The sequence below is a fragment of the Bradyrhizobium sp. SRS-191 genome, assembly GCF_024586915.1.
In the GTDB taxonomy this organism is placed as follows: Bacteria; Pseudomonadota; Alphaproteobacteria; order Rhizobiales; family Xanthobacteraceae; genus Bradyrhizobium.
Map to the genome: position 1 here is coordinate 1 of NZ_JANBVS010000002.1, position 56,548 is coordinate 56,548.

The following is a 56,548-nucleotide window of genomic DNA, read 5'->3' on the forward strand; positions in this document are numbered from 1 at the left end:
GCGTGTCCGGCTGCACCTGTGGTACCTGCCGCCTGCATTCTTTTCGCAGGCGGGCCGCAGGCGTCAGTCGGCGCCTGGCCTTCCCTGCGCCCTCCTCACGAGAGGGTGAAATGATCAGCACAACTCGGACGCATCTGCGCCGCGAGGCAGCTTTCCTCTGTTCGTCTCGCAGGCGTTGATGTCGGAGATCCGCAACGAACAGGCTCAGCGCGTCGCAAGGCTCAGCGGCCAGTCAGATCCCAGCGCATCTATGGAACATGGTCGGCTGGAGCAGGTGCATACCCGCGCAGGTTGGCCTGGAACGCCGCGACATCGTCCCGGCGATTCATTACGGCAGGATGACGTCATGGTGCGGCGCCGAAGAAAATCACGCTTGCGCAAAATGAGCTGAATGCAAGCTGAACGGCTGTCGTTCAACTTTCAAATTTTTAAAGCAAGACAGAGGCGAGTTTGGCGATTTTTAGGTTGTTTAAAGCTCCAGTTCCGCACTATTAGCGCAACGATGAGCCCGCCAATGCCGGAATCGTCGACGGATCAAACGAGCCAGTCATAAACAGCCATGGCGCCTGATACGAACCCACTTCCGCGGATGATCAGCACCAAGCGGCTGGTCATGGGCTTGGCCGTGCTGGCAATCGCAGGCGCAGGCGCCTACGGCTACACCCAGCTGGGATCCTCGACGGCGTCCAAGGACAATATCGAGCTGTCCAGCCAGTCCAAGCGCAACGGCACGACCTTCACGCCCTCGGCCGCGGAATGGGCGACTCTGACGATCGAGCCGGTGTGTGAAAAGATATTCCGTGCCGAGCACATCACCGAGGGCAAGGTGGCCGTCGACGAGGATCGCTCGACACCGGTGTTCTCGCCCTATGCCGGCCGCGTGACCAAGCTGCTGGCGCGTCCGGGCGAGACCGTCCGCCAGGGGCAGCCGCTGTTCGTGATCGAGGCGGCCGACACCGTGCAGGCCCAGAACGATTTCATCGCCGCCATCACATCGATGAACAAGGCGAAGTCGGCGCTCGACCTTGCCGACATCCAGTACAAGCGCGCCAAGGACCTGTTCGAAGGCCGGGCGATCCCGCTGAAGGATTTCCAGCAGGCGGAGGCGACCTCCGTTCAGGCCCAGAACGACATGCGGTCGTCGCAGACCGCGCTGGAGGCCGCGCGCAACAAGCTGCGCATCCTCGGCTTTACCGATGCGGCCATCTCCGACTTCCAGAACAAGGGTGTGATCGACCGCGAGATCACGATCTATGCGCCGATCGGCGGCACCGTCGTGCAGCGCAAGGTCGGCCCCGGCCAGTACGTGAACTCCGGCGCGAGCGATCCCGTTTTCGTGATCGGCGATCTCTCCACCGTCTGGCTGACCGCCTTCGTGCGCGAGAGCGACGCGGCGCTGGTGAATATCGGCGAGGAGATCCTGGTCAACGTGCTCGCTCTGCCGGGCCGTCCGCTGAAGGCGAGCATCAACTACGTCGCGGCCTCGATCGACCCCGCGACGCGGCGGCTGCTGGTCCGCGCGACCATCGACAACAAGGACGGCCAGCTCAAGCCCGAGATGTTCGCAAACGTGACGATCTACTCGCCGGGCGAACAGCCCGCGGTGGCGGTGCCGCGGCAGGCCTTGATCTACGAAGGTAATCAGGTCCGTGTCTGGGTCGCCCGTCCCGACAAATCGATCGAGCTGCGCAAGATCAAGACCGGGTTGATCAACGGTGATCAGGTCGCGGTCGAAAGCAACCTGAACTCGGGCGAGCAGATCGTGACCAAGGGCAGCCTGTTCATCGATCGCGCTGCCTCCGGCAGCTGAATTGGTTCTCGTCCTGCCGTGCTGAAAGCTCCGATCTGAATGGACCGCCTCGTTTCCATCGCCGTCCAGCGGCGCTTCCTGATGGTTGGAATGTTCGTCGCCGTCCTGATCGGCGGCCTGATCGCCTTCCGCCAGCTCAACATCGAAGCCTATCCTGATCCGACCCCGCCGATGGTCGACATCGTGACCCAGAGCCCCGGGCTCTCGGCCGAGGAGATCGAGCGCTACATCACCATCCCGATCGAGACCCAGGTCGCCGGCATCAAGAACCTGCGCACCATCCGGACGATCTCGCTGTACGGCCTGTCCGACGTCAAGCTGCAGTTCTCGTTCGACTACACCTACGACGAAGCCTTGCAGCAGGTGCTGAACCGCCTGTCGCAATTGTCGCCGCTGCCCGGCAACGTGACGCCGCAGATCTCGCCTTTGAGCGCCGTCGGCGAAATCTATCGCTACCGGCTGCGCGGTCCGCCCGGTTACAGCGTGCTCGACCTCAAGACCCTGCAGGATTGGGTGCTGCAGCGGCGCTTCCGCGCCGTGCCCGGCGTCATCGACGTCACCGGCTGGGGCGGCAAGACCAAGACCTACGAGATCCAGGTCGATTTCAACAAGCTCGTCGCCAACGGCCTGACCCTGCCGCAGCTGCTGCAGGCGGTCGGAAACTCCAACATCAATGTCGGCGGCAACACGGTCGAGATCGGCACGCAGTCGGCCGTGGTGCGCGGCGTCGGCCTGATCCGCTCGATGGACGACCTCGCCAACACCATGGTGTCGCAGAGCGGCGGCAATCCGGTGCTGGTGAAGGACGTCGCCAACGTCACGGTGGCGGAGAAGCCGCGGCTCGGCATCGCCGGCCTCAACAACAATGACGACATCGTTCAGGGCATCGTGCTGATGCGGCGGGGTGAGCAGAGCTCGCCGACGATCGCGCGCGTCGAGCAACTGGTCGATCAGATCAACAGCTCCACGATCCTGCCGCCGGGCGTGCGCATCGAGCGGATCTACGACCGCAAGGACCTGATCGACACCACGACCCACACCGTGCTACACAACATGGTGGTGGGCATCGGCCTCATCGTGCTGCTGCAGTGGGTGTTCCTCGGCAATCTCAGGAGCGCGCTGATCGTCGGCGCCACGATTCCGTTCGCGCTGTTCTTTGCCGTCATCATCCTGGTGCTGCGCGGCGAGTCCGCCAACCTGCTGTCGGTCGGCGCGATCGATTTCGGCCTGATCGTCGACGCGACAGTGATCATGGTCGAGGCGATCTTCCGCCGCCTGACACAGACCACGCCGCTGTCCGAGGCGGAGGAGAGCCACATCTCGCCAGAGACGATGATGGGCATGAAGAGCCACGCGATCCTGTCGGCCGCAGCCGACGTGTCGCGCTCGATCTTCTTCGCCGCGGCCATCATCATTGCGGCCTTCCTGCCGCTGTTCACGCTCAGCGGCGTCGAGGGCAACATCTTCGGGCCGATGGCCCGCACCTATGCCTATGCGCTGGCCGGCGGCCTGCTCGCGACCTTCACGGTGACGCCGGCGCTGAGCGCCATCATCCTCCCGGCGCATGTCGAAGAGACCGAGACCCGGCTGATGCGGTTCTTGCACGCGATCTACGCGCCGGTGCTGCGCTGGGCGGTCGGCAACCGCAATCTGGTGATGGCGGGCGCGATCGGCCTCGTGCTTTTGACCGTGGTGGTCGGCCGGCTGCTCGGCCTCGAGTTCCTGCCGAAGCTGGAAGAGGGCAACCTCTGGATCCGCGCGACCTTGCCGCCGACGATCTCGCTGCAGGAAGGCAATTCCTACGTCAACGAGATGCGCAAGATGATCCGCGCCCGTCCTGAGGTCGAAGCCGTGGTCTCGCAGCATGGCCGTCCCGACGACGGCACCGACGCCGCCGGATTCTTCAACGCCGAGTTCTTCGCGCCGCTGAAGCCGGTCAAGGACTGGCCCGGCACCAAGGACAAGGATCAGCTCACGGCCGAGCTGTTGAAACAGCTCGACGACCGCTTCCCCGGCGTGGAGTTCAATTTCTCGCAATATCTGCAGGACAATGTCTCGGAAGCCGTGTCCGGCGTGAAGGGCGAGAACTCGATCAAGCTGTATGGCAACGATCTGCAGGCGCTGACCGACACGGCCAACAAGATCAAGCAGGTGCTCTCGACCGTGCAGGGCGTCACCGATCTTGCGGTGTTCACCTCGCTCGGCCAGCCGACGGTGCAGATCGACATCGACCGCGCCAAGGCCGCGCGCTATGGGCTGGCGCCCGGCGACATCAACGCCACCATCAAGGTCGCGATCGGCGGCGACACCGCGGGCGACCTTTATGAACCGGGCAGCGACCGGCATTTCCCGATCATCGTTCGCCTCGCGCCCGAATATCGCAAGAGCGCCGAGGCGATCGAGAATCTCCGGATCGGTGCGCAGGGGCCGAACGGCATCACGCAGATCCCGCTGAGCGAGGTCGCGACCATCAAGCTGGTGTCCGGCGCGGCCTATATCTATCGCGAGCAGCAGGAGCGTTATCTTCCGATCAAGTTCTCCGTGCGCGAGCGCGACCTCGGCAGCGCCATCCAGGAGGCGCAGCAGAAAGTGGCCGACCAGGTGCAACTGCCGGCCGGCTCGCGCGTGGAATGGGTCGGTGAATTCGGCAACCTGCAGGATGCGATCAAGCGGCTGTCGATCGTGGTGCCGATCAGCCTTGCTTTGATCGGCGTCCTGCTGTGGTTCAATTTCGGCTCGATGGCCGACACCTTGCTCGCCATGAGCGTGATCCCGATGGCGATCTTCGGCGGTGTCGTCGGTCTCGTGCTCACGGGCATTCCATTCAGCGTGTCGGCCGCGATCGGCTTCATCGCGCTGTTCGGCATTGCCGTGATGGACGGCATCATCATCCTGTCGCAGTTCAACCAGCTGATCGACGAGGGCGTCGATCGCATCGAAGCGGTCATCCGCACCGGCGAATTGCAGCTTCGCCCGGTGCTGATGACCTGCGTCGTTGCCGGCATCGGCCTGTTTCCCGCGGCACTGTCGACCGGCATCGGCTCGCAGGTGCAGAAGCCGCTCGCGATCGTCGTCGTGACCGGGATGATGCTGGCGCCTGTCGTCATCCTGATCACGCTCCCGGTCCTGATCTCGCTGTTCTCCCGCCGGAGGGTCCGCTAGATCCGCATGTGCTCGTCGATGCGCGCGGCTGCATCTGCATCGACCGCGGCGGCATCGACGATCTCACCGCGCTTGAACACGAGGTAACGGTCACTGATGGAGAGTGCGAACGGCAGATGCTGCTCCACCACGATCATCGAGGTGCCGATCTCGCGCCGGACGCGTACCAGCACCTCGGAGAGACGATCGACGACGGAGGGCTGAAGACCTTCGGTGACCTCGTCGAGCAGCAGCACGTCGGGCTTGGCCATCAGCGCGCGGGCCACGATCAGCATCTTCTGCTCGCCGCCGGACAACGTTCCCGCGCGCTGGCCGAGCCGCCTGGTCAGAACCGGAAACCAGCCGCCGACCTGCTCGAACAGCGCGTCGATGTCCTTGTCAGAGAGCAGGCCAAGCCGGAGATTGTCGCGCACCGACAGGTCCTGGAACAGCGCATGCTCCTGCGGCACATAGACCAGCCCCATCTTGCGCTTCAGGTGCGGCGCCACCCGCGTCACGTCCTTGCCCGCGAGCCTCACGCTGCCGCGCCAGGCCGGCAGGAAGCCGAGGATGGCCTTGAGCAGCGAGGTCTTGCCCATGCCGTTCTTGCCGACGATCGCCAGCGTTTCGGCCTTCGCCAGCGCGAACCCGACATTGCTGATCACCTCCGACGAGCCATAGCCGCTCGCGAGTTCTTTGACTTCCAGCGTCGTGCTCATGCCGGCACCTCCGCATGCGACACGTGCTGGCCCGTATAGATCTCGCGGACCAGCTCGCTGTTGACGACCTCGTCGACCGAGCCGTCGAGCGCGAGGCGGCCCTGATGCAGCACGATGATGCGCGAGGAGATCTCGCGGACGAAATCGAGATCGTGCTCGACCAGGAGAATGCAGAGCCGGTCACGGCGGGCGAGGGTGGTCAGGATGTCGGCAAAGCCCTGCCGCTCGGCGCGGGTGAGCCCGGCGGTCGGCTCGTCGAGCAACAGCACGTCGGGCTCGAGCGACAGCACCATGGCGAGTTCGAGCGCCTGCTTCAGGCCATGGCTGAGATTGCGCGCCTCCTCGTCGAGCCGCTCGCCGAGGCCGGAACGTTCGACGACGGACATGGCTGCGGGCGGCAGCGCCAGCGAGGCAGAGCGCGAGGTCAGCGCGGGCGGATCGGCATGCGTCCGCGCGACGCGCAGGCACTCGGCGACGGTCAGCGTTTCGAACACCGACGCCGTCTGGAACTTGCGTCCCAGGCCGAAGCGCACCACGCGATCCGGCGGCAGCCGCGCGATGTCGTGGCCGGCGATCGCGACCTCGCCGGTCGAGCGTTCGCGTCCATCGGACAGGCAACGGATCAACGTTGTCTTGCCGGCGCCGTTGGGACCGACCAGGCTCAGCAGCTCGCCGCGATAGGCCGTGAATTGCACGCCGTCCAGCACCGCGAGACTGCCGTAATGCTTGCCGAGTGCGCGCACTTCGATCGCGATGGCATCGGGATTGCTGACCGCAGCGACGGCCGCCGCCGGTTGCAGGATCGTCGCAGCCCCTGTCGCCGAACGTCCGCGTTTGAGGAGGCGCATCACCGCGCCGAGCAGGCCATCGGGGAACACCAGGATCACCACGATCAGCGCGAGGCCGACGATCAGCTCCCAAACGTAGGGCAGGCTGTTGGCGAGATAGGCGCTCGCGACCTCGATGCACAGCGCGCCGATCACAGGACCGATCACGGTGCCGCGGCCGCCGAGCGCGACCATGATCACGAGGTTGGTGCCGAAGGTGAAGCTGGCATTTTCCGGCGCCGCCACCGCTCCGAAGCCGGCATAGAAGAAGCCGGCCAAGGCGGAGACGATCGCCGACAGCACCAGCACGACGATGCGCAGGCGCGACGTGTCGATGCCGAGATAGGTGCAGCGCGCATCGTTGTCGCGCAGCGCCGACAGCAGCCGCCCGGTGTCGCTGCGCATCACGATCAGCGCGAGCACGGCCGTGGCGAGCAGTCCGAGGCCGGCGAGGCGCAGCCAGGTCTCGATCTCCAGATCAAAACTCTCGAAGCCGACGAGGCCGCTCGAGGAGCCGGTGAAGGTGCCGCCCGAATAAAGGATCTGCACCAGCACGATCGGCACCACCAGCGAGATCACGGAGGCGTAGAGCGGCGTGGAGCCGGGATAGAACGACAGCCAGCCGGTGAAGGCAGCAACGGCCGCAGCAACGGCGACCGCGGCGCCGATCGCTGCGCAAATCTGCCAAGGGCCGAAGCCATATTCGGTGAACATGATGGCGAGCGCATAGGCGCCGATGCCGAAGAAGGCGGACTGGCCGAAGGTCAGCGTGCCGCAATAACCCCACATGATGTCGACGGTGATCGCCGCGATCGCGACGAAGCAGGCGCGCACCAGGATGTTCACGAGGTAGGTGTCGAGCAGCAGCGGCGCGACGATGATCACGCCGGCGGCGAGCGCCACCAGCAACGCGGGGACGATCAGGCGCGGCATGGCTCGCTTCGTTGGCGACGTCGCGGGAGAGGCGAGGGGGCGCGCATCAGGCACGGGCAAACCCCTCCGGCCGGATCCGCAGCACGATGGCGGCGCAGATCGCGATGGTGAGACCGCCGAGGATCGGATTGACGAAGGTGGAGACGAGAACCTGCAAGGTGCCGAGCACGGCGCAGGAGCCGGCCAGCGCCAGCAGCGAGCCGCCGGACACCATGACCAGCATGAACGCGCCGATCAGCCAGGGCACGCCCATGTTGGGATCGACGCTCGACAGCGGCGTGATCAGCGCGCCCGACAGTGCGGCGAGTCCGCTGCCCAGCGCGAAGGTGATGAGCCTGACGCGCGAGGAGTCGACGCCGAGGCCCTGGGCCAGCATCTCGTTCATGATCACGGCCTTGGTCGACAGACCAAGCCGGGTGCCGTTGAGCAGGGCTGTGAAGAGCAAGCCTACAATGATCGCCGCGACGATCATCACCAGCCGATAGGCGGAATAGTCGGCGCCGAACAGATGCACGGTGCCCGAAATCGGCGCCTGCACGAACTGCACCTCGCGGCCGAACATCAGCGTGATGAGTTGTCCGAGCACGATGCCGAGGCCCCAGGTGGCGAGGATCGCATCGAGCGGGCGCTTGTAGAGACGGCGGACGATCACGATCTCGGTGACGGCGCCGCAGACCGCGCCGGCGACGAAGGCCAGCGGCAGGATCAGGAACCAAGGCAGACCCAGTTGCGCGCCGACCAGGGCGGCATAGGCGCCGACGGTCAGGAAGGCGGCGTGGGCGAAGTTGATGATCTTCATCACGCCGAACACGATCAGCAGACCGGCGGCGATGATGAAGAGCATGGCGGCCGTCGTGACGGCATCGAGGGCGACGGTCAGCATGGTCACTTCCACATGAGAGAAGCGGGGCGGGCTAAAGTCCGCCCCGCGGGATCATACGCGATCAGGTCCTCATCGGTCAGGATTTGCCCGGGCACTGCGCGCCGGGGTCGACGTTCGCAAAGCTTTGGATCACCTTCACGCTGCCGTCGGCCTGGACCTGGCCGAGATACATGGTCAGCGGCGCGTGACGCTGCTTGTCCATCTTGATCGTGCCGCGCGGGCCGTCGACCGAGACCTCGGCGAGCGCCTTCAGCACCTTGTCCTGGTCGGTGCCGCCGGCCTTCTCGACCGCGGCCTTGTAGGCGTAGACGGCTTCATACTGCGGGACCGAGAGGTCGTTCGGGGTCTTCAGCTCGGCGCCGAACTTCTTGGCCATCGATGCCAGGAAGGTCTTGTTGGCCGGCGTGTCGATGCCCGTGACGTAGGAGGCGGACAGATAGATGCCCGCGGCATCGGCGCCCATGCCCTTGGCAGTGCCTTCGTCGACGGCGAGGTTGCCGTAAGGAAGGTTCACGCCAGCCGCGCGCAACTGCTTGGTCAGGGTGACGTTCGGCGCGCCGCCCGCCGTCGAGGTGATCAGCGCATCGGCGCCGGAGGCCTTGAGCTTTGAGATGATCGAGGTCCAGTCGGAGCCGTCCATCGGCAGGTATTCCTCGCCGACGACCTTTCCGCCCGTCTTCTCGATGTACATTTTCGTGAAGGCCAGCATGCCGCGGCCGAAGGCGTAGTCGGAGCCGATCAGGAAGTAGCTCTTCGCCTTCTTCTCCTTGTTGAAGTAGTCGACGATCGGCGGCACCTGCTGGTCCGGCACCCAGGCGTTGACGTACAGATACGGGCTGCAGGACTTGCCCTCGTAGAACGAGGTGTAGATGTAGGGCGTCTTGCCGCGGGCAACGATGGGCAGGCCGGCGTTGCGGGCCGCGCTGGTCTCCATCGAGATCAGCACGTTGACCTTCTTCTGGAAGATCAGCGCGTCGAACGCCTTCTGCGCGCCGGCGGCGCCCGAGGCGTCATCGGCAACTTCCAGCTCCAGCTTGCGGCCGAGCACGCCGCCCTTGGCGTTGATTTCTTCGACCGCGAGCTCGGCGGATTGCACCACCGACGGCGCGACGACGGAGTTGGCGCCGGACAGGCCGACGGGGACGCCGATCTTGATCGGATCGGCGGCCAGGGCAGGCGAGAGTGCTGTTGCCGCCAGAGCGAGCGCCAGCGAGGTGGTCAGAAAACGCGATGTCATCGTTTGTCCTCCGTGAATGGTCGAATGAAAAGAGTGTCAGTACCAGCCGCGCTTGACGTCGCTGCCGAGCATCTCGTCGTAGACGTCGGAGCGGCGGTCGCGCAGGACCTGGTTGAAGGCGTTCCAGTTGCGGGCGCGGCGGGCCTCGCCGAGCGCCACATCGGCAATCACGATCTCCTCCTTGTCGCGGCTCGCGGGGCCGGCGACCGGCCAGCCGGTGTAGCTGACGATCAGGCTCTGGCCTTCGAACGGCTGGCCGCGCTCGACGCCGACGCGGTCGGCGCAGGCGATGAAGATCGAGTTGGAATGGGCGGCCGCCATCGCCAGGATGTTGGCCATCGCTTCACGGCCCTCGGCCTGGCCGGGGATCGGCACCCAGTTGGTCGGCACGCAGACGATGTCGGCACCCTGCAGCGCGTTGAGGCGGTAGCTCTCCGGGAACCAGCCGTCGTAGCAGATCGCCATGCCGATGCGGCCGATCTCGGTGTGGTAGACGGGGAAGCCGAGATTGCCGGGCTCGAAATAGAGGTTCTCCTCGTTCCACAGGTGCACCTTGCGGAACGTGCCGATGTAGCCCTTCGGCCCGATCAGCACGGCGCTGTTGTAGAGCTTCGTCCCCTCGCGCTCGCAAATGCCGGCGACGAGATGCAAGCCATGCCTGGCCGCGATCTCGCTCCACGCCGTCACCGCGGGACCGCCGGGGATCGTCTCCGAGGCGGCGAAGGCCTCCTCGCGCGATTTGAACACGTAGCCCGAGGAGGCGAGCTCGGGGAGCACCACGAGCTTGGCGCCTTGGGCTACCGCCTGTTGGATCAGGTCGAGGCTGTGGGCGAGGTTGGTTTCCAACTCGCCGACCATCGGCTGCATCTGGATGCAGGCGATCCGCAGTTTGCTGTCGTCATCCGTCGTCAAGGCACGAGTCTCCGTTGCGTTCGCGAGGGTCGCGCGCGCCAAACAAAAAGCCCCCGACTGCGCCTTGCGACGCAATACGAGGGCTGCATAGCCTGATGTGAAATGGCCGACCGGCCATTGGCGGACATCCGATGTCCGCGCTGGCCTCAAGTAACTCAAATGCGCGAAGCGAAGTCAACGCCGTCGCTTGCAAAAATTTGAGGCCGCCGCTGCCCAACGCATGGGCGCGGCAACGCACGTTCAGCGCGAGGCCGGCGCATCGAGCACTCCCAACCCTCCCAGCGTTTCCTGCGCATTGATGATGGAAATCGCGATGTCGGCCATCGCGACGCGCTTCTGCGTCGCCTGCGCGCGGATCAGCTCATAGGCCTCGACCTCGCCGACCTGTTTCAAGCCCATCAGGATCTTCACCGCCTTGTCGACGTCGCGCCGCGCCTTCAAGGTCTCCTCGAGCTTCTGCACCTTGCCTTCGAGCCTGCGCGTGTAGCCGCGCAGCGAGCGCGCCAGCACCAGCGACGAGAGAATGCCGAACGAGCGGATCGGCTTGTTGACGACACCATGCGCATTGCTGTCGAGCAGCCGCTTGAGGATGGTCGGGTTCTCGTAGTCAACGATGGCGATGAAGGTGAGGGGATGATCGGTGGTGCCTTCCGGGAAGATCATCTCCTCCGAGGTCTCGATCAGCTGGAACACCGTGTCGATGTCGTGCGGGATCGCGGCCGGCGGCGGCCACACGCCGCGCACATTGCAGCCGATGCGCTTGAGCTGGTCGATCAGCGCATCGCCCTCGGCGTCGCGCGGATGGATCACCAGCACGCGGGCGCCGCGCAGCTCGTCGATGAGGCGGCGCACGCCGGGCTTCATGCGGTCATCCGGCCTCATGCTGACAGCGCCTCTTCGCTCAGCCAGCGGCCGCCGATCGGCGATAACGACAGATACGGGTCCGGCTTGATCGGGCTCTTGCTCTCCCAGACGATGTCGAATTGGCCGTCGGCCCGCACGCGTCCGATGCGCGGCGTCGTCCAGACATGGTTGTTGTCGGGATCGATCCGCATCGGTCCCTCCGGCGCCTCCAGGCTGAGGCCGAGCGCGGCCTCGACCAGCTTCTGGGTGTCGAGGCTGCCGGCCTGCTCGAGCGCCAGCGCGAACAGTTTTATTTGGGCATAGGCCGAGGCGCTCCACATGCTGACCGGCGTATCGGCGCCGAAAGTTGCTGCAAACGCTGCCTTGAAGCGCGCGTTGCTGTCGCGCGCAAGCGTGCCGAAATAACTCGCGGCGGTGAGGTGGCCGGCACAATATTCGGCGCCGATGGCGCGCACCTCGCCCTCCGCCATGGTGAGGCTGGCGATCGGCAGCCGCTTCGGATCGAAGCCTGACTTCGCATACATGCGGTAGAAACGCTGCGCGGTGCGGCCGACGATGGTCGAGAACACGACGTCGGGCGCGGCGTCCCTGATCGCATCGAGGCCGCGCGTCAGCTCGGCGTCGGTGGCCTCCATCGTCACATACTGCTCGCCGACGACCCGGCCCGCATAGGACTCGACGAGGTCGCGCATGATGCGGTTGGATTCGCGCGGATAGATGTAGTCGGAGCCAATCAAATAAACGCGCGGACCATGCTTGCGCACGATGTATTCGGCGAGCTGGAATGCGTTCTGGTTCGGCGCCGGCCCCGTGTAGATCACGTTCGGCGAATACTCGAAGCCCTCGTAGAGCGAGGGATACCAGAGCAGGCCGTTGCGGCGTTCGATCGCCGGGAGCACCGCCTTGCGCTCCGCCGAGGTCGAGCAGCCGAAGATGACGGAGGCGCCGTCCTCGGTGAGCAGGCGGTCGGCGAGCTTGCGGAAGGTTTCCGGCTGCGATCCCGGATCATAGGCGATGACCTCGATCTCGCGGCCGAGCACGCCACCCGCCTTGTTGATCTCCTGGATGGCCAGCGCCGTGCCGAAGAAGTGCTCGGACTCCGTGACCTCCATCAGGCCGCTGCGCGAGAACAGCACGCCGACGCGCCAGACATCCTTGTCGGATGATTTTGCGGTCGGTCTCGTCGTCATCATCATGCCTCCAGGTCGACGGGCCGGTCGGGCCGGCCCGGAAAGCGCGGACTATTGCGGCTCGGCGCGCGGTTGGCAACGGGGCGAAGTGGGCAGAGAAGGTTCCAGATCAGGACGAGCCGTAGCATCGCCGCGACGCCTGGGCGTCCGGATGATGCGATCGGCGGGCCCTCGTCAATGATGAGGGCGCAGGGAATGCCGGGCGCTGGCCGCACCCATGGCCCGCCTGCAGAAAGAAAAGCAGGCGGCAGTCACCACAGGTCAGCCGAGACATCCCGGCATTCCCTGCGCGATGGGCTTTACGCTTATACGCGCTCTCCTCGGGGACCGGCTGGTTGACCCCGTCGGCCGCAGAGCTCGTCAGACCTCCGCAAACCTTGACCTCGGCATCGGGAGGCCAGGACCACGCGATTTCACGTACGCCAGGACATCGCTCGTCCGCACATCACGCGCGCCGAGGCCCTGACGTCCACCGCATTGCCGGTCCAACGTGTCGTGACGACGCGTACGCCCCTCATCCGGACCGGAACGCGAGACTTATAAGCATGATTTGCTGATTTTCGGAAATGTTTTATTTTTCGTCGGGGCTCTTGAAACGGGCTTTGTGGTTGATCGAGTGGACGAAATTGGTGTTTTGGCGCACGCCTATTCAATTCATTGGCGCCGTCGTCATGGCCGGGCATCCACGTCGTTTCGAGCGCGCAGCACGACGTGGATGGCCGGGACTGGCCCGGCCATGACGACGTGGAAGCAGAGGGGCTCAACATTGCGACCCAATGGAAGCCCGAATGGCGCGTTCGCGCGTTGGCCGCTATTGAGTTCGAAGATAGGGGGCATCGTAATGCCGGGAGCCTCCGGCATTTTCGATGTCGCTGCCAGATGAAGGACTGACATGCGCAGTTTCGAAGACCGGGTCCTGCTGTTTCTGCTCGCCGTGATCACGCTCGCGCTCGGCTGGATCCTGCTGCCGTTCTACGGCGCGCTGCTGTGGGGCGTCGTCGGCGCGATCGTGTTCGCGCCGCTGCGTCGCCGGCTGTCACGGTCGATGCACGGTCGCGATGGGCTCGCGGCGGCGATCGTCGTGCTGCTGGTCATCCTGATCGTGATCATTCCGCTGTCGCTGATCGGCACGGCGCTGGCGCAGCAGGCGGCCGGTGTCTACGGACAGATGCAGGGCGGCCAGCTCGACGTCGGCCAGTATTTCCAGAAGATGCTGGACGCGCTGCCCGCGTGGATCGTCGATCTGCTCAACCGGTTCGGGCTCGGCAGCCTGGCGGGGCTAAAGGACCGGCTGTCCGCGCTGCTGCTGCGAGGCAGCCAGGTGATCGCAGGCCAGGCGCTGAACATCGGGCAGGGCACGTTCGAGTTTTTCGTCAGCCTGTTTCTCATGCTCTATCTGCTGTTCTTCCTGCTGCGCGATGAGGAGACGCTGTCGCGGCGCATCGCGGACGCCATCCCTTTGCGCGACGAGCAACGCGGCGCGCTGCTCTCAAAATTCATCATCGTCATTCGCGCGACGGTGAAGGGCAATCTGGTGGTCGCTCTGTCGCAGGGTGCCCTGGGTGGCTTGATCTTCTGGTTCCTCGGCATCACCGCGCCGCTGCTGTGGGCGGTCGTGATGGCGTTCATGTCGCTACTCCCCGCGGTGGGCGCGGGCATCGTCTGGTTTCCGGTCGCGTTGTATCTGCTGGCGACCGGCTCGATCTGGCAGGGCGTGATCCTGATCGCCTATGGCGCGCTCGTCATCGGTCTCGTCGACAATCTGCTGCGTCCGATCCTGGTCGGGCAGGATACCAAGATGCCGGATTATGTGGTACTGCTGTCGACCTTGGGCGGCATCGAGGTGTTCGGGCTGAACGGTTTCATCATCGGCCCCGTCATCGCGGCGATGTTCATCGCGATCTGGGACATGTTCACGACGGTGCGGCACGAAGAGCGCGCGGTCGCTGACGTGACAGGTAGTCCTCGTAGGGCGGATTAGCGCAGCGTAATCCGCCGTGACGTCGAGGAGAGTGTTGCGGCGGGTTACGCTGCGCTAACCCGCCCTACGAACTGGGCTCGTGGATGGAATACGTCTCAAAATCCGTAGAGCCTCGCCGGATTGTCCACCAGGATCTTCTTCCTGGTCGCGGCGTCCGGTGCCCACACCGGGAGCTGGTTCATCAGGCGGCCGTCGTCGATCGGATAGAACGGCCTGACGTCGGTCACTTTCAGCTCGGGATGCGGCGAGGAGTCCGGATGCGGCCAGTCGGTGCCCCAGACGATGCGGTCCGGGTTCGCGGCGATGAGGGCTTTCGCGAACGGGATGACGTCCGTGTAATCAGGGCCTTTCGTGGAGGCGCGGTAGGCGCCGGAGATCTTCACATAGGCCTTGCCGCTGCGGACGAGCTCGACGAGGTCGGCGAAGCCCGGCTGCTCGAGGCCGAGATCGGCCTGGGCGCCGCCGAAATGATCGAACACGGCCGGCACTGGCGACTGCATCACGAGGTCCTTGATGGCCGCGATCATCGGCGTGTTGGTGTAGAGCTGGATGTGCCAGCCGCGCGCTTTCATGCGTTCGACGGCTGCCTGGAAGCGGGCGCGGCCGACCTTGGGATCGTTGATGCCGCCGGTCGCGAGATTGAGGCGGATGCCGCGGAAGCCGTCGGCGTTCATCATGTCGAGCTGTGCGTCGGTGGTCTTGTCATCGATGACGGCGACGCCGCGGGCGTCGTTGCCCCTGGCCTTCATGCCGTACAGCGTCGCGGAATTGTCGGTGCCGTAGACGCTCGGCGTCACGATCACCACGCGCTTGATGTGCAGCGCCTTGTGCAGGGCGGCCATCTCCTCCGGCAGCGCCGGCTCCGGCGTGTAGACGCGAGTGGCGGCGAAGGGAAATTTTTCGGGATCGCCGTGGATGTGGGTGTGGCAGTCGCAGGCGTCGGCGGGGACGTCGAAGTCGACCGGCGTGGCCGGTTGTGAGGGCTTGGCGCGGGCTGTCGTCGTCATCGTCACTCCGGCGGCGAGCGAGGCCAGCAGCAGGCTGCGGCGGTTCAACATGATGGTTCTCCCCGGATGTCGCGTGTGCGTTGAGGGTGACGCGCGTGGTTGTGGCCATCAGCGTGAACCCGCGCGGGGCAGGGGGCAAGGGCCAACAGCGCCGCAAAAAACTCGGTGTCATCCCGGCGAACGCCGGGATCCATAACCACAGGCGGTCGTGTGGCGGCAGGCCCGTGACTCCGATCTCATCCCGCCACATCGCCCTGTGGCTATGGGTCCCGGGTCGCCGCCTCCACGGCGCGTACGCGCCGTGGAGGCTTGCCCGGGACGACAGCGGAGGTGGAGGCCGCGCTCTGTCAACTCACCGCGATCGTCAGGAGACCGGCGGCATTGGTCCTTCTGGACGTAGCTCACCTCGGCTTGTTCAGCCCACACCTCGGCGATTTACTGCCCCGACGGCGTGCGCAGGCCGTGCCAGGCGTCGCGGACCTGGTGGTAGTGGACTTCGGGCAGATAGTCCGGCGTGTTCAGATTGAGGTTCTTGACGTCGAGGCGGCCGACGGCGCTGAGCAGGGTGTAGGAGGCGATGACGCGGTCGCGCTGGGCGCCGATCAGCCGGGCCTTGGCCTGGATCAGGTCGGCCTGCGAGTTCAGCACGTCGACGGTGGTGCGCTGGCCGCCTTGCGCCTCGCGCGAGACGCCTTGCAGCGCCACGGTCGCGGCCTTCACCTCGGATTCGGAGGCGCTGACGGCGACCTTGGCGCCTTCATTGGCGACCCACGCGCTGACCACCGCGGTGCGCGCCTGGTTGCGGACCTGGTCGAGCACGAGGCGGCTCTGCGCCGCGACCTCCTTGGCCTGGCGGGTCTGCGACGCCGCGGTGCCGCCATCATAGATCGGCGCGGTGACGCTGCCGACGACCGAGGCCTGGTCGGTGCCGAAGGTGCCGAGCGTCTGATCCGAATCACGGCTGCGGCTGACGCCGGCCTGCAAGGTCACGCTCGGCAGCAGCGCTCCCTCGGCGACCTTGATCGAGGTCGAGGCGACGTCGACGTCGAAGCTTGCCGCGGCCACCGCCGGGTTCTCCTTGTTGGCCAGGGCGATCGCGTCCTCGCGCGAGCGCGGCAGCAGGCGGTCGACCGGATCTGCGGCGCGGAGCTGGCTCGGTGTCATGCCGATCACCTGCGCGTAGGTGGCCTGGCTGATGGCGAGGTTGACCTCGGCGGCATTGAGGTCGGACAGGCCGCGCGCCAGCCTCGCCTCGGCCTGCGAGGCGTCGGTCGGCGTGACGTCGCCGGCGTTGAGGCGGCGCTGCGTCACCGACAGCGTCTCGCGCAGGAACGCGACGTTGGAGCGCTGCGCCTCGACCAGCGACTGGTTGGCGAGCACGTTGGTATAGGCGGTCACGGCGTCGAGCAGAACGCCCTGGCCGACATTGCGCAGCGCCTCGCGGCCCGACTGCACCTGCAGCTCGGCAACGCGGACGCTGTTGGCGGTGCGAAAGCCATTGAACAGGGTCTGGCTGACGGTGAGACCAATGGTCCAGGGCTTCAGCGTCTGGCTCTGGATCGCATTGGTCGGCAGCAGATTGCGCACGGCCTGCAGGCCGGCGCTGAGGCTGGCGATGAGCTGCGGACGATAGCCGGCCAGCGCCTGCGGCACGTTCTCGTCGGTGGCGCGCTGGCGGGCGCGCTCGGCGTTGAGCGCCGGGTTGGTCTGATAGGCTTTGGCCAGCGCGGCGGCGAGATCCTCGGCGCGCGCCGGTGAACAGACAGCGGCAAGGCCGGCGGCGAGGATCAGGCCAGAGCCGATCCGCCGTGCATGCACCTTGCCGACGCCAAATGTCTTGGCTCGACCCACCATCCGACTCCGCCGCGTCTCACTGTCTTAACCAATCGTTTACCTGTTTACGGCGGAGGGCGGCCACACACAAACCGCGGATGTGGAATTGGGCCGGCTTTTCCATGGTTTGTTGTGGCTGCCGCGCCACAGGCGCATCGCGGCGGGTGCAGCGGCATCGCCGCGCGGTAGGCGGGTGAGTGAGGGAGCAATGCAGTGCGCCAAGCTGCGCCCGCGAATCATCTCATCTGTTAGCGAGCTATTCGCGACCCGCTCGGTGCACCTCGCCCCGCTTGCGGGGAGAGGTCGGATTGCATCGAAAGATGCAATCCGGGTGAGGGGGTACAGGTCTCTCGGCGCACACTCCCGGTGCGCAGGCCCCTTACTGATACCAACCGTGCGGCTGCCCCTCACCCCAACCCTCTCCCCGTGAAGAACGGGGAGAGGGAGCGGACCGGCTGTAGAGAAACAGGTCGGCTCTCATGACGAAGAATGCTCAGCCCAATCGGAGTGCGCGCAAGCTCACCGGTTCTTGTTCACCGGCTTGCGCTTCTCGATGAACGCCGCCATGCCCTCGGCGCGGTCTTCCAGCGCGAAGGTGGCGTGGAAGAGGTTGCGCTCGACGTTCATGCCCTCGGAGAGCGGGGTCTCGAAGGCGCGGTTGACGGCCTCCTTGGCCATCGCGGCGGCGGGGCGCGACATCGATGCGATCTTCTCGGCCGCAGCCATCGTCTCTTCCATCAGCTTGTCGGCGGGCACGATGCGGCTGACGAGGCCGGCGCGCTCGGCTTCCGCGGCATCCATCATGCGGCCGGTGAGGCAGAGGTCCATCGCCTTGGCCTTGCCGATCGCGCGGGTCAGGCGCTGCGTGCCGCCGATGCCGGGAATGGTGCCGAGCGTGATTTCCGGCTGGCCGAACTTGGCGGTGTCCGAGCAGATGATGAAGTCGCACATCATCGCGAGCTCGCAGCCGCCGCCGAGCGCATAGCCCGAGACCGCAGCGATGGTCGGCTTGCGGCAGCGCGCGACGCGGTCGCCGCCGATCGCGGTGAAGTCGCTCGAGAACATGTCGATGAAGCTCTTCGGCTGCATCTCCTTGATGTCGGCGCCGGCGGCGAAGGCCTTCTCGCTGCCGGTGATGACGATGCAGCCGATGGCGTCGTCGGCCTCGAGATCGTCGACGGCTGCTGCGATCTCGCGGAAGACGCCGAACGACAATGCGTTGAGCATCTTCGGCCGGTTCAAGGTGATGACGCCGACCGCGCCTTTGCCCTCGACGATGATGTGCTCGTAAACGCTCATGTTTCCTGCCCCCAAATCAAACAGCGGGCAATCTGCCCGCTGCTCGGCTTCGCATCAAGTAGGGGCGGGGACGCCGCGCGTCAGATCATGAACATCCGCGCGGCCGAGCCCAAGGTGAGCAGGGTGCCGCAGGCGATGAAGATCTTGCCGATGATCGAGGCCTTGTCCCAGCCGGAGCCGTCGTCATTGCTGACGGTGACGAGGTTGACGGTGGCGGGCTCGGCCGGCGCCGATTCGGTTTCGGCTGTTTGAGCCGCGGGCGCCGCCTGCGCCTCGGTCGCCATCGGTGCCGGAAACACGTCCTGCTTGGCAGCCTGCGCGGTGTCGGAGCCGACCGGCAGGAACGGACTGTAGGTCTGCTGTTCGGCCGCGCGTACGAAACCAGTCCCGGCAAGGCTCAGGACGAACGCGGCGGCGATGATGAATGCTGTACGTCCACTGGCTTGGATCGTCATATTGGCCTTCTCCCCACCCTGCCAGCCCATGACGGAGTGAGACCCCGACAGATGTCGAGAACGGGGCAGAAAATAGGTATCTTCCGGCCGCTCACGGCAAAACGGAGGCGACGCCGAGCGCGTCGGCGGCGGCCTTGACGGTGCAGTCCACAAACCGATCTTGCGCGGATCGATTTGGTGCTATGGAGCGGTTCCGAGATTTGCCCGCTGGCGTGCTCTCCGTGTGGCGCAACTCGGATTGTTCCGAGGCCGAGCGAGTGATCACGAATTTGTGATCAGTTCGTTCTTCGAGTAACAAATTGCGGGGCCAGGGCGAACTGTCGGGTGGGAGCGCAGGTGCGCGAGCGTGACGACGAGTGGACGGGCTGGATGCGCCAGGCCGTCGCCGGAGACGACGAGGCCTATCATCGTCTGCTGAAGGCGATCACGCCGGTGCTGCGCGCAGCATCGCGGCGGGGCCTCGCGCGCGCCGGCCAGCCGCCCGACCAGGCCGAGGACATCGTGCAGGAAATTCTGTTGGCGGTTCATCTCAAGCGGCACACCTGGGACGTCAATGCGCCGTTCGCGCCCTGGCTGTTCGCGATCGCCCGCAACAAGCTGATCGACATGCTGCGCCGGCGCGGCCGGCGGGTGTTCGTCGATATCGACGATTTCTCGGAGACGCTGGCCGACGAGCCGCCGGCGCCGAGCCTCCCGGCGAGCGAGGTCGAAGCGCAGCTGAAGACCCTGCCGCAGCGTCAGCGCGACGTGCTGCAGTCGATCGCGGTCGAGGCCGCCTCGATCAAGCAGACGGCGCAGAAGTTTTCGATGAGCGAGGGCGCGGTCCGGGTGGCGCTGCACCGGGCGCTAGCGACGCTCACGGCCAAGCTACGGGACACATGATCATGGACACCGATCAGCTCATCCGCACCCTTGCCGCCGACAATGCGCAGCGCGTGCTGCCGGTCGGCATCATCATGGCGCTGGCCCTGATGGCGGCGACGCCGGTATCGACCGCGATGCTGCTGATCGGGCTCGGCATCCGCCCGGACATCTGGCTCGCGGTGCGCAATCCGTTCTTCGACCTGAAGTTCGTCGTCACCACGGCGCTGGCGATCCCGGCGCTGATCATCAGCGTGCATCTGTCGCGGCCCGAAGCCTCGCTGCACGGCTGGGGCTGGCTGCTGGTCGCGCCGATCGTCGTCCTGATCGGCGGCATCGCGGCCGAGATGATGCTGCCGCAGCGGGCGCCGATGATGGCGCGGCTGGTCGGCCATAATTCGATGCTGTGCGTCAGCGCGATCCCGGTGCTGTCGCTGCCGATGCTGGGCGCGGCGCTGTTCGGCCTGCGCCACGGCGCCCCGTCGCGCCCGGCGGTCGCGGGAGGCATCGCGGGGCTGGTGTCTGCGGGGATTGCCGCAACGCTCTATGCCGCGCATTGCACCGACGATTCACCGCTGTTCGTTGCGACCTGGTACACGATCGCTGCGCTCGTCGTGGCCGGGCTCGGCGCGCTGATCGGCCGGCGGGTGCTGCGTTATTGAGATTGCGCTCGGCGATCGATCAGGCCGGCGCCGCTGTATCCTGCACGCGATGGAAGCGCAGCACCTGCTGCGCCGTGGAGCGCCGCAGCCGCTCATAGGTCGCCTTGGAGGCGACGAGGTCGGTCGCGGCGCTGCCGGCCAGCTCATCGCGCATCCGGATGATCGATTCGACCGCCGGCCAGGCCAGGCCTGCGACCTTGGCGAGGATCATGACGCCCTCGGCACGGCTCTCGATCATGATGCTCTCGGCGACCGCGACCGGCACGTTGGCCATGGCGGCGACCGCGGCATTGGCCTCGTCGAACTTGCGCTGCTCGGTGAACTGAACCAGGAGGCGATCGTCGAGCCGGCCATCGGCATGCAGGGAGCGCACCAGCGCATGCGCGATCTCGGTCTGGCTCGTCAGCGCCACCGCGCTCGATCGCGCCCGCCTTCCGGCAGTCCGCACGGCGGAGGAGACCTCCTGCGCGAGCTTGGGATTGGCCGCCTCGAGCCGCGTCCGCACCGTGGCCGAGGCCTTTGCGACGAGCTTCAGATAGAGATGGCGGGGCAGGTTGGGCTGCAAAGCGAGGCATGCGGCGAGGTTCTCGTCGAGCGCCGCGCGATCGACCAGCGCATCGAAGCTGCGCTCCGAGAGGTCGGCGCCGGGATTGCTGACCGTGCTGTGCACGACCGCGTCATTGCCGCGCCGGAGCAGGATGTCGGTGACGGCGCGGCTGAGCACGCGGCGGATCGAGATCGCGAGCAGATGCGCCTGGCTCTTGGTCTCGGCGGTGCGGATCAGCGCGGCTTCGTCGAGCCGTTCGGATTTCGACAGCACGGGACCGGCGACCTCGATGGCGTCGTCATCGGCGAGCCGGTGCAAGGTCCGCGGCGGGGCGCGGTCGAGCGGCGCGAGCCGGCTCGCGAGCAGGGCGCGCGCCGAGGTCTCGATGTGGTCGATCAGGCATTCGAACACGTCGTCGAACAGCGCCACCTGGTCGTCGGCAAAATCCGCCGTGCCCTCCACGAACAGGTCGGTCACCTTGCGCAGGGTCTCCACCCGCCGCGCCACGGTGCCATGCGCGAGCGTGTCCTCGAGCTCGTCCAGCAGGCTCTCATTGGGCTTGGGCTTCGTCGTCATGCCGGATCGCTCAGGCGCGGGTGACGCGATTGCGTCCCTGCGCCTTCGAGTCGTAGAGCGCGCGATCGGCGCGCGACAGCAGCGATTCCGTGGTCTCGTCGCCGCGCGCGGTGGCGACGCCGGCGGAGAAGGTGACCTGCAGGCCGGTCGAGAACGCGCTCCAGTCGAGGTCGGCGATGATCTGGCGCAGCCGCTCGGCGAGCCGGCAGGCCGGATCCTGCGGCGCGCCCGGCAGCACCAGCAGAAACTCCTCGCCGCCGTAGCGGCCGAAGCGGTCGCTGCCGCGGATGTTGGCGAACATCGTGATGGCGAAGGTGCGCAGCACGTCGTCGCCGGTCGGGTGACCGTGCTCGTCATTGATGTGCTTGAACCAGTCGAGATCGATCAGCACGACCGAGCAGGGCCTGCCGGCCTGGCGCGATCGTGTCAATTCCTCCTCCAGCACTTGCATGATCGAGCGCCGGTTCAGCGCGCCGGTCAGCTCGTCGAGCTCGGCCAGCTCCTCGATGCGGCGATAGGCTTCCTTCAGCTTCAGGCCGCGCTGATACAACGTCTCGCGCAAGGCGCTGGAGAAGATGCCGAGGAACATGCAGCCGGCGATGGTCAGCACGAACACCAGAAGCGTCGCGAGCCGCTCCAGGGCGTTGCCGGTGGGCATGCCGAGCGGCTTGTCCGTCAGCAGGAACAGGCCGGCGAGCCCGAGCGCCAGGAACGTCCAGCAGATCGCGGTCTGGCGCGGCGTGGCGCGCAGCGAGCTGAAGCCGACGACCAGATACAGCGTGCACAGGAAGACGATGCTGACTTCCGGCGCGATGTAGCAGAACGCGACCGTCAGCATCATGCTGATGATCGACTGCGGCACGACCAGATAGTGGTCATGGAAGCGGTCGTTGAATCCGCTCTCCGACAGCACCGTCCACAGAGCGACGGTGAGGACGCCGATCGCCGCATAGGACGGGGCGATCGTGGCCGGCACGGTGCCGGCCTGGGCGTAGATGAACAGGATGACCGCGTCGATCAGGTAGCATGCGGCGATCATCGCCAGGATCTGCCGGCGCCGGCCGGCGCGACGAACGCGCAGCTCGCGCGCCGGGGGCGAGCGAGAGCCGTCAGCATCGGCAACGGTGGGAATCGAATAAGGCGGTGCCGTGGTGCCCATGCGCGCGCAATTTGTTCCGGTTCAACTGAAAATCTACGTGGGAAAGCCTTTAACTTTGGTATCTAGGGGAACTGGGACAACGTGACGCCGCGGCATGCCGCGGCAGGGAATTTACGGCTTTCGGGCGCAGTTGGTCAGGAACGTAACATGGCAGGCGGGACCCCGCCGGGCGCGACCGCCCCGGGCGATGCAGCAAAATTGGCGTGTCTGTGCGCCAGCTCACACGTGGGGACGTGTCTTTCCGGTATTTTCAAGAATTTTGCGGTTGTATTCGAACCGCAATCTCATTCCTCCAGACCAATCTTGCGAGACGGCCATTGAGCGTGACAGCAGCGGCGTCAGACGAAACCCTGATTGCCCGGATCGCTCAAGGCGACCGGCTCGCCATGCAGGTGCTGTATGGGCGGCACCATGTCAGGGTGTACCGTTTCGGGCTCCGGCTCGTGCGGGACGAACAGGCCGCGGAAGACCTCATCAGCGAGGTCTTTCTCGACGTGTGGCGTCAGGCCGGCAAGTTCGAGGGCCGCTCTGCCGTCTCCACCTGGCTGCTGGCCATCACGCGGTTCAAGGCGCTCTCGGCACTTCGGCGCCGCAAGGACGTTGAGCTCGAGGACGACGCCGCCAACGCGATCGAGGACACGTCCGACGATCCGGAAGTGGCGGTGCAGAAGAAGAATACCGGGGAAGCCCTGCGCAAGTGCCTGACCGCGCTTTCGCCTGACCACCGGGAGATCGTCGATCTGGTCTACTACCACGAGAAGTCCGTGGAGGAGGTGGCCGAGATCGTCGGAATTCCGGAAAACACCGTCAAGACGCGCCTGTTCTATGCGCGCAAGAAATTGGCCGAACTCCTGAAGGCGGCCGGCATTGAAAGAGGCTGGCCATGATGGCTTTGAGCAAGAAGATGCTGGAGCAAGAGCCCGGTGACGTCGAGCTGCTGTTGCCGTGGTACGCCGCCGGCACGCTGAATGCGCGCGACATGCGCCGTGTCGAGGAGGCGCTGGCGCAGGACGCCGATCTCGCCCGGCAATATGCCGAGATCCAGAAGGAATATGCCGAGACCATCGCGCTGAACGAAAGCCTCGGCGCGCCGTCGATGCGCGCGATGCAGAAGCTGTTCGCCGCGATCGAGGCCGAGCCGGAGCAGGCGCCCAAGGCGCAGCCCGGCGCCGGCGCGCGCATCATGGCGTTCTTCGAGAGCCTGTCGCCGCGCACCCTGGTCTGGACCGTGAGCCTCGGCGCGCTCCTGGTGGTGGCGCAGGCCGGCATCATCGGCGCCGTGCTGATGCGCTCGCAGACCGCGACCTACCAGACCGCTTCGGTCGCCGAGGACAAGCCTGCGCAAGAGAAGCTCGCTCAGGACAAGAGCGTTGCTCCTGCACCCGTGAGCAGGCCGATGGCAGCGGCGCCGCCGCCGCCCAGCGCGGCCGCGCCGGCTCTGGCCGAACGGGCGCCTGATAACAGTATGGCACGTCAGCGCATCGCCGAAGCTCCGGCCCCGGCTGCGCCGCTGATCCGCGGTCTCGGCCCGCAGGTCGCCGGATCGACCGCGCCGGTCTACGCGCTGGTGCGCTTCGCGCCCGATGCGCGCATGGCCGACATCACCGCGCTGCTCGACAGCTATCAGGCCTCGATCGTCGAGGGCGCCAAGGGCGGGCTGTTCAAGTTGCAACTCGGCACCCAGCCGTTGTCGCGGGCCGATGCCGACGGCCTGATCGGCCGGCTGTCGCGGGAGAAGATCGTCAGCCTCGCGGTGGCTGCTCAATAGGCTGCGCCGTCCGAGGCGTCGTTCGGAGGCTCCATGTCGCTGCGCGCATTGCTGCGGTCCGCAAGACATCTCGCCGCGCTGACCGCAGGCGTGGTTCTCGGCATGGCGGGCGGCGACATGAGCGCCTCGGCGCAGGCGATGATGCGCTCGCCCAACATCAACATCCCGAGCCGGGTGCCGAGCATCAATCCAGGCGCGGCGATGCGCGCGCCGCCGAGTCCGGGCATTGCCATCCGGCCTGCGCTGCCGACCGCGCGCTTCTCACCGAACCTGCAGTCCTCCTGCAGCCCGCCCGACCGCACGGCGTCAGGGGAATGCCTGAGGCGGCCGTCGGCGACCGCCGAAGGCGGATCAGACAAGGCGATGTCGGCGAATGGGAACTCGGGCAAGGGCAGGTCGGCGAAGTCGGCGCAACGGCGCGAGCCCGCCGCCGCAGGGACGAGCGATCCGCGCAGCATCGCCAATGAGCTCGTCGCCGAGATCGACGGCAGCCTGTCCGCCGATCAGGCCGACGCGCTCGCGCGGCGCCACCGCCTGCAGCGCATCAGCTCGCAGAATTTTCCTTTGATCGGGGCGACCATCGGCCTGTTCAGGATCACCGACCGCCGCTCCGTCGAGGCGGTCAGGCGCGCCTTTGCGGCAGATCGCAGCGTCCGCTCGGTGCAGCCGAACTATCGCTACACCCTGCAGCAAAGCGCTCCACCTGCGGAGGGCGATCCGGCGCAATACGCTCTGGCGAAGCTTCGGCTGCCTGAAGCGCATCGGCTGGCGCAAGGCTCCAACGTCACCATCGCGGTGATCGATTCCGGGGTCGACCTCAAGCATCCCGAATTCGCCGATGCGTCGTTCGATGCGTATGACGCGCTCGGCGGCGACGAGGGGCCGCATGTGCACGGCACCGGCATTGCCGGCGTGATCGTCTCGCACAAGCGGCTGATGGGCAGCGCGCCCTATGCGCGGATCATTGCCATCCGTGCGTTCGGCGTGGGCAAGAAGGGCGGCGGCCCGGAGAGCAGCTCCTATGTGATCCTCAAGGCGCTGGACTACGCGGCGCTGCATGGCGCGCAGATCATCAACATGAGCTTCGCCGGCCCGAAGGACGCCGTGATCGAGCGGGCCATCGCGGCGGTCGCGGCCAAGGACGTCGTCATGGTCGCCGCCGCCGGCAATGCCGGCGCGAAATCGCCGCCGCTCTATCCCGCCGCCAATCCGAACGTCATTGCCGTCAGCGCGACCGATACACGGGACCAGCTGCTGCCGGCGTCCAATCGCGGCAACTACATCGCGCTCGCCGCGCCCGGCGCCGACATCTTCCTGCCGGCGCCGGACGGCAAGTATCAGATCATTTCGGGCACCTCGTTCTCCGCAGCCTATGTCAGCGGCCTCGCGGCGCTGGTGCTGGAGCGCAATCCGGCGCTGAAGCCGGAGACCGTGCGCACGGTGCTGACCAAGACCGCGCGCGATCTCGGCTCGCCCGGGCAGGACGAATTGTTCGGAGCAGGGGAGGCGGACGCGCTGGCCGCAGTGCAGGCCGTGCTGTCGCCGCAGGATAGGCCCGCGGTGTCGGCCGCACCTGCGGCCGGGCCTGCCGGCGACAGGGGACAAGACCTGGCGCCCGCACGCGAGCTGCGCCCGGCTTCGGCCATGGGACTCAATATGGGAACCGGCGACGCGCCGCCTGCCGATGCGGTTCGGCCGGCCCAGCAGTAGCGTCAACGTTTTCGTGAATGGTCCGAAATTCCCGCTGTCGCTTTGAACGTGCGCTAGGGCGGTCACGACAGAAGGTATGTGGGAGCGGTGATCCCCTCCCCAAAAGCTATATCAGGCGCGAGCGCCCATCCACCCCAAGCGCCCATATGGCTCGAGCCGTCCGGTTGTCCCCCCGGACGGCTCTTTCATTTTGGGATGCGCGAATACCGTGACGAGCTCGCCACTGTCGGCTCCGGGGGACAGCTTCGGGTTGCTCGATGATCTCAGCGGACGCGCCAGCGTTGTTTCGATGCGGCGGAGCCCGCGAAACCACGGGCAAAATTCCGCACGACTACGGTTTGGCGGCCAAAGAAGATGGCGTTAGCTAGACTTTGTTAACCTTTTCCACAAAATATTCACGTCACGTTGCGTTGATTCGTGCCGAGTGCGTCCGTCCCCTTTTTTCGGGCTCCCCTATGACACATCGACTGGACGTGGCTTGCAGCCGCGAACTGGCTGCGCGCTGGTGCGCGCTTGCCGAACGGCGTCTCGATCATCTCACCGAGCTGTTCGATAGCGGCCGCTGGCGGCGCTATTACACCGAGCAGGCATTCCTCGACGACCTTCGGCACGCCAAGGCTGCGGTGCAGACCTGGAAGGTGCTGTCCCGTGCCGAGCCGGAGCAGGTGAGCATCGTGCCGCGCCAAAGGCCGGCTGCGACACTGGCCGTGTCGCCAGCTCCTTCACGCCGCGCCGAGCCGGAGCCGATGAGCATCGTGCCGAGCCAAAGGCCGGCCGCGACGCTGGCCGTGTCGCCGGCTCCCGTGCGCCTCGCCGAGCCGGAGCCGATCACGCTTCATCACATCCAGCAGCCGCCGGTCGAAACGCCAATAATCGTGACGCCAAGGATCGAAACGCCAAGGGTCGCGGCGCCGATCGTCGAGCATCGCCCGATCGCGCTGCCGCGCTCGCTCGAGACCATCCTTGCGGAGTCCGAGATCGTGGTCGAGCCGGAGATCGAGCTGGCCGCGGATGATCCGGAGCCCGACTTCGTCATCGAACCGGACGATGTGGAAGACGAGATCGCAGTCGATCTGACCGTCGCGCCGGCGCGGATCGATATGTCCGCGTTGGAGCAGGCCTTGAGTATCGGCATGGACGAGTCCGACGCCGAGTACGACGAGCCGGTGGTCGACCTCGATGCCATCGAGCGCCGCTATCCGGCGCTGGCCGTGGCCTATTAGATCATGACGCGTTTCGGCGGAAACGCATCATGATCTGATCTCTCTGTTTGAGCATTATCTTTTCGGAAAACCGGTTCCCACTTTTCCGGATCATGCTCGAGATCTTCATCGGACCACGGCGTTGCCGCTGACGTTCAGTTGCGCAAACCGCTGCGCGCCGTCCTGCGTGAGATCTGACGTCACCGGCTTGATGTGATCGAGCCCGATCACCGCGCCGCGCGGCGTGCCGGAGATCATGTTGCCGCTGACGATCGCCGTGCCCGCGCCCGGCACCACCGAGACCCCGATGCCGGCGAGCGCGTTGCGGACCACGTTGCTTGAAATGACGACGTCGCGCAGATAACGGCCCCAGCCGGCGACGATGCCGTAGGCGGGGGCGTTCTCGACCACGTTGCCGGTCACCGACGAATCCGCCTCGACATAGATGCCGATGCCGGCATCGTCGTCGGGAGCCGTGCCGATCGGGCGCTTCGGAATCAGGTTGCGGATGATGTTGCCCTGGACGACCGCGATGCGGCCGCCCTCGTTGAAGTTGCAGACGGAGACGCCGAACGCGGCGCCGTCCACCGTATTGCCTGATATCACGGCGCCTTCGAACGAGAACTCCGAATAGAGCGCGACCTCGCGCACGTCGGTCACGCTGTTGCCGACGATCTGGATGTTGGAGGCCGAGTTGCCGCGCACGGCGGAGTAGTCGCAGTTCCTGATGCGGTTGCCTCTGACGATGACGTTGCCGGCGCGGAAAGCGTTGATGGCGTTGCCGTACTGGCCCGAGCCGCCGGGGCCCGCCTTGATGTCCTCGACATGATTGTCGAGCACCATCGTGCCGTCGTCGCCGATCGCGGTGCGCAGGATCTCGATGCCGTTGTCGCGCGCGCCCTTGATGGTGTTGCGCGACACGACCAATCCGAGCGCATCGAACGACACGATTGCGGTGACCGCGATGTCGGTGATCACGTTGCCCGTGACGTCGCCCGAGACCTGCTCCAGCCAGAGGCCGCTGCCGCCGGAGCGCGTGATCTCGCAGTCGATGACCCTGACATCTTTGGCGGCGGCGACGTGGAGCAGGCCTCGGCGCTGGGGCAGGGCGATGCCGTTGCCGTCGAGCGACAGACCGCTGATGCCGAGACCGTCGGCGCCTTCGCCGGAAAGCAGCGACGGGCCGCCGCCGGTGAAGACCAGCTTGGTGGCGCCGCGGACACCGACCAACTGGCTGCCCTTGGTGAGCCGCAGCATCGACGTCTTGTAGGTGCCCGGTGGCAGCGCCAACGGCGCCTGCGCGCGCGTGGCCTCATCGATCGCGCGCTGCAGCGTGCGCGTCTGGTCGTCCGGACTGTTCGGCTTGACGCCGTATTGCGTGGCGTCGCGGCCGAGCGCGGAGATCAAGGGAACGGCTTGTGCCGTCTCAGTTGGCAAGGCCAATGCGCCGGCGGCACCGGCGGCCGAGCCGGCGAGAAGCCGGCGGCGATCCAAATCCATGTCAGCGTCCCGCGAAAGATGACTTGCCGCCACGACTTAAGCCGAAAGCCTCAATGCTGATGCTGAGGATGAGCGCCGGCGCCGGGGATTGTTGCCGGTACGGTTAAAGCTTCCCCTCAGGTCGTCACAGCGCCCCCCGGAACCAATCGGACTGCCCGAGCTTGTTCCGGCGACGGATCAAGGAGGAGAGGGTCGTGCATCTATCCAATGAGAGTCTGCTGGTAATTCTGTTCGTCGGCATCGTCGCCGGGTGGCTCGCGGGCCGCGTCATGGATGGTGGCGGCTTTGGCCTGATCGGCGATCTGGTCGTCGGCCTGCTCGGCGCCTTCGTCGGCAATTGGCTGCTGCCCCGGCTCGGCATTCATCTCGGTGTCGGGCTGGTCGCCGCGATCATCAACGCCTTCATCGGCGCCGTGGTCCTGCTGCTCGTGCTGCGCCTGATCGGTGGCGGATTTGGCGGTCGACGGCGCTGGAGCGTCTGACCTCAGGCGAAGAGGGCCCGCCTGCTCACGCTGGCCGCGTTCATCGCATCCATGTCAGCTCGTGCGACGGGATTCCTGTCGCGCGAGCTTGACCAGCTCCATCAGCATCGCTTCGCCGGCGTCGACCAGTGCGTCGAGCGTGATCCGCGGACTGCCCTGCGGCAACGTCGTGCCGCTCCGCGGCAGCGGCGGGATGTGGATGAAGGCGGCGAGGCGCGGGCCGCTTGCGGTCCGTGTCGCCTCGATCGCACGCCAGCTCAGATAGTTGCAGAGGTAGCTGCCGGCGTCGCGCGACGATCTTGCGTCGATGCCGGTGGCGCGGGCGGCGCGCAGCAGGCGCGCAATGTGCGGGCCGAACGACACGGCATGTGCGCCCGGGACGATCACGCCCTTGCGCGCGATCTGGCGATCAGCATCGGGGAAGGTGGTCGTGATGGCGTTGCGGGCGCGGGTCTCGATGCGCAGATAGGACGTTCGCCCCGCAAGTCCGAACATCAGCAGCGCGTGCGGACGGCGCTCGGCGATCAGTTGCGGCAGCTCGCGATCGACGGTGGCACACGTCACGTGAAAGATGTGGCTGGAGATGTCGACGCCCTCCAGCGCCGGCCGGCGCAGCTCCGAGAGGCGTTTCACCAGCGGCATGGTCGGGTTGGACGGCGCGCCGGGGAACGGGCCGAAGCCGGTGATCAGAAGGCGCGGCCGCTCGCTCAACTCAGCATCTCCGCCAGTTGTTCGGCCGCCAGCGCCGGCGCCACGCGGCCCTCGGCGACGTCGGTCTCCAGCTTCTTCACCTTGGTGCGGATGGAGGGATCGGTGCGCAGCCGCGCCATCAGGCGCTGCTCCAGCATGGTCCACATCCATTTTACCTGCTGGTCGCGGCGGCGGGCCGCGAACTCGCCGGAGGCGATCATCGCCTTGCGATGATTGAGCACCTTCTGCCACAGCTCGGCGATCCCCGTGCCGGCCATCGCCGAATAGGTCACGACCGGCGGATGCCAGTGTTCGGAGCGCGGGCTGAGCAGATGCAGCGCGCCGCGATAGTCGGCGGCGGTGATGTTGGCGCGCTTGACGTTGTCGCCATCGGCCTTGTTGATCGCGATCATGTCGGCGAGCTCGACCAGGCCCTTCTTGATGCCCTGCAACTCGTCGCCGCCGCCCGGCAGCATCAGCGCAAGGAAGAAGTCGGTCATGTCGCAGACCGCGGTCTCGGACTGGCCGATGCCGACGGTCTCGACCAGCACGACGTCGAAGCCCGCGGCCTCGCACAACAGCATCGCCTCGCGCGTCTTGGCGGCGACACCTCCCAGCGTGCCCGAGGAAGGCGAGGGGCGGATGAAGGCATGCTCGTGATGCGACAGCCGCGCCATCCGCGTCTTGTCGCCGAGGATGGAGCCGCCGGTGCGCGCCGAGGAGGGATCGACCGCGAGCACCGCGACCTTCTGGCCCTGTTCGATCAGGTACATGCCGAGCGCATCGATCGTGGTCGACTTGCCGACGCCGGGCGAGCCGGTGATGCCGACGCGAATTGCGTTACCGGTCTGCGGCAGCAGCGCCTGCACCAGCTCCCGCGCCGCCGCCTGATGATCTGCCCGCCGGCTCTCGACCAAGGTGATCGCACGCGCCAGCGCGGCGCGGCTGCCGGCGCGCAAGTCGCGGGCGAGGGGAAGGATATCAGCGGGGGATCTCGGCTGGCTCATGGCTTGGTTTACAATGGTCGTGCCGAGGTGGCGAGGGGATCGCGGTTGCGTCCACCACTGTTGTCGATCGGAAACCGGGTGGGTTTCGCCGCCGTGTGGCGCGATGATTGGGGCGCCCTGCAACGGACACATGAGACCATGACAACAGCCACTTACAGCGCGGTCCTCGACCATCCCCTGACGACCGTCTGGTCGTTGATCCGCGACTTCAACAACTACCCAGTCTACATCGAAGGCGTCAGCGAAAGCATGATCGAGGACGACAGGCGCGGTGACGATGTCGGCGCGATCAGGCGCTTCTGCTATCTCGGCCATTGGATCAGGCAGCGCCTGGTGGCGCATTCCGACCTCTCGCATTCGCTGATCTATGCGGGCCTCGAGCCGATGCCGTTCCCGGCCGAACTGGCGTCGCAGCCGGTGTCATCAGCGCGATATGAAGGGACGATGAGTCTGCGGGAGATCACCCAGGGCAATCGCACCTTTATCGAATGGTCGGTGACGATCGAAACCGCGCCGGAAGATGCTGACCGTTGGCACGCACTGTTGCGGACCTGGATTCCGGATTGGACCCGTTCGCTGGAACGAACACTGGCGCGATCGGCCTGAGTACCCGCTTTGACCACAGAATGGCCTGCGGGCCGCGCCATTCCGGGGCTTGCGCGAGATCAGTTCTCTTCCGCGTCCCCCTTCGGCCTGGCGCCGCCGAAGATCGCCTGACCTTCGGAGCTGAGATAGGGCTTGAGCGTTTCCCAGGGCACGAACGCGACATACTGGCCTTCGGCGTAGGAGCCGACCGCGTAAGGCGGATAGTGGAAGGTCAGGCCGGAGCTCTTGCCGGCCTGCGTGGAGGGGGCGAGGGTGACAGCGCCGATCTTCAGGAGCCTCGGCTCCAGGTCCTTGAACCATTCGGCGGTGGCCATCTCCTCGGCGCCGCGCTTCTTCTTCTCGGCCTTGAGCGAGGTGATCACCGCGGCCAGCATCGCCTTCATCGCCGGGCCGTTGTCGGCGGTCTCGGTGAAGAACGGGCGGATGCTGATCGCCTTGGCGGACGCCTTGTCCCACAGGATGGTGTTGACGTCGCTGTTCGGATGCGCGCCGCCGGTGTTCATGTAGTCGTCCCTGACGATGCTGACGTAGCGATCGGCGACGACGGAGCGGACGGAATATTTGCGCTCGAACGACCATTTGCCGTCGCGGAAGGCCTGCGGATCCTCCTTGCGCTCCCGGGCGGCATCAGCCGCGTTCTTGTCGATCCACTTCTTGCCGTCGGCGAGGCAATAGGCTGACAGCGGCGCGTCCGCCTTGATTTGGGAATCGAGCGTGACATTGGCCTCGATCGCCTTGGTGTTGATGCTCGCGTCGGGCTTGGGATCGGCGGCGAGGGCCGGCGTGACTGCGAGCAGGCCGAGAAGGGCGGCAATGCGAAGCGTGGAAAGGCTCATGGCAATTGGAATCCAGTGTGTGGAAATGCGTATCGCTTGGGGGCACGCAGGTTCAGGACCGCAAACGAACGGCGCGCGATTCGATGACCGCGCGCCGTAAGAATGTTTTGCGGCTTCGAATGCCTATTCCGCCGCCTCGCTGTGGCCGAGCCGCGCATTGAGCTTGTGGATCAGCTCTTCGGCGGCATCGGCGATGACGGTGCCCGGCGGGAAGATCGCCTCGGCGCCGGACTTGTACAGTGCCTCATAGTCCTGTGGCGGCACCACGCCGCCGACGATGATCATGATGTCCTCGCGGCCTTGGCTTTTCAGCGCGGCCTTCAGCTCCGGCACCGCGGTGAGATGCGCGGCTGCGAGCGACGAGACGCCGAGAATGTGCACGTCGTTCTCGACCGCCTGCCGCGCCGCCTCGTCGGCGGTGGCGAACAAGGGCCCGATGTCGACGTCGAAGCCGATGTCGGCGAAGGCGGATGCGATCACCTTCTGGCCGCGGTCGTGGCCGTCCTGGCCGATCTTGGCGACCAGGATGCGCGGCCTGCGGCCCTCGGCTTCCTCGAAGGCCTCGATCAGGGTCTGCAGCTTCTCGGCCTTGCCGGACATGGCGGCGATCTCCCGCTTGTAGACGCCGGTGATGGACTTGATCTCGGCGCGGTGGCGGCCGAACACTTTTTCCAGCGCGTCCGAGATCTCGCCGACGGTGGCTTTGGCGCGCGCGGCATCGATCGCCAGCGCCAGCAGATTGCCGTTGCCGTCGCCGGCCGACCGCGTCAGCGCGGCCAACGCTGCATCGACCTCGGCCTGCTTGCGCTCGGATTTCAGCCTTGAGAGCTTGTCGATCTGCAGCCGGCGCACGGTGGAATTGTCGACCTTGAGGACGTCGAGCGGCGGCTCGTCGGTCGGCTTGTATTTGTTGACGCCGATCACCGACTGGCGGCCGGTGTCGATGCGCGCCTGGGTCTTGGCCGAGGCCTCCTCGATGCGCAGCTTGGGCACGCCGGCCTCGATCGCCTTGGCCATGCCGCCGAGCTCCTCGATCTCCTGGATGTGGCCCCAGGCCTTGGCGGCGAGATCGCGGGTGAGGCGCTCGACATAGTACGAGCCGCCCCAGGGATCGATGATGCGGGTGGTGCCGCTCTCCTGTTGCAGGAACAATTGCGTGTTGCGGGCGATGCGCGCGGAAAAGTCGGTCGGCAGCGCCAAGGCCTCGTCAAGTGCGTTGGTGTGCAGCGACTGCGTATGGCCCTGCGTCGCGGCCATCGCCTCGACCGCGGTGCGCACCACGTTGTTGTAGACGTCCTGCGCGGTCAGCGACCAGCCCGAGGTCTGGCTGTGCGTGCGCAAGGACAGCGAGCGTGGGTCCTTCGGGTTGAACGGCTTGAGGAGTTTGGCCCACAGCAGTCGCGCCGCACGCAGCTTCGCGACTTCCATGAAGAAGTTCATGCCGATCGCCCAGAAGAACGACAGTCGCGGGGCGAAGCGATCGACATCGAGGCCCGCGGCAATCCCGGCGCGCAAGTACTCCACGCCGTCGGCGAGCGTGTAGGCGAGCTCGAGGTCCTGCGTCGCGCCGGCCTCCTGCATGTGATAGCCGGAGATCGAGATCGAGTTGAACTTCGGCATCCGCTGCGAGGTGAAGGCGAAGATGTCGGAGATGATCCGCATCGAGGGCGTCGGCGGATAGATGTAGGTGTTGCGCACCATGAACTCTTTCAGAATGTCGTTCTGAATGGTGCCCGAGAGCTTCTCCGGCGGCACTCCCTGTTCTTCGGCGGCAACGACGAACAGCGCGAGGATCGGCAGCACCGCGCCGTTCATGGTCATCGACACGCTCATCTGGTCGAGCGGGATGCCGGCGAACAAGGTGCGCATGTCGTAGATCGAGTCGATCGCAACGCCGGCCATGCCGACGTCGCCGCCGACGCGCGGATGATCGGAATCATAGCCACGGTGGGTGGCGAGATCGAACGCGACGGACAGGCCCTTCTGTCCGGCCGCGAGATTGCGCCGGTAGAATGCGTTGGAGTCTTCGGCGGTGGAGAATCCGGCATATTGCCGGACCGTCCAGGGCTGGTTGACATACATGGTCGGGTAGGGGCCGCGCAGATACGGCGCGGTGCCCGGCCATGTCTCCAGGAAATCGATGCCGGCAAGATCGGCCTCGGCATAAGCGGGCTTGACCGGAATGCCTTCCGGCGTCAGCCACGGCTCGGCGGTGCCTGCAGGCGCGGGGGCGGCGGTCGGTTCAAAGGCGATGTCGGCGAAATTTGGAATGCGGGTCATTCCCGGGCGTCCTCAAACCTGCGGTTTCTCTCGATGAGCTCGTTTAGTTTCATCTTGTAGACCGGATCATTGCGTGGATCCGCCGTCATGTTCCGCGTCCAGACGGTGTGGATCGCAGTTTCGATGAGTGCGGCCAGCCAACTGAACATGGTCGATCCTGATCCGTCGGTCAGCGTTCAATCATGATCCGGATGCTGATGGCTCGTGATGGTCGCCATCTTGTCCGGTCCGTAATTCTGCTGCGTGGTCTGGCTCGGAAGATTGGCGATCGCGACCACCCAGCCGAGCCGGGATTCCGAGCCGAACTGCCGCGTCGGCACGACGCGGTCGGGCCGGTCGAAAGTGCCTGTCATGATCTCGATCCGCGGCCCGTCGATGGCGCCGAAGCCGAGCGGCGTGCCGCAGGCGGCGCAGAAATAGCGGTCGGCGATCGAGGACGAGCGGAACGTTCCCGGCGTGCCGCGGGTCCAGGCGAAATTCTCACGGTTGACGTCGGCGAAGGACGCGAACGGTGCGCCCGACGCCTTCTGGCACATCCGGCAATGGCAGATGCTCACGCGCGTAGGTGCCGACATCAGCGCGTAGCGGACCGCGCCGCATTGGCAGCCGCCCGTGAGGACGGGTTTGCTGGCTTCGGTCATGCTCACTCCAGATGCGTATAGGCGTCTTCGAGCGTCTTCAGCGCGTCACCGCCGGCGAACACGAAGCTGCCGATCCCGGCCTCGCGCAGCGCAGCCTCCTGCTCGCCGCTGCGGCCTGCCAAATAGATATGGTGCGCGCCGGCCGCCTGCAGGGCCTTGGCTGCGGGAACCGCGGCGTCGGCATAGACCTTGTCCGAGGAGCACAGGCAGGCGATTGCGGCGCCGGATGCGCGGTAGGCTTCCGCAAGCGCGGCTGGATCCGAGCCGCCCTGGCCATCGACCGCGGCAATGCCGCCGGCTTCGAAGAAGCTGCGGGCGAAGGTCGCGCGCGCGGTGTAGTCCGCAGCCGAGCCGAGATTGGCGAGGAACACTTGGGGTCGCCGGCCCTTGCTCTTCAGAAGCGCGTCCGAGTGGTCGCGCAGCGTCTCGAACGCATCCGCAAGACGGATCGGTGTCAGCGGCGCGAAGCTGAGCGCAGCCTTGGCCAGGGGGAGCGGAGCCTGCGGCGCGACGGCCTCGACGGCGACCTCGGCCTCGTTCAAATTCGGAAACTCGCTGGCGCCGGTCAGGACGTCGCGCCGCTTGGCGATGTTGGCGTCGCGCGCCTGCTTGACCGCGGCGACCTTGGACTGGATCAGGCCGGCCTGCAGCGCGGCGACGATGCCGCCGGTCTTCTCGATGTCCTGGAACAGCGTCCAGGCGGTGCCGGACAATTCGTTCGTGAGCGCCTCGATGCCGCCGGCGCCTGCGGCGGGGTCGGCGACGCGGGCAAGATTGCTTTCCTCCACCAGCACCAGCTGCGTGTTGCGCGCGACCCGGCGCGCGAAGGCATCGGGCAGGCCGAGCGCGGCGGTGTGCGGCAGGACGGTCACGGCATTGGCACCGCCAAGACCGGCGGCAAAGGTCGCGATGGTGGCGCGCAGCATGTTCACATAGGGATCGCGCCGGGTGAGCATGCGCCATGCCGTCTCACCGGAGATGAAGAGCGGCTTCGCCTCAAGACCGCAGGCCTGCTCGATGCGCGCCCACAGCCGGCGCAGGCTGCGGAATTTCGCCAGCGTGAGAAATTGATCGGTGTCGGCCGCAAGGCGCGCGAAGATCATGTCGCGCGCGGTCTCGAGTGCGAGGCCGCTGGTCTCGAGCGCGCGCAGATAGGCGACGCCGGAGGCGAGCACGAAAGCGAGCTCCTGGGCTTCCGAGCCGCCGGCGTCGTGTACGACGCGGCCATCCGCGGCGAGGAAGGGGCCCTTGAAGCCGGCCTCGTGCAGCTGCTTGACGAGCGCGCCCGAGTTGCCGCCGAGCGTCGACGCATCATGGGCGCTCGCGCCGCGGCTCGCCGCATCGCCGATCGGATCGAGGCCGAACCGAATGTCGCAAGCCGCCGGCTTCACTCCGCGCTGCTTGATGGTGTCCGCGAGCAGTGCGGCAGCCGAAGCGTCACCGGCCTGCAATTCGATCGCAATCGCAGCGTCGAGATGCACGCCATTGAGCGCGCGCGCCACCGCGTCGGACGTGGCGGCGAGGCCGAAGCCATGCGCCGCGCTCGATCCGGCGAACACCAGCGTCAGCCCGGTCGCGCCGTTCTCGAGATCGAGCAGAGCTTGTGCATTGGCCTTGGCTGGATCGGGATGATCGACGCGCTGCATGATCTGCCACGCTGCCGCGGGGGCGCGGCCGGCCACGGCTGCGGCGCCCTTGGCGCGCGGATAGATCGGCTGAATTCTCAGGCCGTCATAGGTCTTGCCGACCAGCCTCTCGAACGCCGCGCCCTTCAACACGCCATCGACCAGCTTGCGCCAGTCCGCCTCGCTGGCCGGCGCGAAATCGGCGGCCAGTCGCAGCTGTTCGGTGTCGGTGGTCATGCGGCCCGTGTCTCCCCAAACGTCTGTTATCGCGATGATTGTGGCGCAAAATGCCACGTCGGGAACGCGAAGCCAAACGGTTGTTTGGCCGGGAATGTCAGCTATTCGGCTGAGGGCAGCGGCCGGATTCCGTCGCGCGAAACCGCGCCAAGGGCCTCGTCGACCCGGCGGCCCGAAATTCTGCGATCCCCGGCGATCTCCGCCAGCGGCACCAGCACGAAGCCGCGCTCGAACAGGCGCGGGTGGGGCAGCGTGAGATCGGGCGTGCCCAGGCTCACATCGTCATAGGCGATGAGATCGAGGTCGAGCGTGCGCGGGCCCCATCGCGTCTCCTGCGATCGATTGCGGCCGAACATGCGCTCGACCTCGTGCAGGATGGCGAGCAGGGGACGCGGCGCCGTCGCGGTGTCGATCGCGATGCAGGCATTGATGAAGGGCGGCTGCTGCTCCTCGCCCCAGGGCGGGGTGATGTAGTCCGAGGAGCGCGCCGTGAGCGTGGCCTGGGCGCGCCGGACGATCTCGGGAATGGCGTGCTGAAAGGTCGTCCTGACGTCGCCGACATTGCCGCCGAGGGCGATCAGCGCGCTGGCCATGGCGTCACGGATGTCGCGAGCGGGTCAGGACGATGCCGACATCCTCGAAGATCGCGGCGATCGGCGCATGCGGCTTGTGAACGGTGACCTTCAGCGCGCGGATGCGGGCGAAGTTTGCCAGGATCGCATCGGCCACCGCGCCGGCCGCGCGTTCGAGCAGCCGGTAGTTCGTATCCTTGAAGGCGGCGGTCGCCGTCTCCACCACGTCGGAATAGGAGACGGTGTCGGCGAGGCGGTCGCTGCGGGAGGAGTCCGACAGGTCCGTATAGAGCTCGAGATCGATGACGAAGCGCTGGCCGACCTCGCTCTCATGCTCCATCACGCCGTGACGGGCATGAATGAGGACGCCTTTGATGAAAATCGTATCGGTCATCCCAGTGCCTCGATGCTTGCGGCCACGCGCACGGCCTGAACCGTCTCGGCGACGTCATGCGCCCGGATGATCGCAGCCCCGTGCCGAGCCGCGATCAGATGCGCCGCGATCGATCCTCCGAGCCGCTCTCGCGGCTCGGATGCAACCACGGTGCTGATGAAGCGCTTGCGCGAGGCGCCGACCAGGAGCGGCAGGCCGAAGCGCGCGAAGGCATCGAGCCTGGCAAGCGCCGTCATGCTCTGCTGTGGCGTCTTGCCGAAGCCGATGCCGGGATCGAGCACGACATTCCCTACGGGAATGCCGGCCTTGGCGGCGATGTCGAGCGAGCGTGCGAAGAAGCGGAGCATGTCGTCGATGATGTCGATCTCCGGATCGACGGCATCGCGGTTGTGCATGACCACGACCGGAGCGCCGTGCGCGGCGACCACCTCGGCCATCGCCGGATCGCGCTGCAGGCCCCAGACATCGTTGGCGATGCGCGCGCCATGATCGAGCGCGAAGTCCACAACTCGAGATTTCATGCTGTCGATCGACACGGGCACGTCGAGTGCGACGATCTCGGCCAGCACCGGCCGCAGCCGCGCCAGTTCCTCGTCGGCGCTCACCGGCTCCGCGCCCTTGTAGGGGCGGGTCGATTCGGCGCCGATATCGATGATGTCGGCGCCGGCCGCGATCATGGCCTTGGCCTGTTCGATCGCGCGGTCCGGCGCATTGAAACGGCCGCCATCGGAGAAGGAATCCGGCGTGACGTTCAGGATGCCCATGACCGCGGGATAGGGCCGCGCCAGCCACGGCCGCAGCAGCGGGTGGCTCGCGATGAGGTCCGTAGCGGGGTGCGGCAAAATTGCGCTCATGGCCGCCGCTTTGCGCGGTTGCCACCCCCAAGTCAAGGTGTCGCGCTGCACAAGGCTGTTGCAGCCGGCCGGAGGCCGCTCAATAGCTGATTTTCGGCTCCAGCCGGCGCGCCTTCTCGATCAGTTGGCCGACGGATTTTTCCGAGGGCAGGATGCGAACCAGTTGCCGCCGCGTGTTCACTTCCTTGATGTTCTGCGCCAGCCGCGCCGGGTTGCGATGCGCCAGCTCGCGAACGGTGGTGACGCCGGCGGCGCGGACCAGGCAAACCTTGGCCTTTCCCATGCCGGGAATGCGCATGTAGTCGGCGCCATTGGCCCAATCGAGCAGCTGCTGTTCGCTGATCCCGGTCTTGGCGGCGAGCGCCTTGCGTCCCTTCACGGTGCGGGCAGCCTCGAGGAATGCGTCGGTGGTGCGGATGCCCAAAGCTTTCAGCTTGGAGGCATAGAAGGTCGTCATGCCTTCGAGTTCGGTGATCGGATATGTCATGATACTCGGCGCGCGAAGGTGCTTCAAACAAACTGGTTCAGGCCTCGCGTGCCCAACCGCATCCTGATCATCTGGTCCGTTCCGGTTTGGTCGTGGTCGAACCGGGAAAGTTCAAGGGCGAGCCGGTCGTCTGCGGCAAAATCGTCTGCCGCCATGTCGTTGGCGGGGATGTCGTTGGCCGGTATGTCGTTGGCCGGGATCGTCCCGGTGACAAACCGCAGCTCTGGCTTGTCGTTGCAAAGGACCTGAGCAAGAAGATGGTCGATGAAAAGATGCTCCGAGAAAAAACATCTTGTCTGTCCAGCCACGGCTCCATCGATGCCGGCCGTTCTGGCCAGCGGCTCAATCAGCTCGTTCATGTGAACCCCGTCTTCATCCGGTCCCCCACGACCGGACGTCCTCGCTGAATTCATCTTGATCGGGCGATCCGTGAATTACAAGCGACGAGCAAGCTCGGCGCGCGAATCGATTCGCGATCGCGGATGAACTGTTGCAGCGATGCAAGACCCGATGTTGAATCTACCGATCAAAACTGCACGTTGCACCGATGATAGGGTGACTTCGCAAAGAGGTGAGGCACCCTGGCGCTGGTTCCAGCCGGTGAAACTAAAGTATGTTACCCCGTACGCGATGCGCGGCACCTCGTGCGATGCGAAACAATCATTCTCGAGAGACGGATCCACATGGCACCATCCGGAAAATCACTGGCTGATACCGACGACAAGATCCTCGTAGGTGCCGGCGAGCAGCCGGCCTGGTTGACGCTTGCACTCGCCAACCGTCATGGACTGGTGACGGGAGCAACCGGCACCGGCAAGACGGTGTCGCTGCAGGTGATGGCCGAGGGCTTCGCCCGCGCCGGTGTTCCGGTCTTCGCGTCCGACATCAAAGGTGATCTCTCCGGCATTTCGCAGACCGGCGAGGCCAAGGACTTCATCGTCAAGCGAGCGCAGGAACTCGGACTGACCTATCAGCCCGATCAGTTCTCGACGGTATTTTGGGACGTGTTCGGCGAGCAGGGTCATCCGGTGCGCGCCACCGTGACCGAGATGGGGCCGCTGCTGCTGGCACGCATGCTCGACCTGAATGACGTTCAGGAAGGCGTGCTCAACGTCGCGTTTCGTGTCGCCGACGAGAATGGGCTTGCGCTGATCGACATGAAGGATCTCCGCGCGCTGCTCGACGCCATCATTCCCGAAGCCAAGAAGGGCGCGGATGGGGAGGCTGATCCGCTGGCGCCGATCCGCAAGGCCGCGCAATCGTTCGGCAACGTCACGCGCGCCACCGTCGGCACCATCCAGCGCCAGCTGCTCGTGCTGGAGAACCAGGGCGGCACCAAGTTCTTCGGCGAGCCGGCGCTGACCTTGACGGACTTCATGAAGACCGACCGCGACGGCCGCGGCATGATCAACATCCTCGTTGCCGACAAGCTGCTGCAGAACCCGCGGCTCTACGCGACCTTCCTGTTGTGGATGCTGTCCGAGCTGTTCGAGGAGCTGCCGGAGGTCGGCGACGTCACCAAGCCGAAGCTGGTGTTCTTCTTCGACGAGGCGCATCTGCTGTTTAACGACGCGCCGAAGGCGCTGCTGGACAAGATCGAGCAGGTCGTGCGCCTGATCCGGTCGAAGGGGGTCGGCGTGTATTTCGTCACGCAGAACCCGCTCGACGTTCCCGATCGCGTGCTCGGTCAGTTGGGCAATCGCGTGCAGCACGCGCTGCGCGCGTTCACGCCGCGCGATCAGAAGGCTGTCGCTGCGGCTGCCGACACGTTCCGTCCGAATCCAAAGCTCGACACCGCCAAGGTGATCACGGAGCTCGGCAAGGGCGAAGCCTTGGTGTCCTTCCTCGAAGGCAACGGCACGCCCGCGATGGTGGAACGTGTCTTGATCCGGCCGCCGTCGGCGCGGATCGGGCCGGTCACGCCGGAGGAGCGCAAGGCGATCATCGCGGCGAGCCCGGTCAAGGGGAAGTACGATACCGAGATCGACGCCGAATCTGCCTACGAGATCCTGCAGAAGCGGATCGCTGGAACGGCGACGGCGGAGCCCGGCTCCGGCAGCGTGCTCGGCAAGATCGGCGACATCGCCGCGACGATCTTCGGCACCAACGTCAAGCGCGGCCAGCTGTCGACCACGCAGGTCATCGCGCGCAACGTTGCCCGCCAGGTCACCGACAAGGTGGTGGGCGGCATTGCGGCCGATCTCGGCAAGCAGGTCGGCGGCTCGCTGGGCGGCTCGATCGGCCGTTCCCTGGTGCGCGGCGCGCTCGGCGGATTGCTGCGGCGCTGAGCCATCCCGTCATCGCCAGCGTGATGCTCGCGGCATCACGCTGGTCCCGACCGCGCAACGGGGCTACAAGCGAGCCAACACGCGTCAATAGCGAAGGGATCTCTTGGTCATGGCCAATGCGCAGCTTCAATCCGTTCTCGATCACATCGATGGCGATTTCGACAACAGCCTGGACCGCCTGTTCCAGCTGATCCGTATCAAGTCGATCTCGGCCGATCCGGCCTTCGCTGACGATTGCAAGCAGGCGGCCGATCATCTCGCCAAGGATCTCGCGACGCTCGGCTTCGCCACCGAGGTGCGTCCGACGGCCGGTCATCCCGCTGTCGTCGGCAAGAGCAACGGTCATGGCGCGGCCAAGCCGCACGTGCTGTTTTATGGCCATTACGACGTGCAGCCGGTCGATCCGCTCGACCTGTGGCACCGCCCGCCGTTCGAGCCGGTCGTGACCGATCACGCTGACGGCCGCAAGATCATCGTCGCGCGCGGCGCCGAGGACGACAAGGGCCAGCTGATGACCTTCGTCGAGGCCTGCCGCGCCTGGAAGAAGGTGACGGGGTCGCTGCCGCTCGACATCACCGTGGTGATCGAAGGCGAGGAGGAGGTCGGCTCGAAGAACTTCGTGCCGTTCCTCGAAGCCAACAAGGATGAGTTCAAGGCCGACTTCGCGCTGGTCTGCGACACCGGCATGTGGGACCCGAACACGCCGGCGATTACGACATCGTTGCGTGGTCTTCTCTACGAAGAGATCAAGATCAAGGCCGCCAATCGCGACCTGCATTCGGGCGTGTTCGGCGGCGGTGCGCGCAATCCGATCCGCGTGCTGACCGAGGTGCTCGGCGGTCTGTTCGATGCCGACGGCCGCATCACCATCCCTGGCTTCTATGACGGCGTGAAGGATGTGCCGGCGGAAGTGCTGGAGCAGTGGAAGAAGCTGAACCTGACGCCGGAGAGCTTCCTCAAGCCGATCGGTCTGTCGATCCCCGCCGGCGAAAAGGATCGCCTGCTGATCGAGCAGATCTCGTCGCGCCCGACCTGCGACATCAACGGCATCTGGGGCGGCTATATCGGCGAGGGCTCGAAGACGGTGATCCCGTCGCTGGCCCATGCCAAGGTCTCGTTCCGGCTCGTCGAAGGCCAGGATCCGCTCAGGATTCGCAAGGCATTCCGCGACTACGTGTCGGCGCGCATTCCCGCTGACTGCTCGGTGGAGTTCGGCGATCATTCGGCAGGCGCCGCGATCGCGCTCGACTGGACCATGAAGCCGCTCGCCGCCGCCAAGCAGGCGCTGACCGAGGAGTGGGGCAAGGAGACGATCCTGATGGGCTCGGGCGCCTCGATCCCGATCGTCACCGACTTCAAGAAGACGCTCGGCCTGGACTCGCTACTGGTGGGCTTCGGCCTCGACGACGACAACATCCATTCGCCGAATGAGAAGTACGACCTCAAGAGCTACCACAAGGGCATCCGCTCCTGGGCCCGCATCCTCGCGGCGCTCGCGGAGATGCCGCGGTAGTCATGGAACTCCAGCGGCTGCGTTCCTGCAAACAGCCGCTGTGACCGTCTGATGGTGCTGATCGACCGGTAGCAATGCCGTGAGCGGCGGCGTCCGGGTGCGACAGAGAGTCCCTTCCTCGTCCGATTGGGGTACAATGCAACCTTGATCGGCAGGGAAGGGGCCATGGTCGAAACTGAGACTTTTGGCAAGCGATTGAAGGTAGGCCTGCGACTCGAACAGGCACCGACACTCGTCACTCGGGCATTCGCCGATAGTGCATTGGTCGCCGCGGAATGCCGGTCGGACCATCCGCAGAAGGGCCTGTCGAATCCGCTTCCGCCTGACGACGCCTACATGGTCAGCGTCAAGTTTCGCGACTATCCCGAATGCGAATGCTGGGAAAATGGGCGTGCGGTTGCCAAGAAGGACATCTTCGCCGGCGGCACCTACCTCTACGACATGAAGCGCGCGCCCTGCTACGTGATCGACAAGCCGTTTCATTCGATCTTCTTTCGTCTGTCGCGCGAGGTCATCGATGTCACGGCCCGCGAGATGTTCATGGCCTCCGTCGGCGAGCTGTCCTACGAGCCCGCCGTGGGTGTCGACGACCCGATCATGCGACATCTCAGCAATGCGATGGGTGAGGCACTGGGACGGCCGTCGGAGGCCAATCGGCTGTTTGTCGATCATTTGTCGATGACGATCGCCGCTCATGTGGTGCGCACATATGGCCGCTGCGGCGAACCGGCAGCCCTGTTGCCGGGCGGCCTTGCGCCATGGCAGGTGCGCCGCGCCTGCGGTCTGATCGAGGCGAGGCTCTCCGGCAACATCCTGCTCGAGGACATCTCGTCGGAGTTGGACCTGTCGCCGAGCTACTTCGCGCGGGCCTTCAAGAAGTCGGTCGGCGTGGCTCCACATCAATGGCTGCTGCAACGCCGGGTCGCGCGGGCTCGCGATCTTCTTGTCCGTGGCGAGCTCAGCTTGGGAATGATTGCGCTCGAGGTCGGCTTTGCCGACCAGAGCCATTTCACACGGACGTTCACGCGGCTGGTCGGGATCAGTCCGAGCCGCTGGCGCCGGTCGAACGGCGATACGACGAGCAGACGCATCCCGGCGCAGGATACTCACTGACATCCAGGGCGGTTTTCGACAATTCGCGCCGGTCCGAGGCAAGAGCGCAAGCGCCGTCCAGGCAACACTCCCGTCGCCGCGCTCGCCTTCGTGCGAGTGTGAGATTTGAGCCATCAGGAGATGAACCCATGAAGATCGTTGTTATTGGCGGCACGGGGCTGATCGGATCGAAGCTGGTGGCGCGGCTTGTGGCGCAAGGTCATGACGCCGTATCGGCGTCACCGAAATCAGGTGTCAACAGCGTGACGGGCGAGGGCCTTGATCGCGCACTCCAGGGCGCTGATGTCGTCGTCGACGTCTCGAATGCGCCCGATTGGAGTCCCGAAGCGGTGCTCGCGTTCTTCGAGCGTTCGAGCCGCAATCTGGTTGCCGCCGGCAAAGCCGCCGGTGTCAAGCACCACGTCGCGCTCTCGATCGTCGGCACCGACCGCATGTCCGATCTGGCTTATTTCCACGCCAAGGTCGCTCAGGAGCAGGTGATCAAGACCTCCGGCGTGCCATACACGATCGTGCGGGCCACGCAGTTCTTCGAGTTCGTGCGCAGCATCGCCGATGCCGGCGCGGTCGACGGAAAGGTCGTCGTGCCCTCGGCGTTGTTCCAGCCGATGGCCGCCGCCGATGTCGCGGCGGCGCTCGCGGATGTCGCCACACAGGCGCTACTGAATGCGACGATCGACATTGCCGGCCCTGACAAGGAGCCTTTTGCCAGCTTCGTCTCGCGCTGTTTGAAAGCAGCAGGGGATGTCCGGGAGGTGGTTGCCGATCCCAAGGCCGGCTATTTCGGCGCCGTCATCGACGACCAGTCGCTCACGCCGCTTGGACAGGCACGGCTCGGCGCAATCCACTTCGATCGTTGGCTCACCTCGGCCGCATAGATCCGATGTCAGGCCGCCGTCATCACTGGCCTTGTCGTGAGATCGCCGCCTGTGACCTTACGCAACGCCGCGAGGTTGGCCTCCGCGGAGGCCAGCCTCCAGCACGACTTGCCGCTCGCCTTGGCCTCGTACAGCGCCGCGTCCGCGGCAAACAACAGGGCTTCCGGATCGCTCCCGTGATCGGGCGCGGCGGCGATGCCGATGCTCATGCCGATGTTGACGCGCACGCCGCCGGGCAGCGCGATCGGCGCCGTCATGACGTCGATCAGGCGCTCGCCGAGCGCCAGGGCGTGATCGATCGCCGGGTCGCTGGTGACGACCACGAACTCGTCGCCGCCGATCCGGGCGATGACATCAGCCGGCGAGACGACGTCCTGCAGCGTTCGGCCGACGATCTTCAAAAGTCCGTCGCCGGCGGCGTGACCGAACGTGTCGTTGACGGGCTTGAAGCCGTCGAGATCGAGATAGAGGACGGCGAACCTGCCCTGTCCGGAGCGCTTGCTGTCGAGCCGGCTCTGCAGCGCGTCGATCAGGCCGGCGCGATTGTTCAAACCCGTGAGCGGATCGCGCCGCGCCTGCTCGTCGCTCTCGCGCTTGGCATGCATGACGGCGACCAGCATCTTGTTCAGGCGGAAGGCGGCGCCGGTCATCGCCAGGAAATACACCGGCATCTGCAGATACATCGCATACAGCAGCGGCGCGTGGGACAACGCCACGCCGGGGATGACGGGGCCGATGCTGAACAGGATCATCGTGCCGACGAGGCGCGGTGCGCTGAAATTACGGAAGCAGATGCCGCCGACCATGGCGGCCGACGAGATGCAGGTCAGCGAAGCCGCGATCCAGTCACCGGCTCCCAGCGTGATGCCGACGCCGAAGCCGACGCTGGCGCTCCAGGCAACCGCGAGCAGGATATGGATATCGGTCGGCGTTGATAGCTGCGCGCGCGCACGGCGATAGGCGATGATCATCACGACCAGCCGGGACAGGCAGATCACGACTTCGAGCACGAACCAGCTGATGAAGGGGGCGGTCGGCGTGCGCAGTGCCAGCGCGGCAGCGACCGCAACGGTGTTGACGGCGCCGCCCGCGAATACGGACCAGCAGCCGTAGAGTTCGCCGGTCAACGCGACACGGATGTCCGATGACACCGGATGTCCCGGGTCGGCCAGCCAGCGCGTCACACGCCAGCGTGGCAGACTGAAAGCCAGACCATCACCCCGCATTTCAATACCTCCGCGGGGTTGCAATAAGCGGAATGGCACTTAACAGGGCTTTAGGACGGTATTTAAGTCTAGTTCCATGATTGACGAGCGGTAAAAATTTACTCTACGTGGCGGGCGTGCGCCAGCGCGCTGGGAAGTTGAATCCGCCGCTCATCCCGACGTCCGGACGCGTGCGCGCTCTTCGGCGATCGGAGCCACCTCGACGGTGGCGTTGCCGAGCGCACGGTCGCGCTCGAACACGAGGCGGACGCGCTGGCCGACGGGAGTAAGACCGATCAGGTTGCGCACCTGCGTGGCGCTGCGCACCGGCATGTCGTTGGCCTTCACGATGATGTCGCCCTTGCGAATGCCTGCCCGCTCGGCCGGTGAGCCCGCGGCCACATCGGCCACGCGGGCACCGACGACGCGCCCATCGGCCCCCGAGTCGAGATCGAGCAGGGTGACGCCGATGCGCCCCCGATCGACGCGGCCGTTGGCGACCAGTTGCTCCATCACCCGCCGCGCCATGTTGATCGGCACGGCGAAGCCGATGCCGACATTGCCGCCGCCCGGCGAGATGATGGCGGTGTTGATGCCGACCAGCTCGCCGCGCAGGTTGATCAGCGCGCCGCCGGAATTGCCGGGATTGATCGCGGCATCGGTCTGGATGAAATCCTCATAGCCCTGCTTGCCGAGGCCGGTGCGGCCGAGCGCGCTGACGAGGCCGGAGGTGACGGTCTGTCCGAGGCCGAAGGGATTGCCGACCGCGATCACGAAGTCGCCGACCTCGAGCGCGTCGCTGTCGCCGAGCGCGATCGCCTTCAGCTCGGTCGGGTCCTTGATCTGCAGCAGCGCGATGTCGGTGGCGGGATCGCGTCCGACCAGGCGCGCGGAGAATTTGCGGCCGTCCTTGGTGCGGATCTGCGCGGTGGTGACGTGCTCGACGACGTGGTTGGCCGTCATCACGTAGCCGCGCTGGGCGTCGACGATCACGCCGGAGCCGGTGGCGCTGATCTGCTTCTCGACCTGCTTGGGCACATCGAAGAAGTCGCGGAACAGCGGGTCCTGATAGAGCGGGTTGTCCTGCCGGACCTTGCCTTCGACCGAGATGTTGACGACGGCGGGCGTCACCTCCTTGACCAGCGGGGCCAGGGTCGGCACGCGGCCGAGCTTGAGGTCGGGGATCTGGGCCAGGGCAGGGGCAGACAGGAGGGAGAGCACGATCGCCGGCAGCAGGACCAAAGGCCGGACACAACGCAGAATCTGCATCGTTTTTTTCCTCGACGGACGGGGGGCGGATTTGGCGCTGAGAGAACTGGTCAGGACGATCGCACTGGTCAAGGGTCGTCCTGGCAATCGTTCCCACCGAGTGCCAAAAATTTTTCGTGCCCCTCTTGAACGAAAAGTTCGGCTTTCCTAGGTCGTTCGTCGCCCGGGGGCCTCATGGGACCCGAGGCTTATGACATCGCTGATCTGTAAAGGAGGATGTGCATGCATTTCCGTCCATTGCACGACCGCGTGCTCGTGCGCCGCATCGATGCCGAGGAGAAGACCAAGGGCGGCATCATCATTCCTGACACCGCCAAGGAGAAGCCGCAGGAGGGCGAGATCGTCGCCGCGGGTCCTGGCGCGCGGAATGAGCGGGGGCAGCAGGTCGCCCTCGACGTCAAGCCGGGCGACCGCGTGCTGTTCGGCAAGTGGTCCGGCACCGAGGTGAAGATCGACGGCAAGGATCTCCTGATCATGAAGGAGAGCGACCTGCTGGGCATCATCGACACGCCCGTCGCGGCGAAGAAGGCCGCCTGATCCCAACTGACAGTCATTCGAGAAAGGAGACGACGAACATGGCTGCCAAGGACGTGAAGTTTTCCACCGACGCGCGCGACCGCATGCTGCGCGGCGTCGACATCCTCGCCAATGCCGTGAAGGTCACGCTCGGTCCCAAGGGCCGCAATGTCGTGATCGAGAAATCGTTCGGCGCGCCGCGCATCACCAAGGACGGCGTGACGGTCGCCAAGGAGATCGAGCTGGAGGACAAGTTCGAGAACATGGGCGCGCAGATGGTGCGCGAAGTGGCCTCGAAGACCGCCGATCTCGCCGGCGACGGCACCACCACCGCCACCGTGCTCGCCCAGGCCATCGTGAAGGAAGGCGCCAAGTCCGTCGCCGCCGGCATGAACCCGATGGACCTCAAGCGCGGCATCGATCTCGCCGTCGACGCGATCGTGAAGGACCTCAAGGCGCACGCCAAGAAGATCACCAGCAATGACGAGATCGCCCAGGTTGGCACCATCTCGGCCAATGGCGACAACGAGATCGGCCGCTTCCTCGCCGAGGCCATGCAGAAGGTCGGCAATGAGGGCGTGATCACTGTGGAGGAGGCCAAGAGCCTCGACACCGAACTCGAAGTGGTCGAGGGCATGCAGTTCGACCGCGGCTACGTCTCGCCGTATTTCGTCACCAACTCCGAGAAGATGCGGGTCGAGCTCGAGGACCCCTACATCCTGATCCACGAGAAGAAGCTGTCCGGCCTTCAGACCATGCTGCCGCTGCTGGAAGCCGTGGTGCAGTCCGGCAAGCCGCTGCTGATCGTCGCCGAGGACGTGGAGGGCGAGGCGCTGGCCACGCTCGTCGTCAACAAGCTGCGCGGCGGCCTGAAGATCGCAGCGGTCAAGGCGCCGGGCTTCGGCGATCGCCGCAAGGCGATGCTGGAGGACATCGCGATCCTCACCGGCGGCACCACGATCTCCGAGGACCTCGGCATCAAGCTGGAGAACGTGACCTTGTCGATGCTCGGCAGCGCCAAGAAGGTCGTGATCGACAAGGAGAACACCACCATCGTCGACGGCGCCGGCAAGAAGGCCGACATCGAGGCCCGCGCGCAGCAGATCAAGCTGCAGATCGAGGAGACCACCTCCGACTACGACCGCGAGAAGCTGCAGGAGCGGCTGGCCAAGCTCGCGGGCGGCGTCGCGGTGATCCGGGTCGGCGGCGCCACCGAGGTCGAGGTCAAGGAACGCAAGGACCGCGTCGACGATGCGCTGCACGCCACCCGCGCTGCGGTGGAGGAGGGCATTCTGCCCGGCGGCGGCGTCGCGCTGCTGCGCGCCACCAAGGTGCTCGACGGTGTCAAGACCGCCAACTCCGACCAGAAGGCCGGCGTCGATATCGTCCGCCGTGCCATCCAGGTGCCGGTGCGGCAGATCGTCCAGAACGCGGGCGAGGACGGCTCACTCGTGGTCGGCAAGCTGCTGGAGAAGGATACCTATAGCTGGGGCTTCAACGCCGCGACCGGCGAGTACCAGGATCTGGTGCAGGCCGGCGTGATCGATCCGGCCAAGGTCGTCCGCACCGCGCTGCAGGATGCGGCCTCGGTCGCCTCGCTGCTGATTACCACCGAGGCGCTGGTGGCCGACAAGCCGAAGAAGGCGGAGGCAGCCGCGGCCGCGCCGTCGATGGACTTCTGATCGCGATCCGCCGTGACGGGCTGCGGAAGCGCAGCCCGTCACGGTCGTTCAAAAGAAAGTCAGTTGCCGTCGCGGCCGGCCGTGGATCGGCCACAACGCGCGGCTATTAGTCGGAGCTACGACCGCAATTCGTCCAGAGCCGGCCACAATCGCCAGAGTGCGGCCGGCTGATCGACGGACCGACGGTCGACGGGAGGTGCGGTTGGGGCGCTGTCGCGCCGCCCGGTCTCAGTGCAGCGCAAAGCGCGTTCGCAGGGGCGATCATGCCTGCCTGGCAGTACAATCATCCGCCGCCGAACCCGACCTCCGTCATGGCCGTCGCTGACCCCAGGCGGCTGACGCGATTTCTGATCGAAAGCGAGCAGCGCGTGGTGGCGCATTGCCAGGCCGTGCTGTCGCGCGGCGACATTGATCCGCGCGAGCGCGAGCGGCTGGTCAGCGTGTTGCGCGAGGCCACCATGCGGCTGCAGCGGCTCTCCGCCGTGGCAGCGTGACGTCCGGAGAGCCCATCCGGACCGTGTCAAAAAATCTGATGGGAGGCTCTTGAAAGCGGTCTTCATCGTTCTAAGTCGTTCGTCGCCGCTTCGGCGGCGCCGGGTGCCCTCGGGGCCCGGCTGCACTCTGGGCGCTGACCGGTTGTCTGGTCCTCGCGTAGTCCTGCATCGGCTCGGCGCTCCTTCGTATCCATCTTGCTCTCAGGAGGACTTGGTTATGAGGACGTATGATTTCAGCCCGCTGTGGCGTTCGACCATCGGCTTCGACCGGCTGTTCAACCTGCTCGACGAGACCCAGCGCGCTGTCGAGGACAACTATCCCCCCTGCAACATCGAGCGGATCGGAGACGACCGCTATCAGATCTCGCTGGCGCTGGCCGGCTTCGCGCCGCATGAGCTCGCCATCACGGCCGAGCACAACGTGCTGACGGTGGAGGGCCGCAAGCCCGACAAGGAGAGCCGCGAGTACCTGTATCAGGGCATCTCGTCGCGCCCCTTCAAGCGGCAGTTCAACCTCGCGGACTACGTGCAGGTGACCAACGCCGCGTTCGACAATGGCCTGTTGCGGATCGAGTTGGTGCGCGAGATCCCCGAGGCCATGAAGCCGCGCCGTATCGCCATCGGCACCGCGCCGGTCGAGCAGATCGCACCGCAAAGGGCGGCCTGACGTTTCTTGACCTGCGGCGCGGGCGCATCGTCGCCCGCGTCGTTGCATGATCTGTCTCTTGTGAAAGGAGTGGAGAAGGAGACACGCCATGAGGTCTTGGCACCCAAACGAGTCCTGTACATCAACCATGAACTCGCCAAGAGGCGCGTTCATGGAGACTGAGCACCGTGTTTCGATCATCGCAGGCGGCGCCGGTTTCCATCCGGTCTCGCATTATGCGTCGCCGACGGACCTGTTGAACGACACCAAATTGTCACGTGCCGAGAAGCGGCTGATCCTGTCGTCCTGGGCGTCCGACATGTACGCCGTCGAGTCGCAGCCCGGCCTGCGCAAGATCCCGGGCCTCGCCCGGCCGCTCCGTCTGTCCGACATCCTCGGCGCACTGCGTCGGCTGGATCGTGAGGATCAGCCGCCGCGCCCGCGCGGCGGCGCAGCGATGCGGATCGTTCCGCGCGTCGATGTCGAGGCCGACGGTGCCGCGCCGGACAACGCGCTCGGGATGGCAGGCCGGATGCGCTCCGCCGCGCGGCTGCGGTTTTCCCGCGAAGCGAATGTGCGGCGCTATCGCAAGCTGCTGGCCACCCGGCTCGCGGAGCATGAGCGGCGGTTCGTCGAGCGCCGGCTGGCTGAGGAGCTGCGGCAGCTGCATGCGCCGCCGGAGCGGCAGAGCCCGGCGCGGGCGGCCTGCTGCTGACGGACCAAACAAAAACGCCGCCCGGAATTGGGCGGCGTTTCATTCCAATTAGCGTAGAGGGTGATGGCTCTTTATAGCCGATCAGCGCGCGACGATCAATTCCGGTAGCCCGGATTGACCCGGTCGAGCCGGCGCAGCAGCGGCGGCCAGACCAGCTGGTTGGAGCGGAGCTCCACGCGTTCCTCGTTTTCGAACAGCTTGGCGTTCTTGTCGACGACCTCGTCGCGCACCGGATAGGCCGTGGGCCCCAGCGTGCGGGTGCGGACCTGGATCGAGCAGGCACGCTCCAAATGATACATCCGCTCGAACGCCGAGGCGACGGAGCGGCCGACGGTCAGCGTGCCGTGATTGCGCAGCAGCATGTGGTTCTTGGTGCCGAGGTCGCGCTGCAGCCGCGGCCGCTCGTCATGGTCCAGCGCCACGCCTTCGTAGTCGTGATAGGCGAGGTCGTGGGTGACGTATTGCGCGATCTGGTTCAGCGGCAGCAGGCCGTCGGCGCAGCTCGACACCGCGACGCCGTCGAGCGTGTGCAGATGGATGACGCAGCCGGCATCCTCGCGCACTTCGTGGATCGCCGAATGGATGGTGAAGCCGGCGGGGTTGATGCTGTACTCGCTCTCGGAGAGCTGGTTGCCGTAGAGGTCGACCTTGATCAGGCTGGAGGCCGTGATCTCCTCGAACAGCAGGCCGTAGGGGTTGATCAGGAAGTGATGTTCGGGGCCGGGCACGCGGGCCGAGATGTGGGTGTCGACCAGATCATCCCAGCCGAACATCGCGACCAGGCGGTAGGCGGCAGCGAGGTTGACGCGCTGCGACCACTCCGCCTCCGTCATGTTGGACGGCACTTCCTTCAGGCGCGCTTCGGCTGGCGACATGGCATTCTCCGATCTCGAAATCCCTGCCCGAAGCCTAGGCGCCCCGAGTGACCCCGGCAAGTCGCGCAGCCAGAGGGCCGCCATGCGCGCCTCGCGGCCGTCTGCCCCGGGCGTGACGATGCCGTGCGGCCGCTGAGCCGGGCTGGTGCCGGCGCCCCTCATCACGGTCGCGTTAGGCGGGCGCTGCTCTTGATGCCCATCAAGATGCGCAGCGAGGTGCCCAGTTAGGTCAGGCACCGCATGCTGATGCCGTGGCTCCCAGGCGCTCCCGTGGAAGGCCGCCGCAAAGGCATGTGTCGCGGGCGCGAGGGCTCCACGGAGAATGACCAATGACCTACCAGACCATCAATCCATATACGGGGGAGACACTCGCCTCGTTTCCCGATGCCAGTGATGACGAGGTGCGCGCGGCGATCACTGCCGCGCACGAGGCGTTTCTGGCCTGGCGACAGACATCCTTTGCCGAGCGCGGCCGGATTCTGCAGGCCGCGGCCGACATTCTGCGCCGGGACAGCGACGCCTATGCCCGCCTGCTGACCTTGGAAATGGGCAAGCTGTTCGGCGAAGCCAAGGCCGAGGTCGAGCTGTCGGCGAAGATCCTCGAATATTACACCCGCCATGCCGAGGCGCTGCTGGCTCCGGAGAAGCTGCCGGTGCTCGATCCGGCCGAAGGCGAGGCCGTTCTGGTCTGCGAGCCGCTCGGAGTTCTGCTGGCGATCGAGCCGTGGAATTTTCCCTACTATCAGATTGCACGCATCCTCGCGCCGCAACTGTCGGCCGGCAACACGCTGCTGCTGAAGCATGCCTCGAACGTCCCGCAATCGGCGGCTGCGTTCGAGAAGCTGATGGCCGAGGCCGGATTGCCGCGGGGCGCGTTCAAGAACCTCTACGCCACCCGGTCGCAGGTCGAGCTGATCCTCAATGACGACAGGGTTCACGGCGTGGCGCTCACGGGCTCGGAGGGCGCGGGATCGGTGGTGGCTGCGCAGGCCGGCAAGGCGTTGAAGAAGTCGACGATGGAGCTCGGCGGCGCCGACGCCTTCATCGTGCTCGCGGATGCCGATCTTGAGAAGACCACGCGGTGGGCGGTGTTCGGCCGCCACTGGAACGGCGGCCAGGTCTGCGTCTCGTCCAAGCGCATGATCATCGTCGATCCCGTCTATGACGAATTTCTCAGCCGCTATCGCAAGGGTGTCGCGGGTCTCGTCGCCGGCGATCCGCTCGATCCGAAAACGACCCTGGCGCCGCTGTCGTCGCAGGGGGCGGCGGACGAGGTGAAGGAGAAGATCCGCGCCGCCGTCCAGCTGGGGGCGAAGGCGGAGGAGGTCGGTCCTCCCGTGCCCAATCGCGGCGCTTTCGTGCAGCCCACGATCCTCACCGATGTCGGTGACGACAATCCGGCGCGTCATTGGGAGTTCTTCGGGCCGGTGTCCATGTTGTTCCGGGCCAAGAACGAGGACGATGCCGTTCGCATTGCCAACGACTCACCGTTCGGTCTCGGGGGATCGGTGTTCACCGGAAATCCGGCCCACGGAGTCGAGGTCGCCAAACGGATCTCGACCGGCATGGTGTTCGTGAACCATCCGACCAAGGTCGAGGCCGATCTGCCGTTCGGAGGTATCAGGCGATCCGGCTATGGCCGTGAGCTGATCGGGCTTGGCTTGAAGGAGTTCGTCAATCACAAGCTGATCGACGTGGTCGACATCGACGCGCACTTCTGAGTGCCGTCTTTCGAAGGTCGTGGCCGCATGGGGCCGCGACCTTCGTGAGGCCGGCGCTCAGGGCGCCGGGATCGAGAGCAGGCTGGAGATGCTGCGGCCGCGGATGTCGTAGACCCGGGCGAACACGACGTCGTCGCGCTTGATCTCGACCATCACGGGGGCGGTCAGTCCCTTGCAGTAGAACTCGCCGAGCGTCATGGCGAAGTCCGCCGCATGGCTGTCCCAGCCGATGGTGAAGTCCGGGCCGAGCGCGACCTGGGCCGGGCGCTGCGGACCGCAAACGGCGACCTTCCATTTGTGCCCGATCGGCGGCACCTCCTGGCGTTCGTCGAGCTGCTCCTTGAGCCCGTCCGAGGCCTGCTTCAGCGCCAGGCCCCAATAGTCGAGCATGAAGCGCGTATCGGCTTCGCGCACGGTGCCGGCGATGTAGTTGAAGTGGGTGTATTGATAGGGGTGCAGCCGGATCATCTCGGCCAGCGGCAGCAGCAGGCCGAAGCAGAAGGCGGCGATCGCGACCGGCTGCCAGCTGCGGCGCTCGTCATTGTTGAGCCACGACAACAGCCACGCGAAGGCGACGCCGCCGAGCAGCGCCATCGGCGGAATCACGAACACGAAGTGGCGGATGCCGTTGTACAGCGCCGGACGTTTGACGATCGCGATCAGGATCGGCAGCGTCGCCGCCAAGGTCAGCATCAGGAGGATGCTCTTCTGCCGCGCCGGCATGTCAGGCCGCGACAGCGACATCAGCGTGGCCACCACGCCGGCCACGAACAGCGCGATCATCAACTCGGGCAGCTGCAGCGCGAACAGGGTCGGCAGATACGACCACGGCATGTCCGGCACCGACACCAGCGCGCCGTCGAACATCTCCTTCCACGGCTTCTCGAAGAAGTGCGAGAAGTAGGTCAGCGCGCGGAACGGATTGGCCGGCTCGATGATCGACCACGGCCAGATCAGGCCCATGATCAGATAGCCCAGGATGAGGCCGGGGATCAGCATGTAGAGCACGTTGGCGAAGCGTCGGACCGCCTCGCGGGCGCCCTGCGTGCGGTACTCCTCGACGAACAGCGGCATGAAACCGACGATGGCGTAGACCACCGCCATGCCGCCGAGGATGCGCGAGCCGATCGAGAAGCCGGCACCCAAACCGAGGATCAGGATGGTGCGCGGCGAGGGGTAGGGGTACTCGTCGGCCAAGCGCACGAGTCCCATCAGCAGCACCACCATGGCGACCGCGAAGGGGGCATCCTTCGGGTTCATGAACATGTGGCCGTAGAAGATCGGGCACAGCGCCAGCAGCAGCAGGGCGGCCAGGCCGGCCACCGCGCCGCCGATCCGCCGCGCCAGGCGCCAGGTCACGGCGAGGCCGATGAGGCCGACGATCGCGCCGACCAGCCGGCGTGTCTCGAACAATTCCAGCGGCAGGATCTTGTGCAGCAGGGCTGCAACCATGTCGAACCCGCCGCCGTACATATAGAGATTGGCGAACGACAGTGCCGCCTGGTCCCTGAAACCGGAACCGTACATGCGCAGCAACAGATCGGCGTATTCGGCGTGGGTGTAGTCATCCCAGCCGAGGCCATAATCGCGGAATGTCAGTCCGGCCACCACCGCGACGGCGGCGAGCGCGAACATGGCAAGATCGTCACAAGTCCGCTCGAGGGTCCGCCGCGTCGGCGTCTCGAGGACCGAAGTGGTTATCGATGTCATGGCTGAGTGTGACCCGGCGTCCCCTAACGACCCCGCTTCCGCGCTTCAGGCTGTGTTCCCCGGCTGCGTATAGCGCGTCCCGGTTTCCGAGGTGTTGGAAATATGAACGTCACGCTTCCATCGCAGTGCGGCAGGAGCC

General features: G+C 65.9%; 51 protein-coding genes. 21 read left to right on the forward strand and 30 right to left on the reverse strand.

Features of this window, described 5'->3' with window-relative positions; genetic code table 11:
• The first annotated feature begins 589 nt into the window (after positions 1 to 589).
• The gene (locus NLR35_RS03845) at positions 590 to 1,810 is read left to right on the forward strand and encodes an efflux RND transporter periplasmic adaptor subunit (RefSeq protein ID WP_374940787.1); all 1,221 of its coding nucleotides are present in this window, start codon (positions 590 to 592) and stop codon (positions 1,808 to 1,810) included.
• A 39-nt stretch (positions 1,811 to 1,849) separates the two neighbouring features.
• A complete protein-coding gene (locus NLR35_RS03850; protein ID WP_257165244.1) occupies positions 1,850 to 4,972 on the forward strand; it encodes an efflux RND transporter permease subunit in 3,123 nt (1,040 codons plus the stop codon).
• On the opposite strand, the gene NLR35_RS03855 is transcribed toward NLR35_RS03850, so the two are convergent.
• From NLR35_RS03855 to NLR35_RS03885, 7 genes are all read right to left on the reverse strand, one after another.
• A complete protein-coding gene (locus NLR35_RS03855; protein WP_257165245.1) occupies positions 4,969 to 5,670 on the reverse strand; it encodes an ABC transporter ATP-binding protein in 702 nt (233 codons plus the stop codon). The genes NLR35_RS03850 and NLR35_RS03855 overlap by 4 nt on opposite strands.
• Complete coding sequence (locus tag NLR35_RS03860; RefSeq protein ID WP_257165246.1) at positions 5,667 to 7,430, reverse strand: branched-chain amino acid ABC transporter ATP-binding protein/permease; 1,764 nt, start codon at positions 7,428 to 7,430, stop codon at positions 5,667 to 5,669. The genes NLR35_RS03855 and NLR35_RS03860 overlap by 4 nt, the downstream gene beginning before the upstream one ends.
• Before the next feature lie 46 nt (positions 7,431 to 7,476).
• A complete protein-coding gene (locus NLR35_RS03865) occupies positions 7,477 to 8,313 on the reverse strand; it encodes a branched-chain amino acid ABC transporter permease (protein ID WP_257165247.1) in 837 nt (278 codons plus the stop codon).
• Between the two features lie 76 nt (positions 8,314 to 8,389).
• On the reverse strand, positions 8,390 to 9,550 hold the full coding sequence (locus tag NLR35_RS03870) for a substrate-binding protein (protein WP_257165248.1): 1,161 nt from the start codon (positions 9,548 to 9,550) through the stop codon (positions 8,390 to 8,392).
• A 36-nt stretch (positions 9,551 to 9,586) separates the two neighbouring features.
• Positions 9,587 to 10,462, reverse strand: coding sequence for a nitrilase family protein (locus NLR35_RS03875; RefSeq protein WP_257165249.1), 876 nt, complete (start codon positions 10,460 to 10,462; stop codon positions 9,587 to 9,589).
• Between the two features lie 240 nt (positions 10,463 to 10,702).
• Entirely contained in the window at positions 10,703 to 11,326 is a 624-nt protein-coding gene (locus tag NLR35_RS03880) for an ANTAR domain-containing response regulator (protein WP_257165763.1), read from the reverse strand.
• 14 nt (positions 11,327 to 11,340) lie between these two features.
• Complete coding sequence (locus NLR35_RS03885; protein ID WP_257165250.1) at positions 11,341 to 12,516, reverse strand: transporter substrate-binding domain-containing protein; 1,176 nt, start codon at positions 12,514 to 12,516, stop codon at positions 11,341 to 11,343.
• A gap of 892 nt (positions 12,517 to 13,408) precedes the next feature.
• Between NLR35_RS03885 and NLR35_RS03890 the strand changes: the two genes are divergently transcribed.
• Positions 13,409 to 14,497, forward strand: a complete 1,089-nt coding sequence (locus tag NLR35_RS03890; protein ID WP_257165251.1) for an AI-2E family transporter — start codon at positions 13,409 to 13,411, stop codon at positions 14,495 to 14,497.
• A gap of 95 nt (positions 14,498 to 14,592) precedes the next feature.
• Here NLR35_RS03890 and NLR35_RS03895 read toward each other — a convergent pair whose 3' ends face one another.
• The 4 genes from NLR35_RS03895 to NLR35_RS03910 form a co-directional block, all read right to left on the reverse strand.
• Positions 14,593 to 15,555 (reverse strand): amidohydrolase, encoded by a 963-nt coding sequence (locus NLR35_RS03895; RefSeq protein WP_257165252.1) that lies wholly within the window; start codon positions 15,553 to 15,555, stop codon positions 14,593 to 14,595.
• A gap of 384 nt (positions 15,556 to 15,939) precedes the next feature.
• A complete protein-coding gene (locus tag NLR35_RS03900; protein ID WP_257165253.1) occupies positions 15,940 to 17,358 on the reverse strand; it encodes a TolC family outer membrane protein in 1,419 nt (472 codons plus the stop codon).
• Positions 17,359 to 17,856: 498 nt separating this feature from the next.
• Positions 17,857 to 18,636: an enoyl-CoA hydratase gene (locus NLR35_RS03905; RefSeq protein ID WP_257165254.1), complete on the reverse strand. Its 780-nt coding sequence runs from the start codon at positions 18,634 to 18,636 to the stop codon at positions 17,857 to 17,859.
• 80 nt (positions 18,637 to 18,716) lie between these two features.
• The gene (locus NLR35_RS03910) at positions 18,717 to 19,091 is read right to left on the reverse strand and encodes a hypothetical protein (RefSeq protein WP_257165255.1); all 375 of its coding nucleotides are present in this window, start codon (positions 19,089 to 19,091) and stop codon (positions 18,717 to 18,719) included.
• 336 nt (positions 19,092 to 19,427) lie between these two features.
• On the opposite strand from NLR35_RS03910, the gene NLR35_RS03915 reads away from it, so the two are divergent.
• Together NLR35_RS03915 and NLR35_RS03920 are read left to right on the forward strand one after the other, a co-directional pair.
• Positions 19,428 to 19,973: a sigma-70 family RNA polymerase sigma factor gene (locus NLR35_RS03915; RefSeq protein ID WP_257165256.1), complete on the forward strand. Its 546-nt coding sequence runs from the start codon at positions 19,428 to 19,430 to the stop codon at positions 19,971 to 19,973.
• Positions 19,974 to 19,975: 2 nt separating this feature from the next.
• Positions 19,976 to 20,614, forward strand: coding sequence for a DUF1109 domain-containing protein (locus NLR35_RS03920; RefSeq protein WP_257165257.1), 639 nt, complete (start codon positions 19,976 to 19,978; stop codon positions 20,612 to 20,614).
• Positions 20,615 to 20,633: 19 nt separating this feature from the next.
• Here the strand turns inward: NLR35_RS03920 and NLR35_RS03925 are convergent, their stop codons facing one another.
• Both NLR35_RS03925 and NLR35_RS03930 read right to left on the reverse strand, forming a co-directional pair.
• Positions 20,634 to 21,737 carry a DUF2336 domain-containing protein gene (locus NLR35_RS03925; RefSeq protein ID WP_257165258.1) on the reverse strand — a complete coding sequence of 368 codons (1,104 nt, stop codon included), beginning with the start codon at positions 21,735 to 21,737 and terminating at the stop codon, positions 20,634 to 20,636.
• Positions 21,738 to 21,747: 10 nt separating this feature from the next.
• Entirely contained in the window at positions 21,748 to 22,896 is a 1,149-nt protein-coding gene (locus NLR35_RS03930) for a GGDEF domain-containing protein (protein WP_257165259.1), read from the reverse strand.
• A 317-nt stretch (positions 22,897 to 23,213) separates the two neighbouring features.
• Between NLR35_RS03930 and NLR35_RS03935 the strand changes: the two genes are divergently transcribed.
• The 4 genes from NLR35_RS03935 (at position 23,214) to NLR35_RS03950 (ending at position 27,597) form a co-directional block, all read left to right on the forward strand.
• A complete protein-coding gene (locus NLR35_RS03935; protein WP_257165260.1) occupies positions 23,214 to 23,783 on the forward strand; it encodes a sigma-70 family RNA polymerase sigma factor in 570 nt (189 codons plus the stop codon).
• Positions 23,780 to 24,664 (forward strand): hypothetical protein, encoded by an 885-nt coding sequence (locus NLR35_RS03940; protein ID WP_257165261.1) that lies wholly within the window; start codon positions 23,780 to 23,782, stop codon positions 24,662 to 24,664. The genes NLR35_RS03935 and NLR35_RS03940 overlap by 4 nt, the downstream gene beginning before the upstream one ends.
• A 33-nt stretch (positions 24,665 to 24,697) precedes the next feature.
• Positions 24,698 to 26,374, forward strand: a complete 1,677-nt coding sequence (locus tag NLR35_RS03945; RefSeq protein ID WP_257165262.1) for a S8 family serine peptidase — start codon at positions 24,698 to 24,700, stop codon at positions 26,372 to 26,374.
• A gap of 455 nt (positions 26,375 to 26,829) precedes the next feature.
• The gene (locus NLR35_RS03950; RefSeq protein ID WP_257165263.1) at positions 26,830 to 27,597 is read left to right on the forward strand and encodes a TIGR03809 family protein; all 768 of its coding nucleotides are present in this window, start codon (positions 26,830 to 26,832) and stop codon (positions 27,595 to 27,597) included.
• A 105-nt stretch (positions 27,598 to 27,702) separates the two neighbouring features.
• On the opposite strand, the gene NLR35_RS03955 is transcribed toward NLR35_RS03950, so the two are convergent.
• Positions 27,703 to 29,076, reverse strand: coding sequence for a TIGR03808 family TAT-translocated repetitive protein (locus NLR35_RS03955; protein ID WP_257165264.1), 1,374 nt, complete (start codon positions 29,074 to 29,076; stop codon positions 27,703 to 27,705).
• Between the two features lie 194 nt (positions 29,077 to 29,270).
• On the opposite strand from NLR35_RS03955, the gene NLR35_RS03960 reads away from it, so the two are divergent.
• Positions 29,271 to 29,558, forward strand: a complete 288-nt coding sequence (locus NLR35_RS03960; protein ID WP_257165265.1) for a GlsB/YeaQ/YmgE family stress response membrane protein — start codon at positions 29,271 to 29,273, stop codon at positions 29,556 to 29,558.
• 54 nt (positions 29,559 to 29,612) lie between these two features.
• Here NLR35_RS03960 and NLR35_RS03965 read toward each other — a convergent pair whose 3' ends face one another.
• Together NLR35_RS03965 and meaB are read right to left on the reverse strand one after the other, a co-directional pair.
• Positions 29,613 to 30,269 (reverse strand): pyroglutamyl-peptidase I, encoded by a 657-nt coding sequence (locus NLR35_RS03965; protein WP_257165266.1) that lies wholly within the window; start codon positions 30,267 to 30,269, stop codon positions 29,613 to 29,615.
• Entirely contained in the window at positions 30,266 to 31,255 is a 990-nt protein-coding gene (meaB, locus tag NLR35_RS03970; protein WP_257165267.1) for a methylmalonyl Co-A mutase-associated GTPase MeaB, read from the reverse strand. The genes NLR35_RS03965 and meaB overlap by 4 nt, the downstream gene beginning before the upstream one ends.
• 138 nt (positions 31,256 to 31,393) lie before the next feature.
• Between meaB and NLR35_RS03975 the strand changes: the two genes are divergently transcribed.
• Positions 31,394 to 31,861 carry an SRPBCC family protein gene (locus NLR35_RS03975; RefSeq protein ID WP_257165268.1) on the forward strand — a complete coding sequence of 156 codons (468 nt, stop codon included), beginning with the start codon at positions 31,394 to 31,396 and terminating at the stop codon, positions 31,859 to 31,861.
• Positions 31,862 to 31,920: 59 nt separating this feature from the next.
• On the opposite strand, the gene NLR35_RS03980 is transcribed toward NLR35_RS03975, so the two are convergent.
• From NLR35_RS03980 to NLR35_RS04025, 10 genes are all read right to left on the reverse strand, one after another.
• Positions 31,921 to 32,697 carry a DUF3298 and DUF4163 domain-containing protein gene (locus tag NLR35_RS03980; protein ID WP_257165269.1) on the reverse strand — a complete coding sequence of 259 codons (777 nt, stop codon included), beginning with the start codon at positions 32,695 to 32,697 and terminating at the stop codon, positions 31,921 to 31,923.
• Positions 32,698 to 32,820: 123 nt separating this feature from the next.
• Positions 32,821 to 34,977 carry a methylmalonyl-CoA mutase gene (gene scpA / locus NLR35_RS03985; RefSeq protein WP_257165270.1) on the reverse strand — a complete coding sequence of 719 codons (2,157 nt, stop codon included), beginning with the start codon at positions 34,975 to 34,977 and terminating at the stop codon, positions 32,821 to 32,823.
• Entirely contained in the window at positions 34,974 to 35,126 is a 153-nt protein-coding gene (locus tag NLR35_RS03990) for a hypothetical protein (RefSeq protein ID WP_257165271.1), read from the reverse strand. Before NLR35_RS03990 ends, scpA begins: the two co-directional genes overlap by 4 nt.
• 27 nt (positions 35,127 to 35,153) lie before the next feature.
• Complete coding sequence (locus NLR35_RS03995; RefSeq protein ID WP_257165272.1) at positions 35,154 to 35,618, reverse strand: GFA family protein; 465 nt, start codon at positions 35,616 to 35,618, stop codon at positions 35,154 to 35,156.
• A gap of 2 nt (positions 35,619 to 35,620) precedes the next feature.
• Positions 35,621 to 37,480, reverse strand: a complete 1,860-nt coding sequence (locus tag NLR35_RS04000) for a methylmalonyl-CoA mutase subunit beta (protein ID WP_257165273.1) — start codon at positions 37,478 to 37,480, stop codon at positions 35,621 to 35,623.
• A 101-nt stretch (positions 37,481 to 37,581) separates the two neighbouring features.
• Positions 37,582 to 38,073 carry a 2-amino-4-hydroxy-6-hydroxymethyldihydropteridine diphosphokinase gene (gene folK / locus NLR35_RS04005; RefSeq protein WP_257165274.1) on the reverse strand — a complete coding sequence of 164 codons (492 nt, stop codon included), beginning with the start codon at positions 38,071 to 38,073 and terminating at the stop codon, positions 37,582 to 37,584.
• Between the two features lie 4 nt (positions 38,074 to 38,077).
• The gene (gene folB, locus NLR35_RS04010) at positions 38,078 to 38,446 is read right to left on the reverse strand and encodes a dihydroneopterin aldolase (RefSeq protein WP_257165275.1); all 369 of its coding nucleotides are present in this window, start codon (positions 38,444 to 38,446) and stop codon (positions 38,078 to 38,080) included.
• Complete coding sequence (folP, locus tag NLR35_RS04015; RefSeq protein WP_257165276.1) at positions 38,443 to 39,300, reverse strand: dihydropteroate synthase; 858 nt, start codon at positions 39,298 to 39,300, stop codon at positions 38,443 to 38,445. Before folP ends, folB begins: the two co-directional genes overlap by 4 nt.
• A gap of 79 nt (positions 39,301 to 39,379) precedes the next feature.
• On the reverse strand, positions 39,380 to 39,787 hold the full coding sequence (locus NLR35_RS04020) for a DUF4332 domain-containing protein (protein ID WP_257165277.1): 408 nt from the start codon (positions 39,785 to 39,787) through the stop codon (positions 39,380 to 39,382).
• 23 nt (positions 39,788 to 39,810) lie between these two features.
• Positions 39,811 to 40,146 (reverse strand): hypothetical protein, encoded by a 336-nt coding sequence (locus NLR35_RS04025; RefSeq protein ID WP_257165278.1) that lies wholly within the window; start codon positions 40,144 to 40,146, stop codon positions 39,811 to 39,813.
• Between the two features lie 324 nt (positions 40,147 to 40,470).
• On the opposite strand from NLR35_RS04025, the gene NLR35_RS04030 reads away from it, so the two are divergent.
• The 4 genes from NLR35_RS04030 (at position 40,471) to NLR35_RS04045 (ending at position 45,576) form a co-directional block, all read left to right on the forward strand.
• A complete protein-coding gene (locus tag NLR35_RS04030) occupies positions 40,471 to 42,075 on the forward strand; it encodes a DUF853 domain-containing protein (protein ID WP_257165279.1) in 1,605 nt (534 codons plus the stop codon).
• A 109-nt stretch (positions 42,076 to 42,184) separates the two neighbouring features.
• Complete coding sequence (locus NLR35_RS04035; RefSeq protein ID WP_257165280.1) at positions 42,185 to 43,588, forward strand: M20/M25/M40 family metallo-hydrolase; 1,404 nt, start codon at positions 42,185 to 42,187, stop codon at positions 43,586 to 43,588.
• Positions 43,589 to 43,753: 165 nt separating this feature from the next.
• Positions 43,754 to 44,701 (forward strand): AraC family transcriptional regulator, encoded by a 948-nt coding sequence (locus tag NLR35_RS04040; protein ID WP_257165281.1) that lies wholly within the window; start codon positions 43,754 to 43,756, stop codon positions 44,699 to 44,701.
• 128 nt (positions 44,702 to 44,829) lie between these two features.
• A complete protein-coding gene (locus NLR35_RS04045) occupies positions 44,830 to 45,576 on the forward strand; it encodes an SDR family oxidoreductase (RefSeq protein WP_257165282.1) in 747 nt (248 codons plus the stop codon).
• An 8-nt stretch (positions 45,577 to 45,584) separates the two neighbouring features.
• On the opposite strand, the gene NLR35_RS04050 is transcribed toward NLR35_RS04045, so the two are convergent.
• Both NLR35_RS04050 and NLR35_RS04055 read right to left on the reverse strand, forming a co-directional pair.
• Positions 45,585 to 46,802: a GGDEF domain-containing protein gene (locus NLR35_RS04050; protein ID WP_257165283.1), complete on the reverse strand. Its 1,218-nt coding sequence runs from the start codon at positions 46,800 to 46,802 to the stop codon at positions 45,585 to 45,587.
• A 150-nt stretch (positions 46,803 to 46,952) separates the two neighbouring features.
• Positions 46,953 to 48,050, reverse strand: a complete 1,098-nt coding sequence (locus tag NLR35_RS04055) for a trypsin-like peptidase domain-containing protein (protein ID WP_257165284.1) — start codon at positions 48,048 to 48,050, stop codon at positions 46,953 to 46,955.
• A 222-nt stretch (positions 48,051 to 48,272) separates the two neighbouring features.
• Between NLR35_RS04055 and groES the strand changes: the two genes are divergently transcribed.
• The 5 genes from groES (at position 48,273) to NLR35_RS04080 (ending at position 52,103) form a co-directional block, all read left to right on the forward strand.
• Positions 48,273 to 48,587 (forward strand): co-chaperone GroES, encoded by a 315-nt coding sequence (groES, locus tag NLR35_RS04060; RefSeq protein ID WP_257165285.1) that lies wholly within the window; start codon positions 48,273 to 48,275, stop codon positions 48,585 to 48,587.
• A gap of 38 nt (positions 48,588 to 48,625) precedes the next feature.
• Entirely contained in the window at positions 48,626 to 50,248 is a 1,623-nt protein-coding gene (gene groL / locus NLR35_RS04065; RefSeq protein WP_257165286.1) for a chaperonin GroEL, read from the forward strand.
• Between the two features lie 263 nt (positions 50,249 to 50,511).
• Positions 50,512 to 50,742: a hypothetical protein gene (locus NLR35_RS04070; RefSeq protein ID WP_257165287.1), complete on the forward strand. Its 231-nt coding sequence runs from the start codon at positions 50,512 to 50,514 to the stop codon at positions 50,740 to 50,742.
• 217 nt (positions 50,743 to 50,959) lie between these two features.
• Entirely contained in the window at positions 50,960 to 51,409 is a 450-nt protein-coding gene (locus NLR35_RS04075) for an Hsp20 family protein (protein ID WP_257165288.1), read from the forward strand.
• Positions 51,410 to 51,560: 151 nt separating this feature from the next.
• The gene (locus NLR35_RS04080; RefSeq protein ID WP_257165289.1) at positions 51,561 to 52,103 is read left to right on the forward strand and encodes a hypothetical protein; all 543 of its coding nucleotides are present in this window, start codon (positions 51,561 to 51,563) and stop codon (positions 52,101 to 52,103) included.
• Positions 52,104 to 52,198: 95 nt separating this feature from the next.
• On the opposite strand, the gene NLR35_RS04085 is transcribed toward NLR35_RS04080, so the two are convergent.
• A complete protein-coding gene (locus NLR35_RS04085; protein WP_257165290.1) occupies positions 52,199 to 52,978 on the reverse strand; it encodes a class II aldolase/adducin family protein in 780 nt (259 codons plus the stop codon).
• Positions 52,979 to 53,307: 329 nt separating this feature from the next.
• Between NLR35_RS04085 and NLR35_RS04090 the strand changes: the two genes are divergently transcribed.
• On the forward strand, positions 53,308 to 54,699 hold the full coding sequence (locus NLR35_RS04090) for an NAD-dependent succinate-semialdehyde dehydrogenase (protein WP_257165291.1): 1,392 nt from the start codon (positions 53,308 to 53,310) through the stop codon (positions 54,697 to 54,699).
• A 57-nt stretch (positions 54,700 to 54,756) separates the two neighbouring features.
• On the opposite strand, the gene NLR35_RS04095 is transcribed toward NLR35_RS04090, so the two are convergent.
• A complete protein-coding gene (locus NLR35_RS04095) occupies positions 54,757 to 56,409 on the reverse strand; it encodes a glycosyltransferase family 39 protein (RefSeq protein WP_257165292.1) in 1,653 nt (550 codons plus the stop codon).
• Positions 56,410 to 56,548: the final 139 nt, after the last annotated feature.

Coding starts and splice junctions, on each gene's coding strand:
- NLR35_RS03845 (WP_374940787.1), top strand. CDS start 590: ATGATCAGCACCAAGCGGCTGGTCATGGGCTTGGCCGTGCTGGCAATC.
- NLR35_RS03850 (WP_257165244.1), top strand. CDS start 1,850: ATGGACCGCCTCGTTTCCATCGCCGTCCAGCGGCGCTTCCTGATGGTT.
- NLR35_RS03855 (WP_257165245.1), bottom strand. CDS start 5,670: ATGAGCACGACGCTGGAAGTCAAAGAACTCGCGAGCGGCTATGGCTCG.
- NLR35_RS03860 (WP_257165246.1), bottom strand. CDS start 7,430: ATGCCGCGCCTGATCGTCCCCGCGTTGCTGGTGGCGCTCGCCGCCGGC.
- NLR35_RS03865 (WP_257165247.1), bottom strand. CDS start 8,313: ATGCTGACCGTCGCCCTCGATGCCGTCACGACGGCCGCCATGCTCTTC.
- NLR35_RS03870 (WP_257165248.1), bottom strand. CDS start 9,550: ATGACATCGCGTTTTCTGACCACCTCGCTGGCGCTCGCTCTGGCGGCA.
- NLR35_RS03880 (WP_257165763.1), bottom strand. CDS start 11,326: ATGAAGCCCGGCGTGCGCCGCCTCATCGACGAGCTGCGCGGCGCCCGC.
- NLR35_RS03885 (WP_257165250.1), bottom strand. CDS start 12,516: ATGACGACGAGACCGACCGCAAAATCATCCGACAAGGATGTCTGGCGC.
- NLR35_RS03890 (WP_257165251.1), top strand. CDS start 13,409: ATGCGCAGTTTCGAAGACCGGGTCCTGCTGTTTCTGCTCGCCGTGATC.
- NLR35_RS03895 (WP_257165252.1), bottom strand. CDS start 15,555: ATGTTGAACCGCCGCAGCCTGCTGCTGGCCTCGCTCGCCGCCGGAGTG.
- NLR35_RS03900 (WP_257165253.1), bottom strand. CDS start 17,358: ATGGTGGGTCGAGCCAAGACATTTGGCGTCGGCAAGGTGCATGCACGG.
- NLR35_RS03905 (WP_257165254.1), bottom strand. CDS start 18,636: ATGAGCGTTTACGAGCACATCATCGTCGAGGGCAAAGGCGCGGTCGGC.
- NLR35_RS03910 (WP_257165255.1), bottom strand. CDS start 19,091: ATGACGATCCAAGCCAGTGGACGTACAGCATTCATCATCGCCGCCGCG.
- NLR35_RS03920 (WP_257165257.1), top strand. CDS start 19,976: ATGGACACCGATCAGCTCATCCGCACCCTTGCCGCCGACAATGCGCAG.
- NLR35_RS03925 (WP_257165258.1), bottom strand. CDS start 21,737: ATGACGACGAAGCCCAAGCCCAATGAGAGCCTGCTGGACGAGCTCGAG.
- NLR35_RS03930 (WP_257165259.1), bottom strand. CDS start 22,896: ATGGGCACCACGGCACCGCCTTATTCGATTCCCACCGTTGCCGATGCT.
- NLR35_RS03940 (WP_257165261.1), top strand. CDS start 23,780: ATGATGGCTTTGAGCAAGAAGATGCTGGAGCAAGAGCCCGGTGACGTC.
- NLR35_RS03945 (WP_257165262.1), top strand. CDS start 24,698: ATGTCGCTGCGCGCATTGCTGCGGTCCGCAAGACATCTCGCCGCGCTG.
- NLR35_RS03950 (WP_257165263.1), top strand. CDS start 26,830: ATGACACATCGACTGGACGTGGCTTGCAGCCGCGAACTGGCTGCGCGC.
- NLR35_RS03955 (WP_257165264.1), bottom strand. CDS start 29,076: ATGGATTTGGATCGCCGCCGGCTTCTCGCCGGCTCGGCCGCCGGTGCC.
- meaB (WP_257165267.1), bottom strand. CDS start 31,255: ATGAGCCAGCCGAGATCCCCCGCTGATATCCTTCCCCTCGCCCGCGAC.
- NLR35_RS03975 (WP_257165268.1), top strand. CDS start 31,394: ATGACAACAGCCACTTACAGCGCGGTCCTCGACCATCCCCTGACGACC.
- NLR35_RS03980 (WP_257165269.1), bottom strand. CDS start 32,697: ATGAGCCTTTCCACGCTTCGCATTGCCGCCCTTCTCGGCCTGCTCGCA.
- scpA (WP_257165270.1), bottom strand. CDS start 34,977: ATGACCCGCATTCCAAATTTCGCCGACATCGCCTTTGAACCGACCGCC.
- NLR35_RS03990 (WP_257165271.1), bottom strand. CDS start 35,126: ATGTTCAGTTGGCTGGCCGCACTCATCGAAACTGCGATCCACACCGTC.
- NLR35_RS03995 (WP_257165272.1), bottom strand. CDS start 35,618: ATGACCGAAGCCAGCAAACCCGTCCTCACGGGCGGCTGCCAATGCGGC.
- NLR35_RS04000 (WP_257165273.1), bottom strand. CDS start 37,480: ATGACCACCGACACCGAACAGCTGCGACTGGCCGCCGATTTCGCGCCG.
- folK (WP_257165274.1), bottom strand. CDS start 38,073: ATGGCCAGCGCGCTGATCGCCCTCGGCGGCAATGTCGGCGACGTCAGG.
- folB (WP_257165275.1), bottom strand. CDS start 38,446: ATGACCGATACGATTTTCATCAAAGGCGTCCTCATTCATGCCCGTCAC.
- folP (WP_257165276.1), bottom strand. CDS start 39,300: ATGAGCGCAATTTTGCCGCACCCCGCTACGGACCTCATCGCGAGCCAC.
- NLR35_RS04020 (WP_257165277.1), bottom strand. CDS start 39,787: ATGACATATCCGATCACCGAACTCGAAGGCATGACGACCTTCTATGCC.
- NLR35_RS04025 (WP_257165278.1), bottom strand. CDS start 40,146: ATGAACGAGCTGATTGAGCCGCTGGCCAGAACGGCCGGCATCGATGGA.
- NLR35_RS04030 (WP_257165279.1), top strand. CDS start 40,471: ATGGCACCATCCGGAAAATCACTGGCTGATACCGACGACAAGATCCTC.
- NLR35_RS04035 (WP_257165280.1), top strand. CDS start 42,185: ATGGCCAATGCGCAGCTTCAATCCGTTCTCGATCACATCGATGGCGAT.
- NLR35_RS04040 (WP_257165281.1), top strand. CDS start 43,754: ATGGTCGAAACTGAGACTTTTGGCAAGCGATTGAAGGTAGGCCTGCGA.
- NLR35_RS04045 (WP_257165282.1), top strand. CDS start 44,830: ATGAAGATCGTTGTTATTGGCGGCACGGGGCTGATCGGATCGAAGCTG.
- NLR35_RS04050 (WP_257165283.1), bottom strand. CDS start 46,802: ATGCGGGGTGATGGTCTGGCTTTCAGTCTGCCACGCTGGCGTGTGACG.
- NLR35_RS04055 (WP_257165284.1), bottom strand. CDS start 48,050: ATGCAGATTCTGCGTTGTGTCCGGCCTTTGGTCCTGCTGCCGGCGATC.
- groES (WP_257165285.1), top strand. CDS start 48,273: ATGCATTTCCGTCCATTGCACGACCGCGTGCTCGTGCGCCGCATCGAT.
- groL (WP_257165286.1), top strand. CDS start 48,626: ATGGCTGCCAAGGACGTGAAGTTTTCCACCGACGCGCGCGACCGCATG.
- NLR35_RS04070 (WP_257165287.1), top strand. CDS start 50,512: ATGCCTGCCTGGCAGTACAATCATCCGCCGCCGAACCCGACCTCCGTC.
- NLR35_RS04075 (WP_257165288.1), top strand. CDS start 50,960: ATGAGGACGTATGATTTCAGCCCGCTGTGGCGTTCGACCATCGGCTTC.
- NLR35_RS04080 (WP_257165289.1), top strand. CDS start 51,561: ATGGAGACTGAGCACCGTGTTTCGATCATCGCAGGCGGCGCCGGTTTC.
- NLR35_RS04085 (WP_257165290.1), bottom strand. CDS start 52,978: ATGTCGCCAGCCGAAGCGCGCCTGAAGGAAGTGCCGTCCAACATGACG.
- NLR35_RS04090 (WP_257165291.1), top strand. CDS start 53,308: ATGACCTACCAGACCATCAATCCATATACGGGGGAGACACTCGCCTCG.
- NLR35_RS04095 (WP_257165292.1), bottom strand. CDS start 56,409: ATGACATCGATAACCACTTCGGTCCTCGAGACGCCGACGCGGCGGACC.